49 protein-coding genes and 4 pseudogenes (1 of these 53 only partly in view) are annotated in these 56,298 nt (G+C 70.8%); 33 read left to right on the plus strand and 20 right to left on the minus strand.

The genetic code is table 11. The features are described from left to right. Positions 1–286: 286 nt before the first annotated feature. The 3 genes from ACIA77_RS43680 to ACIA77_RS43690 all read right to left on the minus strand — a co-directional run bounded on the left by ACIA77_RS43680 (position 287) and on the right by ACIA77_RS43690 (position 2,566). On the minus strand, positions 287–1,414 hold the full coding sequence (locus ACIA77_RS43680) for a lactonase family protein (RefSeq protein WP_395892061.1): 1,128 nt from the start codon (positions 1,412–1,414) through the stop codon (positions 287–289). A 27-nt stretch (positions 1,415–1,441) separates the two neighbouring features. After that, complete coding sequence (locus ACIA77_RS43685) at positions 1,442–1,885, minus strand: hypothetical protein (protein WP_395892062.1); 444 nt, start codon at positions 1,883–1,885, stop codon at positions 1,442–1,444. Between the two features lie 186 nt (positions 1,886–2,071). Further along, positions 2,072–2,566, minus strand: a complete 495-nt coding sequence (locus tag ACIA77_RS43690; protein WP_395892063.1) for a hypothetical protein — start codon at positions 2,564–2,566, stop codon at positions 2,072–2,074. A gap of 387 nt (positions 2,567–2,953) precedes the next feature. Here ACIA77_RS43690 and ACIA77_RS43695 point away from each other — a divergent pair, with 387 nt between their 5' ends. From ACIA77_RS43695 to ACIA77_RS43715, 5 genes are all read left to right on the plus strand, one after another. Further along, complete coding sequence (locus ACIA77_RS43695) at positions 2,954–4,633, plus strand: purine-cytosine permease family protein (protein WP_395892064.1); 1,680 nt, start codon at positions 2,954–2,956, stop codon at positions 4,631–4,633. Next, the gene (locus ACIA77_RS43700) at positions 4,630–5,433 is read left to right on the plus strand and encodes an allophanate hydrolase subunit 1 (protein ID WP_395892065.1); all 804 of its coding nucleotides are present in this window, start codon (positions 4,630–4,632) and stop codon (positions 5,431–5,433) included. The genes ACIA77_RS43695 and ACIA77_RS43700 overlap by 4 nt, the downstream gene beginning before the upstream one ends. Continuing rightward, positions 5,426–6,451 (plus strand): biotin-dependent carboxyltransferase family protein, encoded by a 1,026-nt coding sequence (locus ACIA77_RS43705; RefSeq protein ID WP_395892066.1) that lies wholly within the window; start codon positions 5,426–5,428, stop codon positions 6,449–6,451. The genes ACIA77_RS43700 and ACIA77_RS43705 overlap by 8 nt, the downstream gene beginning before the upstream one ends. Continuing rightward, positions 6,448–7,221, plus strand: coding sequence for a LamB/YcsF family protein (locus ACIA77_RS43710; protein ID WP_395892067.1), 774 nt, complete (start codon positions 6,448–6,450; stop codon positions 7,219–7,221). Before ACIA77_RS43705 ends, ACIA77_RS43710 begins: the two co-directional genes overlap by 4 nt. A gap of 74 nt (positions 7,222–7,295) precedes the next feature. Beyond that, positions 7,296–10,136 (plus strand): aminotransferase class III-fold pyridoxal phosphate-dependent enzyme, encoded by a 2,841-nt coding sequence (locus tag ACIA77_RS43715; protein ID WP_395892068.1) that lies wholly within the window; start codon positions 7,296–7,298, stop codon positions 10,134–10,136. On the opposite strand, the gene ACIA77_RS43720 is transcribed toward ACIA77_RS43715, so the two are convergent. Next, positions 10,096–11,331, minus strand: a complete 1,236-nt coding sequence (locus ACIA77_RS43720) for a PucR family transcriptional regulator (protein WP_395892069.1) — start codon at positions 11,329–11,331, stop codon at positions 10,096–10,098. The two genes, ACIA77_RS43715 and ACIA77_RS43720, sit on opposite strands and share 41 nt — an antisense overlap. A 156-nt stretch (positions 11,332–11,487) precedes the next feature. On the opposite strand from ACIA77_RS43720, the gene ACIA77_RS43725 reads away from it, so the two are divergent. From ACIA77_RS43725 to ACIA77_RS43745, 5 genes are all read left to right on the plus strand, one after another. Further along, positions 11,488–12,339, plus strand: a complete 852-nt coding sequence (locus tag ACIA77_RS43725) for an SAM-dependent methyltransferase (RefSeq protein ID WP_395892070.1) — start codon at positions 11,488–11,490, stop codon at positions 12,337–12,339. 198 nt (positions 12,340–12,537) lie between these two features. Then, positions 12,538–13,272, plus strand: coding sequence for a hypothetical protein (locus ACIA77_RS43730; protein ID WP_395892071.1), 735 nt, complete (start codon positions 12,538–12,540; stop codon positions 13,270–13,272). Positions 13,273–13,352: 80 nt separating this feature from the next. Next, positions 13,353–13,967 carry a TetR family transcriptional regulator C-terminal domain-containing protein gene (locus tag ACIA77_RS43735; RefSeq protein WP_395892072.1) on the plus strand — a complete coding sequence of 205 codons (615 nt, stop codon included), beginning with the start codon at positions 13,353–13,355 and terminating at the stop codon, positions 13,965–13,967. A gap of 93 nt (positions 13,968–14,060) precedes the next feature. Continuing rightward, positions 14,061–14,720 carry a peroxiredoxin-like family protein gene (locus ACIA77_RS43740; protein WP_395892073.1) on the plus strand — a complete coding sequence of 220 codons (660 nt, stop codon included), beginning with the start codon at positions 14,061–14,063 and terminating at the stop codon, positions 14,718–14,720. Positions 14,721–14,735: 15 nt separating this feature from the next. Continuing rightward, complete coding sequence (locus tag ACIA77_RS43745; protein WP_395892074.1) at positions 14,736–15,566, plus strand: SDR family NAD(P)-dependent oxidoreductase; 831 nt, start codon at positions 14,736–14,738, stop codon at positions 15,564–15,566. 97 nt (positions 15,567–15,663) lie between these two features. On the opposite strand, the gene ACIA77_RS43750 is transcribed toward ACIA77_RS43745, so the two are convergent. From ACIA77_RS43750 to ACIA77_RS43760, 3 genes are all read right to left on the minus strand, one after another. Continuing rightward, the gene (locus tag ACIA77_RS43750) at positions 15,664–16,344 is read right to left on the minus strand and encodes a gamma carbonic anhydrase family protein (RefSeq protein ID WP_395892075.1); all 681 of its coding nucleotides are present in this window, start codon (positions 16,342–16,344) and stop codon (positions 15,664–15,666) included. 149 nt (positions 16,345–16,493) lie between these two features. Next, positions 16,494–17,918 carry a type I glutamate--ammonia ligase gene (gene glnA, locus ACIA77_RS43755; protein ID WP_395892076.1) on the minus strand — a complete coding sequence of 475 codons (1,425 nt, stop codon included), beginning with the start codon at positions 17,916–17,918 and terminating at the stop codon, positions 16,494–16,496. Between the two features lie 515 nt (positions 17,919–18,433). Beyond that, the gene (locus tag ACIA77_RS43760) at positions 18,434–18,604 is read right to left on the minus strand and encodes a LysR family transcriptional regulator (RefSeq protein ID WP_395892077.1); all 171 of its coding nucleotides are present in this window, start codon (positions 18,602–18,604) and stop codon (positions 18,434–18,436) included. Between the two features lie 87 nt (positions 18,605–18,691). Here ACIA77_RS43760 and ACIA77_RS43765 point away from each other — a divergent pair, with 87 nt between their 5' ends. Further along, complete coding sequence (locus ACIA77_RS43765) at positions 18,692–19,225, plus strand: DinB family protein (RefSeq protein WP_395892078.1); 534 nt, start codon at positions 18,692–18,694, stop codon at positions 19,223–19,225. Between the two features lie 77 nt (positions 19,226–19,302). On the opposite strand, the gene ACIA77_RS43770 is transcribed toward ACIA77_RS43765, so the two are convergent. Next, complete coding sequence (locus ACIA77_RS43770) at positions 19,303–21,804, minus strand: alkaline phosphatase D family protein (RefSeq protein ID WP_395892079.1); 2,502 nt, start codon at positions 21,802–21,804, stop codon at positions 19,303–19,305. Positions 21,805–22,110: 306 nt separating this feature from the next. Between ACIA77_RS43770 and ACIA77_RS43775 the strand changes: the two genes are divergently transcribed. From ACIA77_RS43775 to ACIA77_RS43790, 4 genes are all read left to right on the plus strand, one after another. Then, complete coding sequence (locus tag ACIA77_RS43775; RefSeq protein WP_395892080.1) at positions 22,111–22,470, plus strand: FmdB family zinc ribbon protein; 360 nt, start codon at positions 22,111–22,113, stop codon at positions 22,468–22,470. Positions 22,471–22,645: 175 nt separating this feature from the next. Next, on the plus strand, positions 22,646–23,899 hold the full coding sequence (gene fmdA, locus ACIA77_RS43780) for a formamidase (protein WP_395892081.1): 1,254 nt from the start codon (positions 22,646–22,648) through the stop codon (positions 23,897–23,899). A gap of 81 nt (positions 23,900–23,980) precedes the next feature. Beyond that, complete coding sequence (locus tag ACIA77_RS43785) at positions 23,981–25,141, plus strand: urea transporter (protein WP_395892082.1); 1,161 nt, start codon at positions 23,981–23,983, stop codon at positions 25,139–25,141. A 45-nt stretch (positions 25,142–25,186) separates the two neighbouring features. Continuing rightward, complete coding sequence (locus ACIA77_RS43790; RefSeq protein ID WP_395892083.1) at positions 25,187–26,344, plus strand: NAD-dependent formate dehydrogenase; 1,158 nt, start codon at positions 25,187–25,189, stop codon at positions 26,342–26,344. 103 nt (positions 26,345–26,447) lie between these two features. Here the strand turns inward: ACIA77_RS43790 and ACIA77_RS43795 are convergent, their stop codons facing one another. Then, positions 26,448–27,278, minus strand: coding sequence for an SDR family NAD(P)-dependent oxidoreductase (locus ACIA77_RS43795; RefSeq protein WP_395892084.1), 831 nt, complete (start codon positions 27,276–27,278; stop codon positions 26,448–26,450). Between the two features lie 391 nt (positions 27,279–27,669). On the opposite strand from ACIA77_RS43795, the gene ACIA77_RS43800 reads away from it, so the two are divergent. Further along, positions 27,670–27,918 carry a hypothetical protein gene (locus ACIA77_RS43800; protein ID WP_395892085.1) on the plus strand — a complete coding sequence of 83 codons (249 nt, stop codon included), beginning with the start codon at positions 27,670–27,672 and terminating at the stop codon, positions 27,916–27,918. A 53-nt stretch (positions 27,919–27,971) separates the two neighbouring features. Here the strand turns inward: ACIA77_RS43800 and ACIA77_RS43805 are convergent, their stop codons facing one another. Next, the gene (locus ACIA77_RS43805; RefSeq protein ID WP_395892086.1) at positions 27,972–28,097 is read right to left on the minus strand and encodes a hypothetical protein; all 126 of its coding nucleotides are present in this window, start codon (positions 28,095–28,097) and stop codon (positions 27,972–27,974) included. 240 nt (positions 28,098–28,337) lie between these two features. On the opposite strand from ACIA77_RS43805, the gene ACIA77_RS43810 reads away from it, so the two are divergent. After that, entirely contained in the window at positions 28,338–29,906 is a 1,569-nt protein-coding gene (locus tag ACIA77_RS43810; RefSeq protein WP_395892087.1) for a Na+/H+ antiporter, read from the plus strand. A 32-nt stretch (positions 29,907–29,938) separates the two neighbouring features. Here ACIA77_RS43810 and ACIA77_RS43815 read toward each other — a convergent pair whose 3' ends face one another. Next, complete coding sequence (locus ACIA77_RS43815) at positions 29,939–30,748, minus strand: ABC transporter ATP-binding protein (RefSeq protein ID WP_395892088.1); 810 nt, start codon at positions 30,746–30,748, stop codon at positions 29,939–29,941. Between the two features lie 100 nt (positions 30,749–30,848). On the opposite strand from ACIA77_RS43815, the gene ACIA77_RS43820 reads away from it, so the two are divergent. Next, on the plus strand, positions 30,849–31,481 hold the full coding sequence (locus tag ACIA77_RS43820; protein WP_395892089.1) for a TetR/AcrR family transcriptional regulator: 633 nt from the start codon (positions 30,849–30,851) through the stop codon (positions 31,479–31,481). Between the two features lie 124 nt (positions 31,482–31,605). Here the strand turns inward: ACIA77_RS43820 and ACIA77_RS43825 are convergent. The 3 genes and pseudogenes from ACIA77_RS43825 to ACIA77_RS43835 form a co-directional block, all read right to left on the minus strand. Next, positions 31,606–32,880 (minus strand): annotated as a pseudogene (locus ACIA77_RS43825) (amidase); the annotation flags it as partial. Beyond that, positions 32,877–33,086: a hypothetical protein gene (locus ACIA77_RS43830; protein ID WP_395892090.1), complete on the minus strand. Its 210-nt coding sequence runs from the start codon at positions 33,084–33,086 to the stop codon at positions 32,877–32,879. The pseudogene ACIA77_RS43825 and the gene ACIA77_RS43830, both read right to left, overlap by 4 nt. A 17-nt stretch (positions 33,087–33,103) precedes the next feature. Then, positions 33,104–34,048: a polysaccharide deacetylase family protein gene (locus ACIA77_RS43835; RefSeq protein WP_395892091.1), complete on the minus strand. Its 945-nt coding sequence runs from the start codon at positions 34,046–34,048 to the stop codon at positions 33,104–33,106. A 1,326-nt stretch (positions 34,049–35,374) separates the two neighbouring features. On the opposite strand from ACIA77_RS43835, the gene ACIA77_RS43840 reads away from it, so the two are divergent. From ACIA77_RS43840 to ACIA77_RS43870, 7 genes and pseudogenes are all read left to right on the plus strand, one after another. Then, entirely contained in the window at positions 35,375–37,978 is a 2,604-nt protein-coding gene (locus ACIA77_RS43840) for a Pls/PosA family non-ribosomal peptide synthetase (protein ID WP_395892135.1), read from the plus strand. A 15-nt stretch (positions 37,979–37,993) separates the two neighbouring features. Continuing rightward, positions 37,994–41,245: an amino acid adenylation domain-containing protein gene (locus tag ACIA77_RS43845; RefSeq protein ID WP_395892092.1), complete on the plus strand. Its 3,252-nt coding sequence runs from the start codon at positions 37,994–37,996 to the stop codon at positions 41,243–41,245. 23 nt (positions 41,246–41,268) lie between these two features. Further along, complete coding sequence (locus ACIA77_RS43850; protein WP_395892093.1) at positions 41,269–42,273, plus strand: TauD/TfdA family dioxygenase; 1,005 nt, start codon at positions 41,269–41,271, stop codon at positions 42,271–42,273. After that, positions 42,270–43,343 (plus strand): 2,3-diaminopropionate biosynthesis protein SbnB, encoded by a 1,074-nt coding sequence (sbnB, locus tag ACIA77_RS43855; protein WP_395892094.1) that lies wholly within the window; start codon positions 42,270–42,272, stop codon positions 43,341–43,343. The genes ACIA77_RS43850 and sbnB overlap by 4 nt, the downstream gene beginning before the upstream one ends. Before the next feature lie 25 nt (positions 43,344–43,368). Continuing rightward, positions 43,369–44,355: a 2,3-diaminopropionate biosynthesis protein SbnA gene (gene sbnA, locus ACIA77_RS43860; RefSeq protein WP_395892095.1), complete on the plus strand. Its 987-nt coding sequence runs from the start codon at positions 43,369–43,371 to the stop codon at positions 44,353–44,355. A gap of 674 nt (positions 44,356–45,029) precedes the next feature. Further along, a pseudogene (locus tag ACIA77_RS43865) lies at positions 45,030–45,413 on the plus strand (MFS transporter); the annotation flags it as partial. Between the two features lie 97 nt (positions 45,414–45,510). After that, positions 45,511–46,320: pseudogene (locus ACIA77_RS43870) on the plus strand (MFS transporter); the annotation flags it as partial. Between the two features lie 32 nt (positions 46,321–46,352). Here ACIA77_RS43870 and ACIA77_RS43875 read toward each other — a convergent pair. Next, the gene (locus ACIA77_RS43875; RefSeq protein ID WP_395892096.1) at positions 46,353–46,979 is read right to left on the minus strand and encodes a TetR/AcrR family transcriptional regulator; all 627 of its coding nucleotides are present in this window, start codon (positions 46,977–46,979) and stop codon (positions 46,353–46,355) included. 60 nt (positions 46,980–47,039) lie between these two features. Here ACIA77_RS43875 and ACIA77_RS43880 point away from each other — a divergent pair, with 60 nt between their 5' ends. Both ACIA77_RS43880 and ACIA77_RS43885 read left to right on the plus strand, forming a co-directional pair. Next, on the plus strand, positions 47,040–47,468 hold the full coding sequence (locus tag ACIA77_RS43880) for a hypothetical protein (protein ID WP_395892097.1): 429 nt from the start codon (positions 47,040–47,042) through the stop codon (positions 47,466–47,468). A 61-nt stretch (positions 47,469–47,529) separates the two neighbouring features. Next, a pseudogene (locus tag ACIA77_RS43885) lies at positions 47,530–48,021 on the plus strand (flavin reductase family protein); the annotation flags it as partial. A 57-nt stretch (positions 48,022–48,078) separates the two neighbouring features. On the opposite strand, the gene ACIA77_RS43890 reads toward ACIA77_RS43885, so the two are convergent. Beyond that, positions 48,079–48,645, minus strand: a complete 567-nt coding sequence (locus ACIA77_RS43890; protein ID WP_395892136.1) for a hypothetical protein — start codon at positions 48,643–48,645, stop codon at positions 48,079–48,081. Positions 48,646–48,886: 241 nt separating this feature from the next. On the opposite strand from ACIA77_RS43890, the gene ACIA77_RS43895 reads away from it, so the two are divergent. Continuing rightward, positions 48,887–49,549: a hypothetical protein gene (locus ACIA77_RS43895; protein ID WP_395892098.1), complete on the plus strand. Its 663-nt coding sequence runs from the start codon at positions 48,887–48,889 to the stop codon at positions 49,547–49,549. A gap of 18 nt (positions 49,550–49,567) precedes the next feature. Beyond that, positions 49,568–51,346, plus strand: coding sequence for an excinuclease ABC subunit UvrA (locus tag ACIA77_RS43900; RefSeq protein ID WP_395892099.1), 1,779 nt, complete (start codon positions 49,568–49,570; stop codon positions 51,344–51,346). Here ACIA77_RS43900 and ACIA77_RS43905 read toward each other — a convergent pair. From ACIA77_RS43905 to ACIA77_RS43915, 3 genes are all read right to left on the minus strand, one after another. Beyond that, a complete protein-coding gene (locus tag ACIA77_RS43905; protein WP_395892100.1) occupies positions 51,321–52,097 on the minus strand; it encodes a hypothetical protein in 777 nt (258 codons plus the stop codon). The two genes, ACIA77_RS43900 and ACIA77_RS43905, sit on opposite strands and share 26 nt — an antisense overlap. Before the next feature lie 74 nt (positions 52,098–52,171). Then, positions 52,172–52,582 (minus strand): RidA family protein, encoded by a 411-nt coding sequence (locus tag ACIA77_RS43910; RefSeq protein ID WP_395892101.1) that lies wholly within the window; start codon positions 52,580–52,582, stop codon positions 52,172–52,174. Positions 52,583–52,685: 103 nt separating this feature from the next. Beyond that, a complete protein-coding gene (locus tag ACIA77_RS43915) occupies positions 52,686–53,900 on the minus strand; it encodes an MFS transporter (RefSeq protein ID WP_395892102.1) in 1,215 nt (404 codons plus the stop codon). Between the two features lie 189 nt (positions 53,901–54,089). Between ACIA77_RS43915 and ACIA77_RS43920 the strand changes: the two genes are divergently transcribed. The 4 genes from ACIA77_RS43920 to ACIA77_RS43935 are packed head-to-tail and all read left to right on the plus strand — an operon-like array spanning position 54,090 to position 55,831. Further along, positions 54,090–54,485, plus strand: coding sequence for a hypothetical protein (locus ACIA77_RS43920; RefSeq protein ID WP_395892103.1), 396 nt, complete (start codon positions 54,090–54,092; stop codon positions 54,483–54,485). Further along, the gene (locus ACIA77_RS43925; protein ID WP_395892104.1) at positions 54,485–54,763 is read left to right on the plus strand and encodes a hypothetical protein; all 279 of its coding nucleotides are present in this window, start codon (positions 54,485–54,487) and stop codon (positions 54,761–54,763) included. The genes ACIA77_RS43920 and ACIA77_RS43925 overlap by 1 nt, the downstream gene beginning before the upstream one ends. Beyond that, the gene (locus ACIA77_RS43930; RefSeq protein WP_395892105.1) at positions 54,676–54,906 is read left to right on the plus strand and encodes an isocitrate/isopropylmalate family dehydrogenase; all 231 of its coding nucleotides are present in this window, start codon (positions 54,676–54,678) and stop codon (positions 54,904–54,906) included. The genes ACIA77_RS43925 and ACIA77_RS43930 overlap by 88 nt, the downstream gene beginning before the upstream one ends. A gap of 34 nt (positions 54,907–54,940) precedes the next feature. Beyond that, positions 54,941–55,831, plus strand: a complete 891-nt coding sequence (locus ACIA77_RS43935; protein ID WP_395892106.1) for an alpha/beta fold hydrolase — start codon at positions 54,941–54,943, stop codon at positions 55,829–55,831. Between the two features lies 1 nt (position 55,832). Here the strand turns inward: ACIA77_RS43935 and ACIA77_RS43940 are convergent, their stop codons facing one another. Beyond that, positions 55,833–56,298 carry the 3' portion of a class II fructose-bisphosphate aldolase gene (locus tag ACIA77_RS43940; protein ID WP_395892107.1) on the minus strand. It continues 368 nt past the right edge of the window, so 466 of the gene's 834 nt are visible here — the last part of the coding sequence; its start codon lies off the right edge, out of view — the gene reads right to left on this strand; its stop codon occupies positions 55,833–55,835.

Consider the following 56,298-nt stretch of genomic DNA (forward strand, 5'->3'; position numbering starts at 1 on the left):
TTCGAGCTGCGCCCGCGCCGCGTACACCGCGGCCGTGTAACCCGCGGGACCCGACCCGACGATGATCAGGTTCCTGATTTCCTCGGCAGCCACCCTGCCGCCGGGGTTCAGCTGCCCGTTCGCTTCGGCCATACGCCACTCTCCTCCATTGCCGGCCTTCTGGTGGCGTCAGTCGGCGGCCGGTTCTTACCGGCGGCTGACGCCGGCACGCCGGCTCCGTTCGACTCGCGGTGAAGGGACAGGTGGGTGCGCGGCCCACTGGTGCCCGCACCCACCCGTCCGTCCGTCAGGAGGCGGCGATCCCCTCGCCGCCGACGGCGTCCGGCACGGTGGTCGTGCCGACTGCCGTGAGGCTGCCGTCGGGGCCGATGCGGAAGGCGTCGACTTCTCCGGCCTTGCCGCCCTGCGCGTAGAGGAACTTGCCGTCACCGGACGCGGTGAGGTCGATCGTCCCCGCCGAAGCAGGTGTCTGGCCGATCAGGTCGAGCCGGCCGTGGCCTGCGTAGTAGGTCGTGATGGTCCCGCTGCCGGCGTTGGCTGCGTAGGCGTAGTCGCCCGCGGTGGTGATCCAGCAGGTCGCTTGCTGGCCGGTGGGCACCGGCTCGGAGAGCGTCGCCCGCCCGGCCCGGTCGAGGTGTCCGGCGGCGACCGCGTTCGGGCCGGCTTCGGTGAGCAGGACACGACCGTCGCGGCCGAAGGCGAAGCCGAACGGAACAGAGCCGGCACCCGTCGACGTGACCACCGCCTTGGCGGACAGTCCGAGCAGAGGGTTGACGGAGTACACCATGAGGCTGTCCCCGACGGCCTTGGTCGCCACCACGAGGTGCGATCCGTCGGGCGTGAACTCGACTTGGGCGGGGGTGTGCGTGAACTGCGGTGTGGCGGTCGGGTCGAGGCCGAGGGCACGGTGCTGGCCCGGCAACGCGATCAGGTGGCCGCCGAGGTTCCAGTAGCCCTGGAGCGACCCGCCGTCCAGCGCGTTGAGGACGTAAACCCGGTCGCCGTGGACGGTGACGCTCACCGGGAAACGGCCGCCGGAGCCGATGGTCTGGATGCGGGTCAAGTGACTACCGCGGACGGCGAACACCGTCACGGTGTCACTGCCGGCGTTCGTCGCGAGCAGGACTCGATTGCGCTTGTCGTAGACGAGCGAACCCTGTGAGGCCTGGTGGTCGACGACGGACCCGTCCAGCACTCCGCCGAGACCACCGGTCCGGTAGACGGCCGATTGCTTCAGAGTCCCGTCGGAGGACCGGTCGTAGGCGACGACGGCGTTGCCGGTCGGGCTGTCGGTCTGCGCGAACACCGCGCCGCCGTGCTCGCCGGCCGCGGACGCTTGCGGTGCGGCGATGGTGATGGTCGCCAGAACGGCGGCAGCCCCGAGCGCGGCGCGGGTGAGGAGATGTCTTGCCATTTCTTTGTCGGTTCCCTTTCTGTGGTCTCACCGTTCGAGGTGGGACGGCGAGTCGGTGGGGATTTGCCGGCTGGTCCCGGTCGCGTCGGTGCGCGGGTTGCGAGCACCGAGGCGTTGGGCCGCCGCTGGGGTGAACCGGCCGCCGAGAACGCTGGGGGCCAGGTACGCGGCCAGCACCAATCCGAGGACGAGCGGGCCGTGGGTGTGCAGCTGATCGTCGACCAGCGCGGGTGCGGAAGCTGGGTAGCAGGCCCCGGTCGCCCAGGTGGCCAGGAACACCGCTGCCGCAACGGGGAGCAGCCGCCTGACCCGGGCCGGCACGCGGACGCTGGGTCGCAGTGACCGCCAAGCGCCCGGCGTCGGAGGCACCGTGTCCGGGCCGGTCACCAGGGACACCACGGCGGATGCGAACGCCGGCCGGAGCGTCCGGCCCTGCCGGGCGACCTTGGTCGCCGGCGCCACGTTTCGCATCGAGCAATGTCCTTCTCTTGTCCTGAACCAGCCTGAAGTTGCTGCGAGCCCCGGGTTGTGTCGCTGCAACCGGTTCCGCACGCGGTTAGTGGTCGATCCGTCGCGCCGTCTTACCGGCGAGGTGGCGGTCTCTTTCCTCGACACCGAGCCCGAAGCGTGCGACTCGCTGAACGTCGGGCCGGCTGATCACCCTGCCCGGTGGCGGCCCCGGCGGAGCCGCCACGCCCGCTCCTCGGCGTGCAGCTTCTTGATCGCCCCGACGGTCTCCGGCGTGTCCTCGGGGCCGTGGGGTCCACGGACCGGCTGCGGCAGGCCGGCCCGGGCACGCAGCGCGTTTTGCTGTCGCTCGTACGCCCGCCACACAGCGTCCGCTTCGGCGTCGTCGCGCGGCCGCCGCCCGAGTCCGCGGATGCGTTCGGCGTTGTCGAAATCGCTGCTGCTGGGCGGCTTTCCGTCCGGCAGCAGGTCGGCAGGCATGATCATGGCCGGGCCGGGCCAGACCAGGGTCCGCTCGGTTTCGTCGAGGGGAAGGTCGCCGTCAGCGGGGATGCCGGCGTAATACGGCTCGGCCCACGGCGAGGCCGGCTCGGCGAGCGCCGCTGCGCGGTCGCGAGCGAGCCGCGCGATGAAGTACTCCGGGTCGTCCGGGTAGAAATTCCGTTCGGTGGTCTCCACCGGCATGGCTGGCTCCTCCTTGGCGGGCGCAGGTAATTGCCGAAAGCCAAGTGGGTTGTGACAACGGCGTTCGTCGTCTTCCGGGGTCAGGCGGAGACTTGCCCCGAACTTCACGCCCGGGTGCCCAACCGGGCAACGCGACGGCTCGCGCGCGCTGGTCCGCACCTCGGCCGCCGGCCTGAGCCACGGCCCGCGTTACGCCTGGATTGCCAGCGAGTAACGCCCCTTCCACCGTTGTGCACGTGCACAGTTTGGCGTCCGGTTAGCTGGTAGGTCATCCCTTGTTCGCCTGTGGTCCCGGTGGTGGACTCTTCGACCAAGCGCGGCAGCCGGGTGTGCACCGGGATGTGGCACGGAGCCGCTGAAGCAGCAGGTGAGCCGACGGAGGTAGCCATGACCGCGAGTTCTGACGGAGGCGCCGGGCGCAGGCCGGTGAAGGCGGCGCTGATCCCCCGAGGGGCGCAGGCCCGGAAGGAGGCCGCGGAGGACTACGCGTTGCGGAAGGTGCCGGCGCACTGGAAGCGGCCCGCGTTCAGTTTCGCGATGTCGCTGAGCGGGCTGACGTCCTCGGTGTTCTTCCTGGCGCTCGGCGGGCAGCTGACGCTGACCTTCGGGTTTCCGGCGGCGATGACCGCGTTCGCGGTGGGCACGGTGCTGGGCTGGCTCGGCTCGGCGGTGATCGCGAGGGTGACGGCGATGACCGGGCTGGACCTGGACCTCATCACCCGCGGCAGCGGGTTCGGCTTCCTCGGTTCGGCGGTCACGTCCCTGATCTACGCCGTGAACTGGATGATGTACGCGGCGATCGAAGCCGCCTACCTCGGCACCTCGCTGCACACCGAGTGGCCGGTGGTCCCGGCGCCCGTGTGGTTCCTGATCACCGCGTTCGTGTCGGTGCCGATCTGCTGGTACGGGTTCACGCAGAACGACTTCGTCCAGCGCTGGCTCGGGCCGATCTTCCTGGCGGGGCTGGCGTGGCTGGTGATCGCCGCGGTGAACGGCTCGCACTTGTCGCCCTCGTTCAGCAGTCCGGCGTTCACGGCGGCCGGGTTCTTCGGTGCGCTGGGTGCGTTGCTGCCCAACGTCGTCATCCAGATCCTCGGCACCGGTGACTTCTCGCGCTTCATCCGCAAGACCGAGGTGAAGCGGGCGATGATCGTGGGGCCGTTCGTGGTGATCGCCGCGGTGTACCTGATCTCGTTCCCGCTCGGCGCCGTGCTGGCGCTCTACACCGGCAGCGACAACCCCGGCAGCTACATCACCGGTGTGCTCGGCCTGTTCGGCGTGATCTGGGTGGCCGCGACGCAGCTGCGCATCAACAACATGAACTTCTACAGCGGCTCGCTCGCGCTGGCCAACTTCGCCTCGCGGATCCTGCACTGGGTGCCCGGCCGGCGGTTCTGGGTGGTGTTCGTCGGCGTGGTCGCCTTCGTCGGTGCCATGCTCCACGTCGAGGAGCACCTGGTGTCGGTCGTGTCGTTCATGGGCATCTTCTGCCTGGCCTGGCTGGGCGTGCTGATCGCCGACATCTGCGTCATCAAGCCGAAACTGCGGGTGCCGCCCGTGCACGTCGAACACCGGCGCGGTTATCTGGCCAACTGGGGCGTCCCGGCGCTGGCCAGCCTGCTGACGGGCGCGGTGCTCGGCGCGGGCCTGTCACTCGGCGCCGTGCCGAACGCCGTCGCGGGTTCGATCATCGGCGACGTGGTCGCGTTCGGGATCGGGTTCGCCGGCCCGATCGTGGTCGAACTGGTCGCCCGCAATCGGTTCCGCCGCCTGGCGCGCACCCCGGACCCGCAGTGGGTCGACGACTTCAGCCACACCGATGACGAACTGGAAGCGGCGGAGAACATGTTGCCGTGCGGCAAATGCGGTGAACACGTGATGCGCCAGGACATGGTGAGCTGCCCGGTCACCGACAGCCACGTGCTCTGCTCGGTGTGCTGCGCGGCGCACCGCACCTGCGGCGAGCGCTGCAAGACCGACGGCTTCACACCGTCCGATTCGGACATCCGGCGGCAGCTGGCGCTGGTGGCCGTGCGGCACGGAAAGGCGCCGGTGGAACCCGCATGACGGCCGAGGTGGTGTTCCGCTCGCTCGGCGATCTGGCGCTGTGCGTGGAGTTCGGCGACCGCATCGAGCTGGCGCTGAACTTCCGGGTGCTCGCGCTGGACCGGGCGCTGAAGGAGGCGGGGATCGACGGAGTGCGCGAGACCGTGCCGACGCACCGCTCGCTCGGTGTCGTCCACGACCCCGCCGTGATCCGGCGGAGTGATCTCGAACGCCTGCTCACCGAGCTGGTCGACGAGCTCGCCGAGCTCACGGAGTTCCCGTCCCGCCTGGTGACGATCCCGATCTGGTACGACGATCCGTGGTCGCAGGAGTGCGCCCGCGCCCACGGCGTGGGCAACAACATCGACTACCTCGCCGAGACCAACGGCATCAGCCGCGAAGAGGTGGTCTCGCGGCACGCCGGGGTGCTGCACTGGGTGTCGGCGGTCGGTTTCCAGCCGAGCACCTACCAGGCGGTCCCGCTGGGAGAGATGGCGCTGACCGGCCCGAAGTACGAGCGCCCGCGCAAGTGGACCGATCCCGGCGTCGTGTGCCTGGCCGGCACCATCACGTCCTACTACCCGGTGCGCAGCCCCGGCGGCTACCAGCTGCTGGGCCGCACCCCGGTGGATCTGTTCGATCCGTTGCGCCGCAACGCCGTCTTCGCCGACGGCCCGGTGCTGCCGCGGGTCGGCGACCGGCACCGGTACGTGGCGATCGACGGCGAGGAGTACGAGGCGATCCGCGAACAGGTCGTGACGGGCTCCTACGAATACCGGATCGAGGCGGGCGTGCACCGGTTGGCGGCGGCGGATGCGTGAGCGCAACGTGCTCGAAGTCCTGACGCCCGGGCTGCAGACGACCGTGCAGGACCTGGGCCGGCCCGGCTACCTCGCCGACGGCATCCCGCCCTCGGGTGCGTTCGACTCCGCGGCGCTGAAGCTGGCCAACCTCCTGGTGGGCAACGACGTCGGCGACCACGTGCTCGTGGGTGCCGATCCCGGTGCCGCCGGGCTGGAGATCCTGCTGGCCGGGCCCACCCTCCGGGCGCTGGGCAGCACGGTCATCGCGGTCACCGGCGCCGACCTGCAGCCGACGCTCAACGGCGAGCCGTTGCCGATGTGGACCTCTGTCCGGGTGCGCGCCGCCGACGTGATCGCCTTCGGTGGCATCCGCGAAGGGGCGCGCGCCTACCTCGCCGTCGCCGGTGGTCTCGCGGTGCCGCTCGTGCTCGGCAGCCGCGCCACCAACGTGCGCGCGGGGATCGGCGGGCTGGGCGGACGCGGACTGCAGGCCCGCGACGTGCTGGCCGCGCAAGAACCGGCGCGGCGCCCCGAACAGCTTGCGGGGCGGCGGATCCGGCCGGAGCTCGTTCCCACCTACCGCACGCCGGCGCGGCTGCGGGTCGTGCTGGGACCGCAGGACCACCTGTTCACCCCGGAGAGCGTGGCGACCTTCCTCGGCACCGACTGGCGGCTGTCCTCGACGTCCGACCGGATGGGCTGTCGCTTCGTCGGGCCCGCGCTGCACTTCCTGCCCCGCCCGGAACACCTGGTGGCGCAGGCCGGAGCCGACCCGTCGAACATCGTGGACGACGCGATCTGCATCGGCTCCATCCAGGTGCCCAGCGGCCTGGAACCCATCGCGATGGGCGTCGACGGCCCGAGCCTCGGCGGCTACGCCAAGATCGCGACGGTGATCAGCCCCGATCTCGGCGTGCTCGCGCAGCTGAGACCCCACGACGTGACCAGGTTTCACGCCGTCGGCCCCGGCGAAGCCCATGAAGCCCATCTCGCGGCCCGCAAGGTGGGCTCGTCCGAGTTCCTGGAGGAGCGATGACCTGGCAGATCAACATCAACTCCGACATGGGTGAGGGATTCGGCCGCTGGCAGCTCGGTCCCGACGAGGAGCTGATCCCCCTGGTGCCCACCGTGAACATCGCGTGCGGGTTCCACGCCGGCGATCCGCGCATCATGCACCGGGTCACGAAGGCCGCCCTGGCCGCCGGAGCCGACGTCGGCGCGCACGTGGCGCTGCCCGATCTGCGGGGCTTCGGGCGCCGCCCGCTCGACATCGCGCCCGAAGACCTGCTCGACGACACGCTCTACCAGATCGGCGCGCTGGACGCGTTCGTCCGCGCCGAGGGCGGCACCCTGCGGCACGTGAAACCGCACGGCTCGCTGTACGCGATGTGCGGGCGGCGGGAGGACTACGCCCGTGCTCTCCTGGAGGCGGTCGCCCGGTACGACCGGAACCTGATCGTCATCGCCGGGCAGGGGTGGCCCGCGCGGCTCGCCGCCGAGCACGGGCTGACCGTCTGGCACGAGGGGTACATCGATCTGGACTACCAGCCGGACGGGTTTCCCCGCGTGGAACCGAGGAAGCAGCCGGGTGATCCCGCCGACGTCGCCCGGCGGGCGGTGGCGATCGTCAAGGAGCGCGCCGCGACCGCGCTCGACGGGTCGCGGATCGAGGTGGACACCCCCACCGTGTGCCTGCACGGCGACATGCCCAACGTGCTGGAGGTCGCGGCCACGCTGCGCAAGCGCCTCGCCGACGAGGACATCGAGGTCGTCGACCTCGCGACGGCCGTCGCGGCACGGTGCTGATGCACAATCCCGCCCGCGCGCTCCGCCGCCCCGGCACATTGTCCCGCCACCTCCCCCAGGATTGACTCGAAGACGTGAACCCTTCCCAGATCCAGGACTTGTTGAGAGAGCACTACGGGCTCGAAGCGATCCAGCAGGAGGTGCTCGGCGGCGAGATCGACCAGAACGTCCGCGTCTCGACCGCCGACGGTGGCCAGTACTTGCTCAAGGCCACGTTGGGGTCCACAGAGGACGTGGCGCTGCGCTGGCAGAACGACGTGCTCGGGCACCTCGCCGACCGGGTGCCCGACCTGCCCGTGTCGAGGCTGATCCCCGCCCGCTCGGGCGACCCGCTGGTCGGCGTCGGCCCCCACGTCGTCCGGTTGCTGGCCTGGCTGCCCGGCACGATGTTCGCGGAGATGCCGCACCACCCGCTCTCCCTGCTCACCGAACTCGGCGCGGCGGCCGGGCGGATCACGTGGGCTCTCGCGGACCTGCCGGTGCGCGACGGTGTGCCCTCACACCACTGGGACGTCCGCAAAGCGAGGACGGCCGCGGAGGCCGGGCTCGGCTTCGTCGAAGACGAGGGCGACCGGCGCACCGCGGAGCGGGTGCTGGCTTGGTTCGACCGGTGCGAACCCGCGTTCACCGAGCTGCCGCTGGGTGTCGTGCACCACGACCTGAACGACTTCAACGTTCTTGCTGAACACGACTCCGAGGGAACGCCCCACCTCAGCGGTGTGCTCGACGTGGGCGACGCTCTGTTCACCATCCGCGTCGCGGAAGTGGCCGTCGCGGCCGCTTACGCGATGCTGCGCAAGGAGGATCCGCTCGCCGCGGCGACCGCGGTCGTGGCGGGGTTCCACTCGGTGGTGCCGCTGACCGAACGCGAACTCGCGGTGATCTTCCCGCTCGCGGCGGCCCGGCTGTGCGTCAACGCCACCACGTGGACCCGTCGCACGGCGACAGCCGGCGGCACGTACGGCCGCGCACGGATGCGGCACACCTGGCCGGCGCTCACGCGGATCGCCGAAATCCACCCGGCGCTGGCCGAAGCCGCGTTCCGGGCCGCGTGCGGGTTCGAGCCGCCTGCGGCACCGGCGCCGGTGGCGAAGCAGACCGTCCTTTCCGGACCGTTCGCGGAGATCGATCTGTCACCCGGCAGCGATCTGGTCGACGACCTCGACTGGACGGACCCGGCGGCCCTGGCCGGCGCGATCGGCGAGAAGCGTGGTGCGAAGACCGGGTTCGCCCGGCACTTGGCCGCGTCGTTGCCCGCGGCCCGGCAGCGCTCCGGCATGACCGCCACGGTCCGCCTCGGCGTCACCCTGTTCACCGATCACGAGCAGCTGCACGCTCCGCTCGACGCGGACGTCGAACGGGCCGGTGAGCCGATGGTGTTGCGCCATCAGGATTTCCGGACCTGCTGGTGGGGTGTGCGCCCCCTTGCGGCCGAGGGCGAGCACCTCGACGCCGGCGCCGCTTTCGCCACGGCGGGCGCGGAGGTCCAGGTGCAGGTGGTCCAGTCCGCCGAGCCGGCCGCCGAACCGCCACCGCGGTACGTCCGGGCCCAGGACGTGCCGCTGTGGCGCGCCCTGTCCCCCGATCCCGCACCGCTGCTGGGCATCGCGACCGGGGCACCGTCCCCGATGGACGTCCAAGACGTGGTCTCGCTGCGGGAACGGCGGTTCGGCCGCTCCCAGCGCGCCTACTACCGGCGGCCGATGAACCTGGTCCGCGGCCGCGGCGTGTGGCTCTACGACGAAGACGGCTTCGGTTACCTCGACGCGATCAACAACGTCACGCACGTCGGCCACGCGGAGCCACGGGTCTCGGCGGCCGCGCTGCGGCAGATGCGCAAGCTCAACACGAACAGCCGGTTCGTCTACGAAGGAATCGCGTCCTACGCCGAACGGCTGTGCTCAACGCTGCCGGCGCCGCTGGAGGTCGCGTTCCTCGTCTGCACCGGCAGTGAAGCCAACGACCTCGCGCTGCGCATCGCCCGCCAGGTGACCGGCCGCACCGACGTGCTCGTCATCGACGGCGCCTACCACGGCAACACCACCGCGGTCACCGGCATCAGCCCGAACCGGTACAAGGGGCCGGGCGGTGCGGGAGCGCCGCCCACCACGCACGAGGTCATGCGCCCCGATCGCTACCGGGGGCCCTACGGGTACGCCGACCCGGACGCGGGCACCCGCTACGCCGCGGACGTCACCGCGACGGTCGAAAGGCTGGTGGCGCGAGGCCGGCCGCCCGCCGCGTTCATCGCGGAATCCCTGATGGGCACGGCGGGCAACATCATCCTGCCCGACGGGTACCTGCGGCAGTCCTTCGAAGCGGTGCGCGCGGCCGGCGGGCTGTGCATCTCCGACGAGGTGCAGGTCGGCGTCGGCCGGCTCGGGAACGCGTTCTGGGGTTTCCAGCCACAGGGGGTGGTGCCCGACATCGTCACGATGGGCAAGCCGCTGGGCAACGGCCACCCGATCGCGGCGGTCGTCACCACCCGCGATATCGCCGACGCGTTCGACACCGGAATGAAGTACTTCAACACCTTCGGCGGCAACCCGGTCTCCTGCGCGATCGGGGAAACCGTGCTCGACATCGTGCAGGGTGACGGGTTGCAGGAGCACGCGGCCGAAACCGGCGCGTACTTCCTCGCCGCGCTGCAGGAACTCCAGCAGCGGCACGAGCTGGTCGGCGACGTCCGCGGGCAGGGGCTCTACCTGGGTGTCGAACTCGTGCGGGACGGCGGGGAGCCGGCCGCGGCAGAAGCGTACGCGGTGGCCGAGGCCATGAAGGACCGCGGCGTGATCGTCTACCCGAACGGGGTCCTGGACAACGTGCTCAAGCTCAAGCCCCCCATGGTGTTCGGCCGCGAGCACGCCGATCTGTTCACGGAGACCCTGGACGCGGTGCTGGCCACTCTCCGGTGAGCTCGCCGCCGGACGGGCCACGCAGCCACTCCATCGCGAGCGTGAGGGTCGCCAGGTCGCGTGGCCGGGAGAGCCGGAGCCCGGTGACGCGCTCGACGGCCTGCAGGCGGTTGCGAACGGTGTTGCGGTGCCGGTAGATCTTCGACGCGACCTCCAGCACCGACCCGTCGCTGTCGAGGTAGGTCGCCAGGGTCTCGAGGGTCACGGCCCGCTCGTGCTCGGGCAGCGCCAGCAGCCCGGCGAGCAGCTTGCGGGCGAGCGCGGCGCCCAGTTCGTCGTCGGCGTTGGCCATCGTCGCCAGCCAGCACGAGTCCAGCAGCCGCAAACCGGGGCCGGTCGCGGCCCGGATGACGGCGCGGGCGAGCCGGATCCCTTGCGGGACACCGGCGAGCCCGTCGGCGACGAACCCGCCGCACCGCCAGTCGTCGAGGCTGCGTAGCGCGGCGAGCACGTCCGCCGTGCCGCGATCGCCGAGTGCGGCCAGCACGCACAGCTCGTCCGGCCGCCACGCCTGGTAGTGCGGCAGCGCGAGCGACCGCAGCCGCGTCGCCGCGATCCGGCTGGCCTCGTGCCGGTGCGGCACGTCTTCGGCGACCACGACCAGAACCTGGCCGTCGGCGGGAAGGTCCAGCCGGCGCGACGCCTCGCGCACCGCGGCGGGGTCACCCTCGCCGGGCCCGATGAGGTGCTCGAAGGCGGCGTGGCGCAGCTCGTCGAGGTGCAGCGCCATGTCGTGTTCAGTGCTGCGGTAGGCGTCCACCATTTCCGCGGTGTTGTTCTCCACGGCCTCCCACAGCAGAACCGAGCTCTCCACAAAGGACTCGTTCGCGGCGAGGCCCCGGCTGCGGCCCTCGTCGATGATCGCTTCCCAGAGGATCCGCAGATCGATGCGGAAGGCGTGCAGCAACGCGGGCAACGGCAGCCGCTGGCGCGCCCGGACCCGCCCCGCCTCGGCGGCCGCGTCCGCGATCGCCGGCGGAATGGGCCGGCCGGCGGCCCGGGTGAGCGCCAGCGCCAGCGTCCGGCGCATCATGTTGATCAGATCCGCGCGGCTGACTTCCGACGTCGCGTACTCCGGCTCGTCGGCGCGCAGCCGGTCCACCGCCCGGTGGACGAGCTCGTCCAGACGAGTGTCCAGCACCCGCCCCGCGACCAGCCGGATCGCCTCCTGAGGATCGAGCTCCGAGGCCGGCATGCACACGTCCTTTCCGCGATCACCCACCACGTCCCGCTTCGCAGTGTGCATCCCCTCCACGGACACCACCGAGCCAAGGCGGAGCGCACTGTTTACCCGTCGAACCGAGAGCACTACCCTACGTCGAGATCATGCCGCCGAGCTGCGAGGAAAACCATGTCGGACGCCATGTACACCGCTCCGAGTTCAGTCCCGGTCGGAGTGGATCCGAGCCGCGCGAGCATCGCGCGCGTCTACGACGCCGCCTTGGGTGGCAAGGACAACTACGAGATCGACCGGCAGGTCCTCGCGCAGGTCGCCCGCGTGGCCCCCGAGGTCAACGACCTCGCCTGGAGCAACCGCAACTTCCTGACCCGCGCCTGCCGCTTCCTCGCCGACCAGGGCGGCATCAGGCAGTTCCTCGACTGCGGCTCCGGCCTGCCGACCGCCGAGAACACCCACCAGATCGTCCAGCGCGTCGATCCCGAAACCGAAGTCGTCTACATCGACAACGACCCCGTCGTGATCAGCCACGGACGGGCTCTTCTCGAGGAGAACGACCACACCCACTTCGCCGGCGCCGACATCTTCAGCCCCGGCGACGTCCTCACCAACGACGTCGTGCGGACGTACCTCGACTTCACCAAGCCGATCGCTCTGCTCCAGATCGGCACCCTCCACCACTACACGGCCGACAACGGCGCCGACCTGATGGCCGAGTACATCGACGCCCTGCCCTCCGGCAGCTTCGTGGCGATCGCGCACTTCTTCAACCCCGAGACACCCGAACTCGGTGAACTGGCGCGCAGGATGGAAGAGCTCTTCATCCACAGCCCGATGGGCAGCGGGCGCTTCCGCACCGCCACCGAGATCAAGGCGTTCCTCCCCGGCCTCGACCTGATCCCGGCCCACCCGGGCACGACCGGCGACCTCGAACTCTGCGACCTGTGGTGGCCGGACGGCCCCAGGCTTCGCCCGCTGAACGACGTCGAGAAGTGCATCGTCGGAGTCGTCGGCCGGAAGCCCTGACGGCTGGGGTGGCCGGTGGCGCGGGTCGCGGACATCCTCGCGCTCGGCACGCGCCCGGCTCTTTCACGTCGTCCGGGCCCGGGCCTGAGGGAAGCAGGTCACCCTCGGCGTGTCCCACGAACTGTCCATTGTGGCCGTCCAGCACGTTTGGTCTGGACCGTTGGCAAGGCGTTACCGAGTCGCGGTAACGACGGGCCGATGGTGGTCGATCCAGTGATCGACATCGTCCGAGACGGCTCGAAGGACTGCACAGTGACCGAGGAACCGCCGGTGCTCGTTGAGGTACCTGTAGTTGCGACACCGCCGCGCCGTTCGCGCTCGTTTTCGCTGGTGGTTGCCGCCGCGATAGGCCTGGGCGTCGGTGCGGCGGGAGTCGGTGTGCCGTGGTTCCTGGCCGCCCACGACGCGGGAGTCGTCAGCGGTTTGCCGCTCAGCGCGCCCGACACGCTCGGGGGCGTCGACCGGGCCGATGTCTCCCCGATCAAGTTCAAGGACGACTTCGCCCACCGCCAGTACGCCCAGCGCAACGCCACCAACGACCGCGAGAACGGCACCCGCATCTCCGCCGCGTACGACGGGGCGCCGGCGGTGGTGCAGACGTACACCGCAGTGGACTTCGCGCACTCGTTCCAGCTCACGGCCGTGCGGGCGCACTCGCCCGGGCTCGCGATCCCCTACGAGGAGAAGGACAACGGCCCCGCCGCGCCCACCAACGAACTCCGGCGAGTCGGCGACGTGTCCTGCGTGCTCCACAACGACCTGACGCCGCTGGACCACGAACTCACGCCCGACAAGACGTCGGTCGTCGTGTGCCAGCGGACTGATGCCGGCCTGACCATCCAGCTCAAGCCGCTCGGCGACGACACCAAGGAGCACAGCGACCCGGGCGTCTGCGCGGTGATGATCGACGAAGCGTGGACGAAGCTCCGTTGACCCGGCTCGGTTCCCGGCATGCCGAACCGGGCGGAAACGAGGAGTGGAGAGTCCATACCAGACCTCCTACCATTGGCGGCATGCCCATCAAACCGGGAACGCTGACCGCCAAGGGGCGGGAGACCCGACAGCGGATCGTGGCCGCGGCGGCGCAGGTGATGTTCGAGAACGGGGTGTCCAGCACCACCGTCGAGGATGTCCGCGCGCGGGCCGGCGTGAGCAATTCGCAGGTGTACCACTACTTCGCCGACAAGACGGCGCTGGTGCGCGCCGTGATCGAGCACCAGACGGACGCGGTCATCGAGCCGCAGGAGGAGCTGTTCGCGCGGCTGGACACGATGGAGGGGTTGCGTGAGTGGCGCAACCTCGTGGTCGCCCGGCAGCGGGAGCTGAACTGCCGCGGCGGGTGCCCCATCGCCGCGTTGACCACGCAGTTCGCGGAGCACGACGAGGCGGCGCGGCTGCAGCTCGCCCACAGCTTCGCGCGCTGGTCGGCCGGCCTCCGGTCCGGGCTGACGCAGATGCACGCCAACGGCGCGTTGCGGGCCGAAGCCGACCCGGAGGCGTTGGCGTTGTCGCTGCTGGCGTCGTTGCAGGGTGGGTTGTTGATGACCCAGCTCAACCGCGACACCGGGCCGCTCGAGGTGGCGCTCGACACGACGCTCGCGTACATCGAGTCGCAGACCGTCGAGTAGCCGTTCCGGCGCCGCTGAGGACTGGCATTGCGATGCCAATTCTCGATCGCAACTCTGGACCGCAGACCCGTTCACGGACCAGGGAGAAGGCCGATGTCCACCACCCCGATCGCCGATCAGGCCGCCGTTCTGCAAGCGAACCTGGCCGAACGAGTACCGCCGGCGGTGCTCGCGCAGTTCACCGAGGAAGTGCAGCAACTCGCGACTGCCGGAGTACCCGCCGGCGTGGCGCAACCGGGCGCCCGGTTGCCGGAAGGCGACCTCCTCGACGCCCACGGCGAACCGACAACCCTGTACGCCGCTCTGGCCGGCAAGCCCGCCGTCGTCGTCTTCTACCGCGGCGCGTGGTGCCCGTACTGCAACCTGGCGCTGCGCACCTACCAGGCCGAGCTGGTCGAGCCACTCGCGCGGCGAAGCGCCACGCTCGTCGCGATCAGCCCGCAGAAGCCCGACGGCTCGCTGACGATGCAGCAGACCCACGAACTCACGTTCACGGTGCTCTCGGACCCGGGCAACAAGATCGCCGGGCGCCTCGGCATCCTCACCGAGCCGACCGACGGTGCCAAGGCGAGCCAAGCGGCGCTCGGACTCGATGTCGCCGCCGCGAACGCCGACGACACGGCCGTGATCCCGATGCCCACCACGGTCATCGTGGACACCGGGGGAACGATCCGCTGGATCGACGTCCACCCCGATTACGTCAAACGAAGCGAACCGGCCCAGATCCTGGCGGCCTTCGATGCCGCGCTCTGACGGAGGAACCACCCGATGAAGGATGTGCGCACCCGGTACGGCCGGTACGCCGTGGTGACCGGCGCCTCCGCCGGGATCGGAGCCGAGTTCGCGGCCCAGCTGGCCGCGAGCGGGTTCGATCTGGCGTTGGTCGCGCGACGCAAGGACAAGCTCGAAGCACTCGCCGAACAGGTGCGGGAAGAACACGGCACCACAACGGAAGTCATCGAACTCGACCTCGGCCGCGAAGGAGCCGTGACCGAGCTCCTGCGACGCACCGCCCACCTCGACGTGGGGCTCGTCGTGGCCAGCGCGGGGATCGCGACCGCGGGTCCGTTCCTCGACACCCCGCTCGCCGACGAGTCGGCGCTGCTCGACCTCAACCTCTCGGTGCCGATGCGGCTCTCGCACGAATACGGCCGGCAGTTCAGGACGAAGGGCCGCGGAGGGCTCGTGCTGGTGTCCTCCGCGGTCGCGTTCGCCGCGATTCCTTACCTGGCCAACTACTCGGCCGCCAAGGCCTACCTCGCGAACTTCGGCCAGGCCCTGCGGCACGAACTCAAGCCGGCGGGTGTCGACGTCCTGGTCCTCGCCCCGGGCCCGACCGCGACCGAGGGGTTCGCCGGCGCCGAAGGCATCGATTTCGCGAAGCTGCCGATGCCGGCGATGTCCGCGCGCCGCGTCGTCCGCGCCGCGCTGCGCGCGCTGGGTCGCAAACCACTCGTGATTCCCGGATTTCCCAACCGGGTCAACGACTTCCTCGGCAAGCACGTGACCCCACGCCGGATCCAGACCGCGATGTACGGAACGCTCGTGCGGCGCGCTCTAAGAACGAAGGGGCCGTCGGCCCGAACGGCAGGCGACTGACCCGTCGGTGCCCGAGTGGCAGACTCACGGCCACCCGGGCACCGCCGGTCGCACCGAGGACCCGGGCACGTCCCTCCTCCACCGGGAACCTGCCGAGTCACACCCGGTCGCTCGGTTCACCGAGCAGTTCCGGGATGACGTTCTCGTCGTAGCGGTGCAAGGCGAGCGCCCGCGCGTAGCGTTGCGCGATCCGCGTCATCGCCGGCTCGTTCGGTGCCTCGGTCACGCCGAACACGGTTCCGCGGTAGTTGAGCGGTTCCATCACCTCGGCGATGCGTTCCCACTGCTGCGGCGGGATCAGCTGGACCGGGTCACCGCCGGCGAACCAGCCGATCGGCACCACGGTTTCCGGCGGCACCACGGTGTTCACGTGCACCACCGCGCCGAACTCGACGTCGGCGCCGGAACCGATGTGGGCGCCGTTGTAGATCATCGCGCCGGTGGCGACCCGGGCGTTGCTGTCGATGACGCAGCCGCTGAGGTGGGCGTGCGGCCCCACCAGGACGTGATCGCCGAGACGGACCGGGTGGCGCCGGGAGCCCCGCAGCACCGTGTGCTCCATGAGCACGCAGTGCGCGCCGACCTCGACCGGGCCGCCCTCCGCGGTGAGCACGGCGCCGAAGAGGACGCGGCTGTGCGGGCCGACGGTCACCTCCCCACACAGCACGGCCGTCGGGGCGATATAAACGGACTTGTCGACCCGCGGGTGCCGGTGCTGGTGCTCGATGAAGACCGCGCCGCGGCCCACCGGGTGCAGGTAGTCCTCGGGAAAGGTCATCGCGGCCTCCGATCGGTGGGGAAGATCGGCACCGGCCGCCGCGGCGCTGCCGCGCCGGGTCCGCGCCACAGGACGACGCTACGCCCGGCCTTCAGCCGAGCCGGGTCCGCGCCGGTCGGCAGTTTTTCACCAGCCCGGACCGATTCCCCTCACACGTCGTAGTACAGCGCGAATTCGAACGGGTGCGGGCGCAGCCGCATCGGGTCGATCTCGTGCTCCCGCTTGAAGTCGATCCAGGTTTCGATCACGTCCGGGGTGAACACGCCACCCTTGAGGAGGAACTCGTGGTCGGTTTCCAACCGGTCGATCACCGCGTCCAGCGATCCCGGAACCTGGGCGACACCACGTGCTTCCTCGGGTGGGAGTTCGTAGAGGTCCTTGTCGATCGGCGCCGCCGGCTCGGTCTTGTTGCGGATCCCGTCGAGCCCGGCCATCACCATCGCGGCGAACGCGAGGTACGGGTTGCCGGAGGAGTCGGGGCAGCGGAACTCGATGCGCTTGGCCTTGGGGCTGCTGCCGGTGATGGGGATGCGCACGCAGGCGGAGCGGTTGCGCTGGGAGTACACGAGGTTGATCGGTGCCTCGTAGCCGGGGACCAGGCGGTGGTAGGAGTTCACCGTCGGGTTGGTGAAGGCCAGCAGGCTCGGCGCGTGGTGCAGGATGCCGCCGACGTAGTGGCGCCCGATGTCGGACAATCCGCCGTAACCGGTTTCGTCGTAGAACAGGGGCCCGTTCTCGTCCCACAGGGATTGGTGGCAGTGCATGCCGGAACCGTTGTCACCGAAGAGCGGTTTGGGCATGAAGGTGACGGATTTGCCGGCCGCCCAGCCGGTGTTCTTCACGATGTACTTGAACAGCTGCAGGTCGTCGGCGGCGTGCAGGAGGGTGTTGAACTTGTAGTTGATCTCGGCCTGGCCGCCGCTGCCGACCTCGTGGTGGGCCTTCTCGACCTCGATCCCGACCTCGGCCAGGTTGTGCACCATGCGGTCGCGCAGGTCGGCGAAGTGGTCGAGCGGCGGAACGGGGAAGTAACCGCCCTTGTACGGAGTTTTGTAGCCCTGGTTGCCGCCGGCTTCGTCGGCGCCGGTGTTCCACCAGCCCTCGATCGAATCGACCTCGTGAAAAGCGCCGTTCTCCGCAAAATCGAACCGGACGGAGTCGAAGATGTAGAACTCGGCCTCCGGCCCGAAGAACGCCCGGTCCGCGATGCTGGACTCGGCGATGTACTGCTCGGCTTTGCGGGCGATGTTGCGCGGGTCGCGGCTGTACGCCTCGTGCGTGAACGGGTCGTGCACGAAGAAGTTCATGGCGAGGGTCTTCTGGGCGCGGAACGGGTCGACGCGGGCGGTGACCGGATCGGGCAGCAGCAGCATGTCCGACTCGTGAATGGATTGGAACCCGCGGACCGAGGAGCCGTCGAAGGCGAGCCCTTCGGTGAAGGCATCCGCTTCGAAGGAGACGGCCGGAACGGTGAAGTGCTGCATGATGCCGGGCAGGTCGCAGAACTGGACGTCGATGAACCGGACGTCCTCATCGGCGACGAAGCGCAGGATCTCGTCGGCGTTGGTGAACATGTTCTCCTGTCTCCTTCGCTGGTTCGATGACGGCTCGCGGCGAGCTCAGGACAGCGGCGAGCGGGCTCGGGCCGCGGATGCCGAGCAAAATGGCACCGGCGAGGAGGCCGACGCAGGACAGTGAGTTTACCCTTTTTGCCGGGCAGCACTAGAAAATGCGCAGCGGCCGAACCACACGCTGAAACCGGCGCAGATAACCGACCTCGATCCGCGAACGAGCGGCAAATCTCCAACCGTCCGGCTCACCGGCGGCGCGGGCCCGCGGCTCGTGGCCCCGCGTGGCGACGTCACGCGGATAGGTGCGGTACCTGCGGTACGGGCTCGTCCAACCCGCGGAGCAGGACCGCGTCACGCTCACCCTCGCGGAACCGCTCGGCGACCTGGACGTGAGCGCAGTGCTGGAGTTCGCGACCGCCGGCAGCTACTCCGGCCGCTCGAACCGGCCACGGCCACCGCCCTGGCCACAGTGGACGGTTCGCCGGCCCTCGCCGCCCGCCGCGTCGGCACGGGCCGGATCACGCTCCTCGCCTACCCCGTCGAGTACTTCGCCGCGCGCACCCCCGTTCCGCCTCCAGCCGGGCCACGCCGTTCGACAGCGCCGGCTGCGTGACGCCGTAGGCGCACGCCGCGCCGCTGAACGACTTGGTCTGCGAGCCGGCCTGCGCGTAGGGCACCCCCTCCCCCACCGACGTGGTCAGTCACGACGACTACACACTGGTCGGGCACCGACGCAGTCCCGCGATCCCGGATCTCACACACCCGAGGTGGTCACGATGCACGAAGTCCCGGAACTCCTGCGCGAGTACGACCGGGCGCGCGCCTACACGGACCTGCTGTGGCAGGACCTCACCCCCGACGAGGTGACCTGGCGCCCGCACGAGAACTCCAGCGCCATCGGCTGGCACCTCGGCCACCAGGCTCACGTGGCCCACTTCATGGTCCGCAACCTGACCGCGGCCGAGCCGAGCCCGGACCCCGAGCTGGACGGGCTGATGGACTCCGCCAACCCCGAACGGTTCCGCGGCGCGCTGCCGACGATCGAGCGGCTCACCACGTTCCGGAACACCGTCGCGGACCGGGTCCACGCTCGCCTCGGCGCCATCGCCGGTGGCCACGTCGGCGCGCCCGGCCAGCTCACCGTCGTCGCGCAGCACTTGCTGGTCGCGCTGATCAACCACGAGTACCAGCACGACCAGTGGATCGGTGAAGTCCGCGCCCGGAACCTCGGCCACGTGCTGCCACCGGACCCCGACACCGACCGGATCAGCCGGCTCGACGGGTACCTCGTCCTCAACCCCCTCGGCTGACCTGCCGCGTCGCCGCGGCTCCGAGTGGATCGACTTCAGGCCGGTGGCGGGCGGCCGGGCCGCCCGCCACCCGGGTGTCAGAGGGTGCCGAGCACGGCGAACGGGTCGGCCGCACCGCCGTTGTCGACGGCGGCGATGCGGCGGCCCAGGGTGAAGGTGGCGCCCGGGGCGAGGGTGATCTGCCGCTGCGTCATGGCCCAGATGCCGCACGCGTAGACGGTGAAGCCGGGCTCGTCGTAGAGGAGGCCGTAGGTCTGGCGGTCCGAACCGGTCATGCCGAGCCACGGGGCGGTGGGGGTGAAGTCGGCCGGGGCCGAGGCCGTGATGGTGCCGTGGCCCGCGACGCCGCTGCGCTGGCCGGTGCCGTCGTGGTCGACGACGTCGCCGAGCCAGAACGTTCGAGCGGCGGTGCCGGTGTTCGTGAACACCGTCGTGGCGCGTACCCACGGCTCGCCGGTACGCACGCCGAAGGTGGTCACGACGCCGATGTCCGCCACCGCGGTGCTCGCGCCGCTCACCCGGACGTCGGTGGGCGAGACCAGTTCGACGGCGGTGGACCGCACGGTCAGCTGCTGCCACGCGTTGCCGCCGCGGGGCTGCGCCGCCGAGGCGTACGGCAGGTTCATCCAGTCCAGCTGGTCGAGGTGCCCGACGGCGGCGAGGTCGAGCGGCTTGCCGAGCGTGACGCCGGGGAGCTGCGAATCGGTGGTGCCGGCCGAGATCGCCAGTGCCAGCAGGTCGTTGGCGAGCACGACGTCCGACGCCGTCGCCTGTGAAATCGGGCCAGGCACGGTACGGCCCTTCGCCGCCGTGGCCACCGATCGCGTGAGCCGGAAGTCCACTGTGGACCCGTCCGACGCACCGATGCCCACGGGAGCGCTCGCGAGGTCGTAGCCGACCCCGTTCACGCGCAGGGTGTACGCGCCGGGCGGAGCGAAGGCGACGTACTCGCCGGCCGGGTTGGTCGTGACCGCGACGAGCCGCGAGCCGTCTTCGCGGTGCACCGCGACCTCGACGTTCGGCAACGGTTTGCCGCTGCCCTGGTCGGTGACGACGCCGGCCAGGCCGTCGCCGTCGTCGACGCGGTAGGCCCCAGGCACGCCGTCGCGCACTTCGTAGGCCGCGACGGTGTAGGCGGGCGAGGCGGCGTCGCTCGCGTTGAGCACGATCCGCAGGTCACTGCGCCACTTCTCCGGCGTGACCTCGCAGCGCACGTAACCGCGGTAGGTGCCGTTGTAGAACTTGACGTGCGAGTTCGCCGCCAGGCCGAGGCGGACGTCGGCGTCCCAGCCGGCGCCGGACGAGATCGACGTGCCCACGAACTCGGTGGCGATCACCGGCGAGCCCGGGTCGTCGAAGTCGGTCTTGAGGTCGTTGACCCAGTGCGTGTGCCAGTCGCCGCTCAGCACCACCGGGTTCGCGGGCCGCTCGCGGGCGATGAAGTCGAGGATGCGCGCACGGGCCGGCGGGTAGCCGTCCCACTGGTCCAGGTTGACGATCTTGCCCGGCCCGAGATCGTAGTCGAACTGGGCCATGATCGTCTGCTGCGCGATCACGTTCCAGGTGGCCTTGGACGCGGCGAGCCCGTCGAGCAGCCAGCGCTCCTGCGCCGGTCCGGTGAGCGTGCGCGCCGGGTCGAACACCTCTCCGGCCGGTTCCTTGCGACCGTCGCCCAGCGCCTGGTCGGAGCGGTACTGGCGGGTGTCGAGGATGCTGAACTCGGCGAGCCGGCCGAACTGCATCCGCCGGTACATCAGCGCATCCGGGCCGTGCGCCTGCTGCTCGGGACGCATCGGCAGGTGCTCGTAATACGCCTGGTAGCCGTTGGCGCGCCGCTCGAGGAACGGCCGGCCGTCCCCGGCGCCGCCCGCGACGTCGCCGGCGTAGTTGTTCTGCACCTCGTGGTCGTCCCAGGTGAGGAAGAAGGGGAAGCGCGCGTGCGCCGCGCGCAGGTCGGGCGAGGTCTTGTAGAGCGCGTGCAGCCGGCGGAACTCACCGAGGCTGCCGCCCGTGGTCTCGTAGATGTAGTCACCGAGGTGCACCACGAAGTCGAGGTCCTGCTCGGCCATGTCCCGGTAGGCCGGGTACGGCCCGCCGGCCCACGACTGGCACGACGCGAAGGCGAACCGCAGCACACCCGGCTTCGCGCCCGGCGCCGGCAGCGTGCGGGTGCGCCCGGTACGGCTGCGGACGCCGTCGGCGGTGAATCGGTACCAGTACCAGCGATCCGGGGCCAGGTCGGTCGCGAGCACGTGCACGGTGTGCGCCGATTCGGGTACCGCGGTGACCGAGCCGCGCGCGATCACGTGGCGGAACGCGGCGTCACGCGCGAGCTCCCACGCCACTTCCACCGGCTCGACCGGCATGCCGCCCGTCTGGGCGTTCAGGGGATCGGGCGCGAGCCGGGTCCAGAGCACCACGCTGGTGTGGTCGGGCTCGCCGGAAGCCACCCCCAGGGTGAAGGGCGCCGGGTCGAGCTCGGCCGCCTCCGCGAGCTGCCCCGCACCCAGTGCCACGGCACCGACCGTGCCTCCTGCCAGCGTGAGGAAGCGCCGCCGATCCAGGGAAAACGTCGCCATCTGTCCGTCCCGTCCGTTCTGTCGCCCAAACCCGAGCGAGCGTGCAGGACGCCGGTGCCGGACTCGTGCCGACCAGGTGAACAACTCCCGTACACCGGACGTCGCGCGTGAGCCGGTGGTGCGACAACTCACGATGAGGGAGCCATGGCCCCGGGCGCGGGTGGACCGATCGTCACCGCACGTGGATAAATGGCTTCGCTGCGCACATTTCGTTTCGCTCAAAATGTCGCGTTGTGTCGGAATAAATTGGCTGGTAGCGTCATTTATCGCTCTGATTTCCCGGCCTGCGGCGCGAGGTGATGACGGGTGCGCCGCGGGGCAGCCCGCCTTGGAGGGACCCGGGGGAACGAGCGGGCAGTAGGGAGGCTGCGACCCATGGCGACGTACCAATATCGATGCGACCAGGACGGCGTTTTCGAGGTGCGCCTGCCGATGGGGGCGGCCACGCCACGGTGGCAGTGCCCTGCTTGTGGTGGCGAGGCGGCGCGGAGCTACTCCGCGCCGATGCTCGCGCTGGGGCGGCGTGAGCTGGTCACAGCCATCGACCAAGCGGAGAAAACCCGCGACGAACCGGCTGTCGTGAAGGCGGTTCCGCCTGCGGCCGGCCGGGCGCGGAGGCCGGCGACGGCGTCGAACCCCGCCCTGGCGCGCCTGCCGAGACCGTAGGCGCACGCGGCCCAGCCGGCGTCCCTGCCGGGCAATGGCCCGCTTGCTGGGCTGGCGGAGAAGAACTTGCGGCTGATGCCCGGCGCGCTCTGCGGAGCCGCCACGCTCCGCGTTGCGGAGGTGTTCAGCACCACCAATGCCGGTCGGGTCACCAACCAAGCCGTCGGGAGATGCCATGCCGCAAGTTGTTTTCTCACTCGATTCTTCGAAGAAATTCACTGATCAGAAAATTGTCGGCCACAACCGGTGGCACGGGGATATTCCCGCGCAGGTCCAGGTCAAGCCCGGCGACTCCTTCCGCGTGCACTGCCGCGAATGGTTCGACGGCGCTATCCACAACGACGATTCCGCCGAGGACGTGCTGAACGCTCCGCTGCCCAGCGTGCACGTGCTGAGCGGGCCGATCGCGGTCGAGGGCGCCGAGCCGGGCGACCTCCTCATCGTCGACATCCTCGACGTCGGCCCGATCCCGCAAGAGGACTCGGGTCCGCTGGCCGGCCAAGGCTGGGGCTACACCGGGGTTTTCGCCACCAAGAACGGCGGCGGCTTCCTCACGGAGTGGTTCCCCGACGCGTACAAGGTGATCTGGGACTTCAGGGGCGGGATCGCCACGTCGCGGCACGTACCGGGCGTCGCCTACACCGGGATCGTGCACCCCGGCCTGATGGGCACGGCTCCTTCGGCGGACCTGCTCGCCAAGTGGAACGCGCGCGAGCAGGCGCTGATCGACACCGACCCGAACCGGGTGCCTCCGCTGGCGCTGCCCCCGCTGCCGGACTCGGCGATCCTCGGCAGCCTGACCGGAGCCGACTTCGACCGGGTCGCGGCCGAGGCCGCGCGCACCGCACCGCCGCGCGAGAACGGCGGGAACCAGGACATCAAGAACTTCACGAAGGGAACCCGGGTGTTCTACCCCGTCTTCGTCGACGGGGCGAAACTCTCCATGGGTGACCTGCACTTCTCGCAGGGCGACGGGGAGATCACGTTCTGCGGAGCCATCGAGATGGGCGGGTTCATGGACCTGCACGTCGACCTGATCAAGGGCGGCATGGAGACCTACGGCGTCGCCGAGAACGCGATCTTCATGCCCGGCAACGTGAGCCCGCAGTACAGCGAGTGGCTCGCGTTCTCCGGCACCTCGGTCACGCTCGACGGCACCCAGCACTACCTGGACTCGCACCTGTCGTACCAGCGGGCCTGCCTGCACGCCATCGACTACCTGCAGAAGTTCGGCTACAGCGCGATCCAGGCGTACATGATCATCGGCTCGGCGCCGATCGAGGGCAGGCTCTCGGGCGTGGTCGACATCCCCAACTCGTGCTCCACGGTGTACCTGCCCACCGCGATCTTCGACCTCGACGTGCGTCCTTCGGCCGGTGGCCCGGCGCAGGTCGAACAAGGAATGACTGTGCCGACGGCGAGCTTCTGACGCCGCGACCGGGCGGGAGGCCAGTCCTCCCGCCCGGACCGGCGCGTCGGACGACGTACTACCCCGCCGGAGGAGGCGGTCATGACAACGGCACCACCGGAACGCGGCCACCACGGGCCGTGGCGATGGATCAACGGCACCATGCCCGAAGTCGACGAACGGGCGCTGAAGGTCCCGGTGATCGGGTTCCTCGAATACTGCCTGCGCGGGATCGGGCAGGTCGTGTTCATGAACAGCCCGATCACGGGCGCGTTCATCCTGCTGGCCACCTGGCTCCAGGAGCCGTGGCTGGGGTTCGGCGCCACGGTCGGGGTGCTGGCCTCGACTCTCGCCGCACTGGCGCTCGGGTTCGACCGGGACGCGATCCACGCGGGGCTCTACGGGTTCAACGGCGTGCTCGTCGGGCTCGGGCTCGCCCTGTTCCTCTCGCCCCCGTGGGACGGGATCGTGATCCTCTGGATCATCCTGCTGAGCGCGGCGTCGTCGATCCTGATGGCCGCGCTCGCTGCGTCGTTCGGCGGTGCCTGGGGAGTGCCGCCGTTCACGCTCGCCTTCAACATCACCACGCTGACGTTCCTGATCGCGGCCCTGCACCTCACCCGCGGGCGGCTCGCGGACTCGATCGCCCCGGCGGCACCTCAGGTGAACGGGCCCGGCGTGCGAACGTCACTCCGCGCGAGCGCCGAAGCCACCGGCAACACCGACGTGGTGGCGGTGATCAACGCGATCTTCCGCGGGATCGGCCAGCTGTTCTTCTGCAACAGCATCCTGGCCGGAGTGCTGATCATCGTCGGGATCGCGTTCTGCTCCCGGATCGCCGCGCTCTTCGCGCTGATCGGCTCGGCGGTCGGCATGCTGACCGGCATGGCCCTCGGCGCCGACGGCGTGCTGATCTACAACGGCTTGTGGGGCTTCAACTCCTTCGACGCCGCACTGGCGATCGCCGGCGTGTTCTACGTGCTGACCTGGCGCTCGGCCATCCTCGGTGTGCTCTGCGCGATCTTCACGGCGTTGCTGTTCGGCGCCATCGCGTCGATGTTCGTGCCGTGGGGCCTGCCCGCGCTTACCCTGCCGTTCTGCTTCGGCACGCTGACGTTCGTGCTGATGAAGGACTCGTCGAAGTTCTTCGAGTGGGTGCCACCCGCGAAGGTCATCACCCCGGAGGAACACGTGCGGCGCTCGCACGAAGAGCACGCCATGGCGGGCTCCGGAGTCCCGGAAACGAGGCCCGGCCCCGCCTGACGTCTTCCCGTTCTCCCGTTTCGACCGAGCGAAGGGACCGCCCCCATGGCGAAAGTGCTCTGCGTGCTCTACGACGACCCCGTCGACGGCTACCCGAGTTCGTACGCGCGGGACGGCGTTCCCCGGATCGATCGGTACCCGGGTGGCCAGACCACGCCCAGCCCGAGCGCACTGGACTTCACGCCGGGCGAGCTGCTCGGCAGCGTGTCCGGTGCGCTCGGGCTGCGCCGCTTCCTCGAATCGGCCGGCCACGAACTCGTGGTCACGTCCGACAAGGAGGGACCCGACTCGGTGTTCGAGCGGGAACTCCCGGACGCCGAGGTGGTGATCTCGCAGCCCTTCTGGCCCGCGTACCTGACCGCCGAACGGATCGCCAAGGCACCTGAGCTGAAGCTCGCGATCACAGCCGGGATCGGTTCGGACCACGTCGACCTCTCGGCTGCGATCGACCACGGGATCACGGTCGCGGAGGTCACGTACTCCAACAGCGTCAGCGTGTCCGAACACGTCGTGATGATGATCCTGTCCCTGGTCCGCAACTACCTCCCGGCCCACCAGTGGGTGCTCGACGGCGGGTGGAACATCGCGGACTGCGTCTCCCGCTCCTACGACCTCGAGGCGATGGACGTCGGCACCGTCGCCGCGGGCCGGATCGGAACGGCGGTGCTGCGCCGGTTGAAGCCGTTCGACGTCCGGTTGCACTACACCGACCGGCACCGGCTCCCACCGGAGGTCGAAGAGGAACTGGGCGTCACCTACCACCCGGACGTCGGGTCGATGGTCCGGGTGTGCGACGTCGTCACGATCAACTGCCCGCTGCACCCCGAGACCGAGAACATGTTCGACGACGCCCTGATCGGCCGGATGAAGCGGGGCGCCTACTTGATCAACACGGCGCGGGGCAAGATCTGCGACCGGGACGCGGTCGTGCGCGCGCTGGAATCGGGCCGACTGGCCGGCTACGCCGGCGACGTCTGGTTCCCCCAGCCGGCCCCGCGGGACCACCCGTGGCGGACGATGCCACACCACGGGATGACTCCGCACACGTCCGGCACCTCGCTGTCGGCGCAGGCCAGGTACGCCGCCGGCACCCGCGAGATCCTCGAATGCTTCTTCGCGGGCAAACCGATCCGCGACGAGTACCTGATCGTCGAAGGCGGCAAGCTCGCCGGAACGGGCCGGCACTCCTACAGCGCGAGGTGAGAAGGCTCCCGCGCTCTGACGGGAAGTGCGCACCGCCGGCTGCAGCAGGCCGTGCTGCAGCCGGCGGTGCGCCCGCGAGTTCACGCGGGCGCACCACCGAAGCTCACGCCCGCGGCGTCCGGTGCTGCTCCAGCGAGGTCATGCGCTCGCTGACCCGCCACAGCTTCCCGACCGATTCCGGATCGACCGCCGCCGACGCGGCCCTGGCGGGGAGCCGGCCGTCGTAGAAGCAGCCGTTGAGGACTTTCGCCTCGGGGTCGGCGAGGCGGGCGACGACTTCGGCTCCTTCGCTCACGGGGCGGCCGCGATAGCTGTAGTGCGCGAGCATGCCGGTCGCGATGATGCCGGGGTGCACGCTGATCGCCTCGTGGATCTTGGGCTCCAGTTCGGTCAAGGCGGCGGTGAACATCGTCAGCGCGAGCTTCGACTGCGCGTAGGCGGCTCCGCGGTTGTAGCGGCGCTTCCAGCTCGGGTCGGTCCAGTTGATCCGGCCGCCTCGGTGCAGCGACGAGCTGACGTTCACGACGCGGCCGACGGGCGACGCGGCGAGCGTGTTTTCGAGCAGCCGGGTCAGCAGGTAGGGGGCGAGGTAGTTGACCTGGAAGGTCTGCTCGTGCCCGTCCTTGGTGACGGTGCGGTGGTTGGTGCCGCCGATGCCGGCGTTGTTGACCAGGACGTCGAGCCGCGGGTAGGTGTCGGCGACCGCGGCGGCGAGGTCGGCCACCTGGCGGAGATCGGCGAAGTCGGCGATCGCGGGCTGCAGCCGGCGGGCATCGACGCCGGAGTCGACGAGTCGCCGGTAGGCCGCTGAGCCCTCCTCCTCGTTCCGCGCGTGCACGACGACGGTGGTGCCGGGAGTGGCGAGCCGCCGCGCGGTTTCGTAGCCGATGCCGTCGGTGCTTCCGGTGAGCATGATGACGCGGTTTTCGGGCATGGTCCGTCCACAATGGATTTGGGGCGCGAGGGCGCCGCTGGAAGTGGTTCGCCGGCCGGCCGTCACCCGGGCGCGGGCACCGAAGCGACGGCCGGCGACGGATCAGGTGGCCGGTCGTCGTGGCGCACGGCAGCCGCGTGCGCGCGAACGCCACCTCTGCCCATACCGTGGAGCGAAGCCCACCGGTCGGGCCGGGGCAAGGAGCACTCCGCCGAACTTGCGTTTTCCTTGCAGCGCCGGAAAACCCGCAGTGCCGGGGTACCTGCGCCGCGTTCCGGCGTAAAGAACCCGCGAATAAGGCCGGCCGCGCCGTCAACGCGTTGTGCCCGCCCGCGGCACCTGCTGTCCACAAGGGCCATGGTCACAAGATCCGAGCACAGACGGGAGTGCCATGCCAGCCGACCCCGACCTCCAGACCACGAGCCGGATTCCCGGACCCCGAGCCGGAAGCGTGCTCATCAGCCACAGCAGTCACGACGGCGCCGTTTCGGTCTTGGTCGCGCTCGACGGCGCGGTCGTCGACCTGCGCATCACCGAATCCGCGGCGCTTCGCCCACCCGGACAGCTCGCCCACGACATCCTCGGCTGCATCCACGCGGCCCAAGAGGCGTTCCGCGGGATCTCCGTATCCGACAGCTGACGGCTGCACCCGGTCGCCTTTCGCCCGAGCCGGCCGGGAGATCCGGTGCACCGTCACCGGCGCCGGCGACGAGCCCGCTTCCGGCGGTCCGGGTCCCGCCACCGCTGGGCGCCGCGGAGCGCGAGCGCGATCAGCAGGAAAACGCCGATGAGCATCACCGAGTATTCGAGGCCGTTCACCGATCACTCTCTCCCGTGCCGCCGCCGGGCGCAGCGAGCAGTGTGTCCCACCGGGACCGGCCGACGACGGCTGATCACGCTTCCTTGACGCGGCGTGGGCGGAAGTTGACAGCCCGTTGAGTCCGCGGCACCGTGCGGGGCCGGAATCGCGCCTCGTCCGCCGCGCACCTGTCGTAAGGTTTTCGCCGGGTGCGCCGGGAAGTCTGGTCGGCAAGGAGAACGGGCGAGAAGAGGCCGATCATGCGCGGGGTCGAGACAGTACTGTTCCTGGTCGTGATCGCGACCGTGGTCGCAGCCTTCGCGATCCGCCTCCGGGTGCCCGCGCCTTCCCTGCTCGTGGTCGCGGGGGTGGTCGTGGGCCTGCTCCCCGGGGTCCCCGCGATCACCGTCACGCCCGACGTGATCAGCCTGATCGTGCTCCCGCCACTGCTCTTCGCCTCCGGTGCGGAACTGCCGTGGCGCGACCTGCGGACCGTCGGCCGGCCCGTCGCGACCCTCGCGGTCGGCTTGGTGCTGCTCTCGGCGGCGGCCGTCGTCGGTGTTGCGGTGGCCGTGACGCCGATGCCGGTCGGCATGGCGTTCGTACTCGGCGCGATCCTCGCCAGCACCGACCCGGTCGCCGTCACCGCGCTGGCGCGCCGGCTCGCGCTGCCGCCCCGGGTGCAGGCGCTCATCCAGGCCGAAAGCCTCTTCAACGACGCGACCAGCCTGCTGCTGTTCCGAGTCGGGCTGTTCATGGTCATCGCCGGCGGCGCCGTGTCCTGGGGCCGGACCGCGGGCGAGTTCGCCCTGCTCGCCGGCGGCGGCCTGATCGTCGGGCTGCTGATCGCGGCCGGTGCCTTCGTGATCCGGCGCCGCACCGAGGACCCGGTCCTGGAGGCGGTCGTTTCCCTGGTCACGCCATACGCGGCGTACGTGCTCGCCGAATCCGTCGGCGGGTCGGGCGTGACCGCGGTCGTCGTCGCGAGCGTGCTGCTGGGCACGCAGGCGGAACGACTGACCACCGCGCGGATCCGCATCCAGGTCGGCGCTGTTTACGAGACCGTCGTGTTCCTGCTCGAAAGCGTCGTCTTCGGTCTGATCGGGCTGCAGCTGCCGGCCCTGGTGAGACGCGTCGCCGGAAACAGTCCCTGGTGGCTGCTCCAAGCGCTCGCGCTCGCCGCGACACTCGTGCTCGTCCGCCTGGTTCTGGTCTTCGCGCTCTCCGCGCTGCGCCAACGCCGCGGTGGGCAACGCATCTCCTGGCAAGTACCCGCGGTCGTCTCGTGGGCCGGCGCCCGCGGCGTCGTCCCGCTCGCCGCCGCCCTGTCACTCCCGGTCGTCGCGCTCGACGGTGCCCCGCTGCCCTCCCGCGACCTGGTCCTCCTGCTGACCACCGCGGTCATCGTGCTCACCCTCGTCGTGCAGGGCTTCACGCTCGCGCCGCTCGTCCGCCGGTCCGGTATCGCCCTCGACCCCGGCGACATCCAGCAGGAACAGAGCCGCGCCCGGCTGCGCCTCGCCGAAGCCGGCCTGAGCCACCTCGAGCACCTCGCCGAAACCGAATCCGCCCCGGCCTTCGTGCTCGACGAGCTCCAGACCAGCTGGCGCGCCCGCATCGCCCGGATCCGCCTCGACGAAGACACCGAACCGACCGACACCACCCGCTACGACGCCTACCGCACGCTGCGGCGGGAAACCCTCGACGTCGAAGCAGCCGAACTCACGAGGCTCTTCGCCCTCGGCACCATCACCGACACCACCCGGCGCCGCATCCAGCGCTTGCTCGACCTCGAACACGCCGGCCTGGGAGACGACGAACCGCGGTGAACCGCCGGGCGCAGCCTGCCCAAGGCACGCGGTTATCCGACCTGCTCTTGCGCCATGGGCGAATCCGGCATTTCAGCGGTCACTCCCTGCGGTCCCGTGGCCGGTGGGACGCCCTTGTAGGTCGTGAGGACCTCGCGCAGGGAGCCGCCCATCCGGATGCGGCCTCCGTCCATCCACAGGGCGGAGGTGCACAGGTCCGACAGCAGTTCGTCGGAGTGGGAGGCGAACACCAGCACGCCGGAACGGCGGGCGAGGTCCACCAGCCGTTGGCGCGCCTTGGCCATGAACGCCGCGTCGACCGCGCCGAGGCCTTCGTCGAGGATGAGGATCTCGGGGTCGATGGTGGTCACCACGCCGAGCGCGAGCCGCACGCGCATACCGGCGGAGTAGGTGCGCAGGGGCAGGTGCAGGTAATCACCGAGTTCGGTGAACTCCGCGATGTCGTCGACCCGCTTCTCCATCTGCTTGCGGGTCATGCCCAGGAACAGGCCCCGGATCAGGATGTTCTCGCGGCCGGACACTTCCGGGTCCAGGCCCACGCCGAGGTCGAACACCGGCGCGATCCGCCCGACGACGCGGGTACTGCCCCGGGTCGGCTCGTAGATTCCGGACAGCAGCCGCAGCAGCGTGGACTTGCCGGCGCCGTTGTGCCCGACCAAGCCCACTCGGTCGCCGTCGCGCAGGGACAGGGTGATGTCCTGCAGCGCCTCGATGAGCGGGACCTTCGCCGCCGTGCCGATCTTGCCGCCGACCTTGCCCAGCACCCGCTTCTTGAGCGAGCGGGTCTTGGCTTCGAAGATCGGGAAATCGACGTAGGCGCCCGTCACCTCGATGCTCACCATGCTGCCGTCCCCTCACGCCGCCGACCGAATGCGAACGGAAATTATCATTCGCATCCAGGCGGCGTTCCGGCACCCCGCGGCGCGAGGTAACGTGCGGCCGGTGAGTCAGCAGACCGTCGAGCAGGGCTTTCGCCCTCCGCAGCAAGCTCGCAGCCGGGCGTCCCTGCAGAAGGTGCTGGCCGCGGCCGAGCGCGTGCTGGCCGACGGGGGCATCGCGGAATTCACCGTCGCGGCGGTGGCCGAGCGGGCGGGGCTGTCGGTGGGGGCGATCTACCGCCGGTTCTCGGGCAAGGACCAGCTACTGCACGCCGTCAAGGACCAGGTGCTCGGGCAGCTGGAGACCAGCGTGAGCGACGCACTTCGCTCGTCGGCGCCCGGGCTGCGCGAGGTCTTCGGTGCGTTCACCGGGGCGCTGGCACGCACCTTCGCGCACCACGACCGGATCTTCCCGGAACTGCTCGACGGCCAGCGCGCCGAAGGACGTGAACGCGGCCTGCAAGCTCTGGCCTCGATCCAGCAGGCCCTCGTCGAAGCTGCCGAGCCGTGCCTCGGGGAGGTCCGCCGGCCGGATCGCGCGCCGGCCGTGCGGATGGCCGCTCGAACCGTGATCGGCTCGTGCGTGCACCGGGCCGCCACGAGCCGGTTCTGGTCCGACGGCCTGTCCTGGACCACGTGGGCCACCGAAACGACCGAGCTGGCGCTGGCCTACCTGACGTCACCCGAGCGTGGCTGACCGAGTCACGGGACCGGCGGGAGGCGTCGTTCGGCCGATTGGCGTTCGAGGGCGAGCCCGCGGAGAGCAAGGTGTTCTCGGCGAACGGGCGGCCGATCAGCTGCACTCCGAGCGGCAGTCCGGCGGCCGTGAGCCCGGCGGGGAGCTGCAGCGCGGGGAGGCCCGTGACGTTCGCGGGGAGGCAGAAGCGGGTGTAGGCCTCCGACGCGCCCTCGACGACGCCGTCGGGCCAGCGGATGTACGGGTCGGCGCGCGGGGCGGCCGGCGCGGACACCGTGGGGGTCAGCAGGACGTCGACGTGCTCGAACAGCTGCTTGAACCGGCCGCGGACGACGGTGCGCAGCCGCTGGGCGTTGAGGTAATCGGTGGCGAGGATCGCTTCGCCCACCTCGGTGAGCAGGCGGACGTCGTCCCCGAACAGGTCGGGGGTGCGCCGCAGCGTGCGGGACTGGTACGCGCTCGCCTCGGCGGTCAGCAAGGTCCACTCGACGACGGGGATGGCGTCCGGTTCGGGGATCACCACGGGGATCAGGTCCGCTCCGGCGGCTGCCAGCGTCGCCGCCGCGCTGGCGGCCGCGCGCGAAGCGTCGGGGGCGCACCGTTCGGTGAAGTAGTTCTGCGGGATCCCGACGCGCAGGCCGGCGACGTCGTCGTCCAGGTGCGCGTGGAAGGCCGCCGCGGGCCCGGCGGTGCCGGCGTCGCGGGGATCCGGGCCGGCGAGCACCGCCAGGATCCACGCGGCGTCCCGGACGTTCCGCGTGATCGCGCCGACGTGGTCCAGCGCCCACGACAACGGGGTCACCCCGAACCGGGAAACCCGGCCGTACGTGGGTTTCAACCCGACCGCGCCGCACACCGCGGCCGGGATGCGGACGGAACCGGCGCTGTCCGTGCCCAGTGCCACATGCACGATGCCCGCGCCGACGGCGGCACCGGAGCCGCCGCTGGAACCGCCAGGGATCCGCGTCAGGTCCCACGGGTTGGCGGTGCCGGGTGTGGTGCCGCCGTGCGCGAACTCGTGCGTGGTGGTCTTCCCGACGATCGGCATACCGGCCGTGAGCACCCGCTCGACGGCCGCCGCGTCCCGGTCCGGCAGGTGGTCCGCGCGGACCGCCGACCCGGCCGCCGTCACCACTCCGCGCGTGTCGAACAGATCCTTCACCGCGACCGGGATTCCTTGCAGGGGCCCGGATCTTCGCCCCGCGGCGATGGCCGTCTCGGCTGCCCGGGCCTGCGCGAGGAAGGACTCCTCGGTGACCGTCGCGAAGGCGTGCAGTTCGGGCTCCCACGCGGCGAGCCGCTTCAGCGTGTGTTCCGCCAGTTCCACCGGGCTGACCTCACGGGCGGCCACCAGCGCCGAGAGCGCGGACAGCGGCTGATCGAGTAGTTCCGAGCTCACGCCAGTCCCTCCCCTTCGCCGGCCGACATCGCCGAGGGCATCGTGTCGCCGAGTTCGTACCGGCTCGCCGCGCGGCTCAGCTCGACGATTTCGACCGCGTCACGCGGAAATTCACGAACCTTGCGGCCGGTCGCCGGCACCCCGGCGTGGTCCAGCAGGACTTCGAGGCGCCTCAGCGCAGCCGAATCCGTAGGTGTCGTGGCCATTGGCTGCCCCTTCGGGGTCACCGGCGCCCCGACGGCGCGGAAACGTTGTCGTGAAGCCGGTCGATCTCCCGGCGGTCGGCCGCGTGCCCTTCCGCGAGGTACCACTCGGCGATCCGATCGGAGTTCGCGTACCAGACGTCCGGGTGGCCGCTGATCACGGCGAGCGCCTCGGCCAGTGCCCGGGCGCGGAACGGCTGCCCGACCAGGAACGGGTGCAGCGACAGCGTGAACACCGCGCCCGGCTGGTCCGCGGATTCCTCGTGCAGCGTGGTGAACTGGTCCGCGACCAGCTGCGTGAACGCGCTCGGTGGCAGCCCTTGGTCGACGAACACGGGGATGTCGTTGATTTCGATGGAGTACGGCACGGACGCGAACGGCACCCCGGACGAAACCTCGATCGGGAACGGGAAATCGTCCGCGATCCAGTCCAGCGAGTAGGTGAACCCGAGCTCGGCCAGCAGGTCGACGGTGTGCTCGGTCTCGGTGAGCGCCGGCCCCAGCCACCCGCGCGGAGCCGACCCGGTCGCCTCGGTGAGGACGTCGCGGATCGCGGTCAGCTCCGCCCGCTCCGTTTCCGGGTCCAGCCCCGTCCATAGCCGACTGTTCGTGCGCCCGTGGCCCAGGAAGGCCCAGCCCCGCTCACGGCCGGCGGCGACGATCTCCGGGTACCGCTCGGCCGCGTCGGAGTTCAGCAGCGCCGAGACGGGCAGTTCGTGCGCGTCGATCGCGCGAAGCAGCCGCCAGAAGCCGATCCGGGCCCCGTAGTCGCGCCAGCCGTGGTTCAACGGGTCGACCGGGAGTCCAGCAGTCACCGACGTCCGGCTCGTCGAGGGGCGGCCGGGTTCGAAGTGCTCGACGTTGACCGCCACGTAACACGCCATCCGCCGGCCGCCGGGGAACAGCCGGCCCGGGCGGCCGGGGCGCGGCCAGTGCCGGTACGGAGGATTCTTCTGCGCGGCCATCGTCGTTCCTTTCCCACACCGGATCGGTCGGCGTTCGCGGTCCTCGCCGGACAGTGCCGAGATGCTACCAACAAGTTCTGCAAATCGAAACCGTAATCCTGATATTCAGAACCTGCTCAAGGTGGTGGGCAGGGCTCGCACGCGACGATTCCAGGGTTGCGGCGGTCGGCGCGCGGCGCCGGGTGGAAAGTTTCAGCCTGCTCCGCTGGGCGCACCTTCGTCGACAACACCATCACCGACGACGGCCGCTGCCGGACCGGCCGCCCTCAACCGCGGCAGAGATCGACTCGTCCGACCGGCTCGGACGTCGAACCGAAGGGGCGGCCCGGATTCCCGCACGGCAACGAAATCGGACTCGACCACGTCGGCCGAGGCGTCCGGGGATCGGCAGCGCGCCTTCCCGCTCACCACCCTGACGGACACGGAAAGTGACGAAGAGCTGCCTCGACCACCGCGGCCGTTCGCGAGTCCGCCGCGCGAAGACCGGCCGGCCCCGGTGTCCGTTTTGCGCCGAAAGACGCGTGCGGATCGCTCCGCCGGAGGCGCACCGGCGGCCCTTCTCGCACAAGATTCACTGGAGGTCGAACAAGATCCTGAAAGGTGGTCTTCACCGCGGCACACCTGATCACCACACAACCCGCACGAGCACGGCGCAACGCGCAAGATCAGGAGCGGCAACCACATTGTTGCACCGGGTGGTCAGGTGTGCGCGGTCCGCGCGGCACTCATCGCGACCATCAAAATCAAGTCCACGTCAAGTCAATAAATAAGCTCCCCCCGACGGGCTTGGAGCATTTCATCCCCGGCCCGCTCCTCGCACAGTGCGGCCGCGTGCGAAATCGGGAGATCAAGTTCAGGAATGGTCACGACAACAGTGTCGCAGCGGCGAAACACGAAGTCCTCGAATAGGCGAGTGTGATCAGCCGGCGACGCTGCGCGGTTGCGCGCCCAGCGGTTCGACACCGGACGCGACCACCTCACCACACTCGGCTAAATCCTTGGCAGATCAGGAAAAATCAGGCTGCCCTGGCCCCCGCGAACGGGCCCGTCAACAAAAAAGGTCGACACCACGGAAAACGCTCTCGGGACGAGAAGATCCTGGCGTCGTAATGTGTCCGTAAGGGCGGGTTCGGTTTCGATGACACGTCCTTGAGTATTAGGGTGGGTGTCGCACCACCCCGAAACGACGCCGGCATGGCTGGCCGGTCCTGCAAGAGAGGTGGGTGACAACGTGGTGGGAAAAAGCAGAGCCGGAGCCCGAGCGAATCCGATGAGTTCCTGACAGACCGTCGGATTGAATCTCTACGGGGGTACGGCAAGCACGCCATCACCGCGGCTCGCACCGAGCGCGTTTACACCGAGGTGCTCGCGACCGTGGCGAAGGTCGATCGAGTGGCGGCCGAGAGCCACTTCTTCGAAGACCTGGGCGCCAACTCGCTGGTGATGGCCCACTTCTGCGCCAAGGTGCGCAAGCGCGCCGACGTGCCGTCGGTGTCGATGAAGGACGTCTACGCCAACCCCACAGCCCGCAGCCTCGCGACCGCGCTCACCGACGACGAGCCCGCGATGGCGGAGGCGGCGGCCTTGGTCACCGACCGTGAGCGGGCTCCGGCGCTCGCCGAAGAGCCACTCGACACCCGGCGCGCCGGGGCCGGGTGGTACGTCCTCTGCGGACTGCTGCAGTTCCTGACTTTCCTGGGCTACTCCTACCTCGCCGCGGTGCTGGTGGTGCGCGGGACCTCGTGGGTCTACGCCGCGCCCACCCTGCTGGACGTCTACGTCCGGCTGGTGCTGTTCGCCGGCGCGAGTTTCATCGGCTTGTGCCTCCTGCCGATCGTGGCGAAGTGGGTGCTCATCGGCCGGTGGAAGCCGCGGCGGATCCGCGTGTGGACCCTCGGTTACTTCCGGTTCTGGCTCGTGAAGACGCTGGTGCAGCGCAACCCGGTGGCATTGCTGTTCCTGGGCTCGCCGCTGTACACCCTGTACCTCAAAGCGCTGGGCGCGAAGATCGGCCGCGGCGTGGCCATCTTCTCCCGCAACGTGCCCGTGTGCACCGACCTGCTGACGATCGGTGAAGGGTCGGTGATCCGCAAGGACTCGTTCTTCACCGGCTACCGGGCCGAGGCCGGAGTGATCCGGACCGGGCCGGTGACCCTCGGCAAGGACGTGTTCGTGGGTGAGCTGTCGGTGCTCGACATCGGCTGCTCGATGGGCGACGGATCCCAGCTGGGGCACGTCTCGTCGCTGCACCCCGGGCAGGCCGTGCCCGCCGGTGAGCACTGGCACGGGTCGCCGGCGCTGCGCACCGAAGCGGACTACCGCGGCGTCGGCCCCGCGCACTGCGGCATGTTCCGCCGGTTCTGCTACGGCGTCTCGCAACTGCTGACCATGCTGCTGCTCTACCTGCCGCTGGCGATCGGCGGCGTGGACCTGCTGATCGCCAAGGTCCCGCGCCTCTCGACGACGCTCACCACGCCCGTGCTTTCCCTCGGGAACTGGCAGTTCTACCGCGACGCGGTGGCGGTCACGCTCGTGATCTTCTTCGGCGTCTCGCTGATCGGGCTGCTCTTCATCGCCGTCGTCCCGCGCGTGCTCAACCTCGCACTGAAGCAGGACAAGGTCTACCGCCTCTACAGCCTGCGCTACTCGATCGTGCGGGCGATCCGGTTGATCAGCAACTTCAAGTTCTTCCTGAGCGTGTTCGGCGACAGCTCCGCGATCGTGCACTACCTGCGTTACCTCGGCTACCGGATGCCCGACGTCGAGCAGACGGGTTCGAACTTCGGCACCGGGGTCAAGCACGAGACGCCGTTCCAGAGCACCATCGGCAGCGGCACGATGGTCGCCGACGGGCTGTCCGTGGTGAACGCCGACTACTCGAGCACGTCGTTCAAGGTGTCGCGGGCGGCCATCGGCGGGCACAACTTCCTGGGCAACATGGTCGTCTACCCCTCGCAGGGGCGGACCGGGGAGAACTGCCTGCTCGCCACGAAGGTCCTGGTGCCCGTGGACGGCCCGGTCCGCGAGAACGTCGGGCTGCTGGGGTCACCGAGCTTCGAGATCCCCCGCACGGTCGCGCGTGATCGCCAGTTCGACCACTTGAGATCCGGGGACGAACTGCGCCGCCGGCTGGCCGCGAAGAACCGGCACAACGCCGTCACCGCGTTGATGTTCCTGCTGGTGCGCTGGTTCTACTTCTTCGGCATCACGATGCTGGGCTGGTTCACGGTCGACCTCTTCCCGCGGTTCGGGGTCTCGGCGGTGGCGGTGGCCTCGGTCGCCACGCTGCTGTTCAGCGCCCTGTATTTCACGCTCGTGGAACGCGCGTCCATCGCGATCCACCCGCTGCGACCGCTGTACTGCTCGATCTACGACAAACGCTTCTGGCGGCACGAGCGGTTCTGGAAGGCCGCACTGTCCACGGTGCACGTCCAGGCGTTCAACGGGACACCGTTCAAGAACCTCGCGTGGCGGCTGCTGGGGGTCAAGGTCGGCAAGCGCGTCTTCGACGACGGCGCCGGACTGCCCGAGAAAACACTCGTGACGATCGGCGACGAGGCCACCCTCAACGTCGGCTGCCACGTGCAGTGCCACTCCCAGGAGGACGGTGCGTTCAAGGCCGACCGCATCGTCGTGGGCGCGCGCTCCACCGTCGGGGTCGGTGCCTGGGTCCACTACGGAGCGACGGTCGGCGAGGGCGCGGTCCTCGCCGCCGATTCCTTCCTGATGAAGGGAGAAGACGTACCGCCGCACACCCGGTGGGAGGGCAACCCGGCCAGGGAGGTCCGGGCCGGCCAGCCGACCGGGGAACGGGACCACAAGCCCCGGCCGGGCGGCAGGCATCGCCGGCCGCCGGAGGGCAACGGACGGGCGAACGGGAGTATCACCGTCGTCAACGGAAAGCGGCCGGCCGGCCTGTTCAGACGGTGAGTGGAGGGGAGACACATGGGAGAGCCAGCGAGAGCCGACGACCGGTTCTGGCGGGACGTGCTCGTGGCCGGGGGAGCCACGGCGATCCCGCGGTGGGGACCGGGTTCGGCCGCGGGCGCGGGGAAGCGGACGCAGAAGCTGCCCGGTGAAGTGGCCGCGGGCGTGCGCCGCCTGGCACGGGAACTGGGGATCCCGCGCAGCGCGGTGCTGCTCGCCGCCCACGCCAAGGTGCTCGCCGCGCTGAGCGGCGAACCCGAAGTGGTGACCGGCTACGTCACGCCGGAAGGCCGGACGTTGCCGTGCCGGCTGGCGACCGAGTCCGGCACTTGGCGGGATGTGGTGCGCGAGGCCGCGCGAGCCGAAGCGGAGTTGTTGTCCCACCGGGACTTCCCGGTCGCCAAGCTGCGGCGAGACCTCGGCGTGACCGGCCCGGTCGCCGAGGCTGTGTTCGATCCCGTCGGCGACGGGGCGCTCGGCGGTGCGGCGCTGCTGCGCGTCGGCTTCGTGGTCCGCGGGCTGCGGCTTTCCGTGCGGTTGCGCTACCGCACCGACGCGATCGACGCCGAAGAAGCGGCCCGGATCGCCGGTTACCACGTCACCGCGCTCGCGCTGCTGGTGGCGGATCCGGACGCCGAGCACGCCGGGCAGAGCCTGCTCTCCCCCGAAGAACTCCGGTTCCAGCTCGACGAGCTCGCCGGACCGCCTCGGCCGCTGCCCGATCTGCGGGCGCACCAGCTGTTCGAGCAGCGGGCGCGGCGCCACCCGGAAGCGCTCGCCGTGGTCCACGGCGAGCACGCCTGGACGTACGGCGAGCTCAACGAACGAGCCAACCGCCTGGCCCGCGCGCTGATCGCCCACGGGGTGCGCCGCGAAGACGTGGTGGGCGTGGTGACCGAGCGGAACCTCGACTGGCTCACCGCCGTGCTCGCCGTGTTCAAGGCCGGCGGCGCGTACCTGCCGCTCGAACCGCACTTCCCGCCCGAGCGGATCGCCACGACGTTGCGCCGCGCCGGCTGCGAGCTGGTCCTGACCGAACCGGGCAGCACGGCCACGCTCGAGCAGGCGCTGGAGCTGCTGCCCGCCGTGCAGCCGATGCACGTCGAAATGGCCTGTGCGGAGAACCGGGCCGGCACCGACCTCGGCGTCGAGGTCTCCGCCGACCAGCTCGCCTACATCTACTTCACCTCCGGCTCCACCGGTGAGCCCAAGGGCGCGATGTGCGAGCACGCGGGGATGCTGAACCACTTGCTCGCGAAGATCGACGACCTCGGGGTCACCGAGGGCTCGGTGGTCGCGCAGACCGCGCCGCAGTGCTTCGACATCTCCCTGTGGCAGCTGCTGGCGGCACTGCTCGTGGGCGGGCGGACCCTGATCGTCGAGCAGGAGGTGATCCTCGACGCCGAACGGTTCGTCGACCGGATCGCCCGCGGCCGAGTCGCGGTCGCGCAGGTCGTGCCGTCCTACCTCGAGGTCGTCCTGTCCTTCACCGAAGGCCACCCGAGTCCGCTGCCGGACCTGCGGTGCGTGTCGGTGACCGGCGAAGCCCTCAAGAAGGAGCTGGCGCAGCGCTGGTTCGCGGCGTACCCGGACGTCAAGCTGGTCAACGCCTACGGCCTCACCGAGACTTCCGACGACACCAACCACGAGGTCATGGACCGCGTGCCGGACTCCGAACGGGTCCCGCTCGGCCGGCCGATCACCAACGTGCGCGTGGGTGTCGTCGACGAGCACCTGCAGCCGGTGCCGCTGGGGGCGCCGGGCGAGATCGTGTTCTCCGGCGTGTGCGTGGGCCGCGGGTACGTGAACGACCTCAAGCGGACCCGCGCGGCGTTCCTGCCCGACCCGTACCGGGCGGGCGAGCGGCTCTACCGCAGTGGCGACCGGGGCCGCTGGATCCCCGGGGGCAAGCTGGAGTTCCTCGGCCGCCGCGACAGCCAGGTGAAGATCTCGGGCTTCCGGATCGAGATCGGCGAGGTCGAAAACGCGCTGCTGCGCGTGCCCGGTGTCCACGACGGCGCCGTGGTGGTCGCCGAGCGGGGTGGCGGCACCAAGCACCTGGTGGCGTTCTACTCCGCCGCCGAACCGCTGCCCGCGGGCGCGGTGCAAGCCCGGTTGAGCGAGTCGCTGCCCGAATACCTGGTCCCGTCGGCCTTCCACTGGCGGGAACGGCTTCCGCTCACCGCCAACAGCAAGATCGACAAGAAGTCCCTGACCGCGCTGGCGGCGGAACTCGAATCGGCCGACCAGGAGTACGACGCCCCGGCCACGCCGGCGGAGCGCCGGCTCGCGACCGCGTGGGCCGGGGTGCTCGGTCTCGCGCCGGAGAAGATCAGCCGGCAGGACCACTTCTTCGACCGGGGCGGCACGTCGCTCTCGGCGGTGAAGCTGGCCGTCGCGTTGGATCGCGCGGTGTCGCTCGCCGACCTGACGCGGCACCCGGTGCTCGCCGAGCAGGCGAAGCTGCTCGAGGACCAGTCCCGCCCCCGCACCGGGGACCTGCTCCAGCCGCTCACGGAGCAGACCGGTCCCGTGGCCGCCGTGCTGGTCTGCTTCCCGTACGCCGGAGGCAACGCGGTGAACTTCCGGCCGCTGGCCGAAGCGTTGGCAGGCAGCGGGCTGGCGGTGCGCGCCGTCGAACTGCCCGGCCACGATCCGGCCGCCGACGACGAGCCGTTCACCCCGATGGCGAACGTGATCGACCAGGTCGTCGCGGAGCTCGACCGCCTGGCCCCGGAGCGGGTCCTGTTGTGGGGCCACTCTTCGGGCGCCGCCTACGCGTTCGAGACCGCCCGGCGCCTGGCCGCCCGCGGGGTGGACGTGCGCCGGCTGTTCCTGGGCGCGCAGCTGCTGGGCACCGCCGACGAGCGGCGGTCCGCGATCAGCGAGCTGGGCCGGCGGAGCAACGCCGAGCTCGCCACGGCGCTGGCCACCGACAGCGGTTACCCGGAGGTCGCCGGGCTCGGCTCGCACCGCGCCGAGCGCGTCGGCGCCGCGTTCCGCTACGACTGCGTGTCCGCGCACAGCTACCTCGCGTCCGCGCTGGCGATGCCGCCGGCGGTGCGGCTGACCACCCCGGTCACCGTCGTCGCCGCGGACGACGACCCGATCACCGCCGGCTTCCGCGAACGCCACGACGAGTGGCAACTGCTGGCCGAAGACGTCGAACTACGGGTGATCGACGGCGGCGGCCACTACTTCCCGAGCACCAACCCGGCCGGGACCGCGCAGCTCGTCCTTGGCGCCGTCGAACCAGTGCCCACAACCTGAAGCGCCAGCCGAAAGGACAAGACATGACTTCCTCATCACCGGCGTCCGCGGTCGCGGTGCAAGTGCGGCCGGGCGGCGTCCCGCTGCTCCCGGCCGAGCCGGGCGGCAGTGCGGCGGCCTGGGCGAGTGAGCACCGGGACGCGGTGCGTGCCATCGTCGCCGACCACGGCTCGGTCCTGGTCCGGGGACTCGGCCTGGCCGACCCTGCCGACGTCGCCGCGGTGTTCGCGCACGTGGGCACCGAGCTGATCCCCGACCGGGAAGCGTTCGCTTCGCGCGAAACCTATTCCGCCGGGGTGTACTCGTCGTCGGCCTGGCCCCAGAACCAGCCGATGTGCATGCACCACGAGCTGAGCTACCGGCTCGAGTTCCCGGGCTTGCTGCTGTTCGCGTGCCTCGGCGCGCCCACCGAAGGCGGCGCCACCGCGGTGGCCGACGCGCCGACGGTGCTCGGCGCGCTGCCGGCGGAGCTGGTCCGGCGGTTCGAGCAGGAGGGGTGGCTGCTGACCCGCAGCTACAACGACGAGATCGGCGCGACCTTCGCCGAATCGTTCGGCACCGACGACCGCGCCGCGATCGAGGACTACTGCCGTGCCAACGCCATCGAGTTCGAGTGGCAGGCCGACGGCGGGTTGCGCACCCGGCAGCGGCGCAGCGCCGTGGTGCACCACCCGGTCACCGGGCGGCCCTGCTGGTTCAACCAGGTCGCGTTCCTCAACGAGTGGACGATGGACCCCGAGGTCCGCGAATACCTGGTCGACGTCTACGGGCCCGACGGGCTGCCGTTCAACACCCGCTTCGGCGGTGGCGACCCGATCGGCGAAGACGTGGTGCAGCTGCTGAACAGCGTGTACGAGGCCAACACCGCCCGGGAACCGTGGCAGGCGGGCGACCTCATGCTCGTGGACAACATCCGGACCGCGCACAGCCGGGAACCCTTCGAGGGACCCCGCGAGGTGCTCGTCGGGATGACCGATCCGGTGCGGGTGGCCGACCTCGCGCCCACGATCGAGGTGGGTGCGAGATGACGGCGACCCGCCCCACCACGGTCCGGACCCCGGCCGACGGTGCGAGTGCCGTCCGCCCGTTCGCCGTGATCGGCGGCGGCCAGGTGCAGCGCGCGCTCGACGGCCGGGAGCGGCAGATCGTCGAGCTGGTCGAGGCCACCTACCGGCTGCACAGCGCCGGTGATTCGGTGAACCCGCCGTCCTACTTCCTCCGGTTCCCCGACCGTCCGTCGTCGCGGATCATCGCGCTGCCGGCCTCGATCGGCGAACCGGTGCGAGTGGACGGTCTCAAGTGGATCGCGAGCTTCCCCGAGAACGTCGCGTCCGGCCTGCCCCGGGCCTCGGCGGTGCTCATCCTCAACGACCACGACACCGGTTACCCGTTCGCGTGCCTGGAAAGCTCGATCATCAGCGCCACGCGGACCGCGGCGCTGGCGACGTCCGCCGCGAACGCGCTGAGCCGGGGCCGGGCGCGCCCGGCCCGCATCGGGTTCTTCGGGACCGGGCTCATCGCCCGGTACGTGCACACCTTCCTCGCCGCCACCGGCTGGGAGTTCGACGAGATCGGCGTGCACGACCTGTCGCCCGAGAGCGCCGCCGGGTTCCGCGGCTACCTGGAGAGATCGGGGACGGGCAGCCGGATCACGGTGCACGAGGAGCCCGGGTCGCTGATCCGCTCGAGCGACCTGATCGTGTTCGCCACCGTCGCGGGCCGGCCGCACGTGTCCGACCGGTCGTGGTTCGACCACAACCCGTTGGTGCTGCACGTGTCCCTGCGCGATCTGGCGCCCGAACTCCTGTTGAGCACGGCCAACTTCGTCGACGACGTGGAGCACTGCCTGAAGGCGGGCACGTCGCCGCACCTGGCCGAGCAGCTCACGGGAAACCGGGACTTCCTGGACGGCACGCTGGACGACGTCCTGGCCGGGCGGGTGCCCGTGCCGGCCGACCGTCCGGTGGTGTTCTCCCCGTTCGGTCTCGGGGTCCTCGACCTGGCTGTGGGCAAGTACGTCCACGACGAGGTCGCCCGGGCCGGCGAGCTGAACGTCGTCCCGGACTTCTTCCACGACCTGAGCCGCTACGGCCACTGACGAGCTTGACTGTGAGGGGGTCATCGTGCCCGTGATATCCGTTCCCTTCGACTTCAACGAAGAGGAGCTCTACGTCGATCTCGAACCGATCTTCGGGCACTCGCTCTTCCTGAAGTGCGAGGGCTTCAACTTCGCCGGGTCGATCAAGCTGAAGGCCGCGACGCAGATGGTCGAGGCCGCCGAGTGGCACGGCCTCCTGAAGCCGGATTCGATTCTGGTCGAGTCGTCGTCGGGGAACCTCGGCGTCGCGCTCAGCATGGTCGCCGCCAGCAAGGGTTACCGGTTCCTGTGCGTCACCGACTCGCGCTGCAACCTGGCCAGCAGGCGCCTCATGGAGGCGCTGGGCAGCCGCGTGCACGTGATCTCGCAACCCGCCGGATCCGGTGGTTTCCTCGGCGCGCGGCTCGATCTGGTGCGCGGGCTGTGCGCCGCCGACGACCGGTACGTCTGGCTGAACCAGTACGCGAACCCGGCCAACTGGCGGGCGCACTACCAGACCACCGCGCCGGAGATCGCCCGTCAGTTCCCCGAACTCGACGTGCTGTTCGTGGGCGCGGGGACCACGGGGACGCTGATGGGCTGTGCCCGCTACTTCCGCGAGTGGCCCCGGCCCGTCCGGGTCATCGCGGTGGACAGCGCCGGTTCGGTGACCTTCGGTGGCGAACCCGGCCGCCGGATGATCCCCGGCCTCGGCACGAGCGTCCGGCCGCCGCTGCTCGACGAGCGGTACGTGGACGAGGTGATCGTGGTCGAGGAGGCGGACACCATCCGCAGCTGCCACCGCCTGGCCCGCAGCGGGTTCCTGTTCGGCGGCTCCACCGGCACCGTCGTCAGCGGCGCCATGCGCTGGCTGCCCGAACACGAGGGACGCGACCTCACCGCGGTCGCCATCGCCCCGGATCTCGGCGAGCGTTACCTCGACACGATCTACCAGTCGAACTGGCTCCACGACCTCTACGGCGACGAGGTGCTCGACGAGGACGAGCTGATCGCCGGTCTCCGCCTGGACTGATCTCCGGTCCGGGCGGACCGGCCGAGCACGACACGAGCGGCTGACGCCTGCCCGGGAAACCGGTGCGGAGCGGGCTCCGGGACGTCATGGGTTCCGGGGCCGCCGTCGTCGATGTCGACCCACACCGTGGTTGCCGGAAACGGGGCGACTGTCCACTTCGGTCTCTTAAGTCATCGCTCCGGTGTCGATCCACTGTGGACTGGGGGCTCGGTCCTGGCCCGCCCTGCTGTGCCGATGACCGGCACGACGGGCCACCTCTCTCAAGCAGACGCCGCTCCTCGCCCGAAACTCCCCCACTTCATCCGGCGGCCGGATGAGTTGTGCGCCGGGTTCTCGTGCGCCAATTGCTGCCGAGACAGCCCGTGGCAACCGGGCCACGAGCGCCTCGGCGAGGGCCGATTCCGGTGCAGTTGGTGATCTGGCAGCACTGCGTGGGTGGTGGCGGCCTGCCCGTTCGGGTCGTGACGGCCTGTCCGGCGGGCCGCGAATTTCTGCCCACACGGGCGCCGGGTGCGCTGTTCCACTTGTGCGACAGCCGGAAGCGCGGGACACGAACCCGGTGGCGCGGCCGGCAGGCGTCGTGGGCGGGGAACCCGGCCGACGGCGCCCCGGGCGGCGCCGGGCAGGCGAAGCCCGCGGATCGCCAGTGGACCCCACCAACGCAAGGAGCCCCCATGACCACGCACCCCGAACCGCTCGAACGCGATCCCGTCGCGGCCCAACCGCAGCGAACCGCCGAGAAGGTGCCGCTGCGGGAAATCCGCCGGTCGACCGTCATCGGCTGGGTGGCCGGCATCGTCGCCGTCTACGACTTCATCCTGTTCGGCACTTTGCTGCCGCGCATCTCGGCGACGTTCGGCTGGTCGGAATCGTTCGCGCTGTTCGTGTCGACGCTGGTGAGCGTGGGCACGGCGGTCGCGTTGTTCGCGATCGGGCCGATCGTGGACCGGATCGGGCGCCGACGCGGGATGATCGCCACCGTGAGCGGCACGGCGCTCGCGTCCGCGGTGACCGCGGCGACCGGCGGAGCGGCCAGCCTCGTCGCCGTCCGGTCCATCAGCGGGCTGAGCCTGTCCGAGCAGTCGGTGAACGCGACCTACCTCAGGCGGGCTCTACAACGCCGCCGAGGACGAACGCGTTTCGCGCCACCGCGGCTTCGTGTTCTCGATGGTGCAGACGGCCTGGCCGCTGGGTGCGCTCGCCGCCGCGGGCTTCGTCGCGCTCGTGTCGGTGTTCCTCGATCCGGGCCAGTGGCGCTGGGTCTTCCTCCTCGCCACCGTGCCCGCGGTCATCGTGGCCCTGCTGTGCCGCAAACTGCGGGAGAGCCCGCAGTTCCTCGCGCAGCGCGCTTCGGCCACGAAACAGCGCTCCGCGCCGCTGTCGCTGATCTTCCGGCGCGCGCAGCTGCGCAACACCCTCGTGCTCGCGCTCGGGTGGCTCACCAACTGGATGGCGATCCAGACCTTCAGCGTGCTCGGCACCACCGTGCTCGAGTCGGGCAAGGGCTTCAGCTCGTCGAACAGCCTGCTGCTGGTCATCGCGTCGAACCTGGTCGCCGCGCTCGGTTACCTCGCCCACGGCTGGCTCGGCGACCGCTTCCCGCGCCACCGCGTGATCGCCTTCGGCTGGACCGTGGCCGCGGTGATGTTCACGCTGATGCTGCTCGGCCCGGACAACGTGGGCTTCGTGCTCGTCACCTACATGATCGGGCTGTTCTTCCTGCTCGGCCCGTACGCGACCCTGCTCGTGTTCCAGTCCGAGTGCTACACGACCGCGTGCCGCGCGACCGGCGGCGCGTTCGCGTTCGCCATGAGCCAGCCCGGCGCCATCCTCGGCGGGCTGCTGCTGTCGGCGCTCACCGGCCTCGGCTGGGGGTACGGCCCGGCCGCGCTCGTCGTCGGGGCCGGTGCCTGCCTCGTCTCGGGGTTGGTGATGCTCGCGGGGCGCACCGTCGCGGGAGCCTGACCCCCGGAGTGAACCCCGGGGCGGCCCGGGGTTCACCGGGGCAGGAGCTGGTCCTTGAGCGTGTCGGCGAGCCAGGTCTCGTACCGCTGCGGCGACCAGCGGCGGTCGCCGACGAGGAGCGTGAAGACCTCGGGCGACATCAGTGCGTGGATGACGTCGGCCGCGTCCTTCTCGCGCAGCCCGGGCCGCAGGGCGCCGGCGCGGGCGAGGGAGCGGGCGATCTGCTTCTGGCCGTCGCTGCGGGTGCGGGCCCGCTCGGCCAGCAGCGCCGCGGCGTCGCGGTCGGACGCCGCGGCGCCCGTGAGGATGCGGTACAGCGGCGAGGTCCGCACGTTCACTTCCCGGCAGAGGGCGGCGAAACCCGCGAGCTGGCGGGCCGGGTCGGGGTCGTGGAGCAGGGCCTGCGCGGTGGGCTGATCGGTGAGGCCGACGGCGTCCTCGCTGCCGGAGACGGCGGCGTCGAGCAAGGCCGTGAGGATGCCGAGCTTCGACGAGAACAGCCGGTACACCGTGGCTGCGGGGACTGCGGACCGTTCGCTGATCGCGTCCACGGTCGTCGCCGCGTAGCCGCGCTCGGCGAACAGCTCGGCGGCCGCGTCGACGACAGCCGCGCGAGCCAGGCGGGTCCGCGCCTGGCCGCCTCGTCCCGGGGTCGTCACAGATTGAGAGTAGCACTCTTGAATTGAGAGGATTACTCTCAAACCCGAGAGGAGGCCGGAATGAACCGTACGAAGGGTGCCGTGGCCGCGCCGCGAGTCACGGCGATGACGGGGCTCGTCCTGGCGGCAGGAGTGGTGGTCCAGGGGCTGTTCGCGGGCGGGTTCCTGGGCGGGGATCACGGGTGGTTCGCCTGGCACGAGGTGCTGGGCACCGCGCTGGTGCTGCCCCCGCTGGTGAGTCTCGTGGCCGCACTGGTGCTGCTGCGCCGGCAGCCCGACCCGCCTTCGGTACTGGCGACGCGGGTGTTCCTGCTCGTGCTCGTCGTCGTGGTGATCGTGACGGGGCATGCCGGGCGCGGCCTGCTCGCCGTGCACATCCCGGCCGCCGTCGCGGTGGCGGGGATCGCCGTCCGGCAGGCGGCGGGGTTCGTCCGCATCCCCGCCCTCAAGCGCAACGGTTCGGGCCGCGCCGAAGGGTGGCACGCCTAGCGTCGGCTGGGTGATCGAACACGTGAGCATCAAGCCGAACGTGCTGTACTTCGGGACGCCGGTGGCGTTGCTGACGACCGAAAACGCGGACGGTTCGGCGAACATCACGCCGATGTCGTCGTTCTGGGCGCTGGGCGAGACGGTGGTGCTGGGACTGAGCCGGAGTTCGCACGGGGCGCGGAACCTGGTGCAGCGCCCGGAACTGGTGATCAACCTGCCGGGGCCCGAGCTGTGGGAGCGGGTGGAGCGGCTGGCGCCGCTGACGGGCGCCGATCCGGTGCCGGCGCACAAGCGGGCGAAGTTCCGCTACGAGGCCGACAAGTTCGCGGCCGCCGGCCTGCACCCCGCGCCCGCCGAGGCGGTGCGGCCGCCCCGCGTCGCCGAGTGCCCGGTGCAGCTCGAGGCACGCGTGAACGCGACCCACGACGGCGACGGCTTCGTGATCGCCGAAACGTCGGTGCTGCGGGTGCACTGCGAACCCGGGCTGGTGGTGCCGGGCACGGACCACGTCGACCCCGGGCGGTGGAGCCCGCTGATCTACAACTTCCGCCACTACTTCAGCCTGGGACGACAGCTGGGGCACAGCTTCCGCTCGGAGACAGCAGCACGCCTAGAGCCGCTGGGCCATCAGCTGTGCCAGGGATTCGAAGGAGTGCGGGTCCGGGTCGGCCGGGTGTTCGACGATGCCCAGGAACGCGACCCGGGTCTGCCCGTGGCTGATCTTCACCACGACGACCACGGTGTTGCCGTACGAGTCCCGGCACGTCATCGCACCGTCGCCGACACCCGGGATCGAGACCGCACCGGCCGCCGTGCACGACCGTTCGGCGAACGCGATTTCGTCCGCGGGGACCGCGATTTTCGCGATGCCCACGGTGAGCTCGGCGACCGCGGTCGTGGTGCCCGCGCGCCGGTACTCGCACCGGTAGTACTTGCTGTAGGTGCCGTTCTGCGCCGGCGCCTCGACCGCGTCGTAGGCGGACGGGTCGGAGAGTTCGCCGCGCAGTTCCGCCGCGCCCAGGACCGGGCACGCGGCGTTCAGCACCGCCGGCGACTTCGCCGGAGCCGCAGCGGCCGAAGGGCTCGGATCAGCGAGCCGGCCGATCCCCGAGGGGGCGGAACACCCCGCCGCCGCCAGCACCGAGCCGGCCACGACAAGCCGGGAAATCACGCGCACGGCAGAACGTTAGCAACACCCGAAAACCGAAGCGGCGCAACACCGAACTGCCGGGCGAGACCGCCTCGGCGATTTCCCATCCGTGACTAAAGTGGACATAACCCCACCTGTTCGGCCAAGCAATTTCACGCCGTTCCGGAAGTCGGTGACGAGTTCCCGCGGATCGACGTTCACGGACCGTGCGCGGACAGCACCAGCTCGGATACGGACAGCGAGAGCACCCGGCCCGTACCTTGGCTGCATGGGTCGACCCAGCAGGGCGCGCGAGCTGAAGCCGCCGGCGGCGTTGCCGCCGGTTGTCGAGGTGCGCGGGGTGCGGCACAACACGCTGCGGGACCTCGACGTGGACGTGCCGTTGTGGCGGACGGTCGTGGTGGCGGGGGTGTCCGGGTCGGGGAAGACGTCGCTGGCGATGGGGACGCTGTACGCCGAAGGGCTGCACCGGTTCCTCGAAGGGCTGAGCACCTACAGCCGCCGGCGGTTGACGCAGGCGCAGCGGCCGGACGTGGACCGGATCGAGCACCTGCCGCCCGCGTTGGCGCTGCGGCAGCGGCCGCCCGTGCCGGGGCCGCGCAGCACGGTGGGGACCATGAGCGAGGTCCTCAACGTGCTGAGGCTGATCATGTCGCGGCTCGGGACGCACCGCTGCCCCCTCGGGCACGACGTGCCGCCGACCGTCGCCACGCAGGCGATGGAGGTCGAGTGCCCTGCGTGCGGGACGCGCTTCGAGCACCCCGAGGCCGAGTGGTTCGCGTTCAACTCGCTCGGCGCGTGCCCGGGCTGCGCCGGCACCGGGGTGCGCACCGAGGTCGACCCGGACGCGCTCGTGCCGGATCCGGGCAAGACGATCGCCGGCGGGGCCGTGCTGTCGTGGAACGTCGGCGGACGCCGGCTGAGCAGGTAAGCCGCCGGGGAGCTCGGCGTGCGGCTGGACGTGCCCTACCGCGAGCTCTCGGCCGAGGAGAAGGACTTCGTGCTGAACGGGGAGCCGGTGCAGCAGCACGTGGTCGTCTCCGGAGGCGGCGGCCGCCAGGTCACCCTCAACGTCACCTACGACAACGCGATCACCGCCGCCCGGAAGTCGGAGAAGAGCAAGTACCTCATCACGCACCGGTGCCCGGTCTGCCACGGCACCCGCCTGCGTCCCGAGGCGCTGGCGAGCCGTCTCGACGGCCGCGACCTGGCGGAACTCAGCGAGCTGGACCTCGACGAGCTGGCCGCCTTCGCGCACCAACTGCCGACGCTCATGCCCGCCGAGCTGAGCCGGCTGACGACGGGACTCGTCGGGGAGCTCATCGCGGCCATCGCGCCGCTGCGGGAGCTCGGCCTCGGTTACCTGGGTCTGGACCGCGCCGGCTCGACGCTGTCGACGGGCGAGCGGCAGCGCATCGAGCTGACCTCCACCGTCCGCGCGAACACCACCGGCATGCTCTACGTGCTGGACGAGCCGTCGGTCGGGCTGCACCCGAGCAACGTCGACGGGCTGCGCAAGACCATCGACGCCTTGGCCCACAACGGGAACTCGGTGGTCGTCGTCGAACACGACCTCGACGTGATCCGCACGGCCGACTGGGTCATCGAGATGGGCCCCGGCGCCGGACGGCTGGGCGGCACGATCCTCGCCGAGGGCAGGCCCGCCGAGCTCGAGAAGAACAAGAAGTCGATCATCGGCCCGTACCTCGCGGGCCACGCCACGGTCGGCCGCCCGCAGCGGCCGCCGACGAACGGGCACGCCGCCGTCACCGTCAGCAGCCTGTACAACCTGCGTGACGTGACCGCGGCGTTCCCGGTCGGGCGCCTCACCGCGTTCGCCGGTCCTTCCGGGGCGGGCAAAACCGCGCTCGTGCTCGAAAGCCTCGTCCCCGCCGCCCGCGCGCAGCTCGCGGGCGAACCGCTGCCGGGCCACGTCGCGAAGCTGGTGCTCGGCTCGGTGCGCCAGGTCGTGGAGATCGACGCGACGCCGATCGGCCTCAACGCGCGGTCCACCCCCGGCACCTACACGGGCGCGTTCGACGCCGTCCGCGCGCGGTTCGCGGCCGCGTCGGGCCTGGCCGCCGGCCACTTCTCGTTCAACACCAAGCAGGGCCAGTGCCCGACGTGCAAGGGCCTCGGCTCCCTCGACCTCGACGTGCAGTACCTGCCCGACATCACCGTCGACTGCCCCACGTGCCACGGCGCGCGGTTCACCGACGGCACGCTCGCGGTGCGCGTCGACGGCCTCACGATCGCCGACGTCCTCCAGCTCACGGTCGCCGAAGCCCTCGAGCGCTACGCCGACGTGCCCGCGATCGCCCGGCCGCTGCGGCCCGTCGCCGACGTCGGGCTCGGTTACCTGCGGCTCGGCGAGCCGACGCCCGCGCTCTCCGGCGGCGAGTCGCAGCGCCTGCGCATCGCCGCGCGCCTGCGCAGCAGCCAGCGCGACGTGCTGTACGTGCTCGACGAACCGTCGACGGGCCTGCACCCGGTCGACATCGGCACGCTCGTCGGCGTGTTCGACCGCCTGCTCGACGACGGCGCCACCATCGTCGTCATCGACCACGACCTGGATCTGCTGGCCGCGGCCGACCACGTCATCGACCTCGGTCCGGCCGGCGGGCCGGGCGGTGGCCGGATCGTCGCTCAGGGGACACCGGACGAGGTCGCGGCCGATCCCGCCAGCGTCACCGGCCCGTACCTCAGAGGTAGTCGCGCATCGTCGTGATCTCGAGCTGCAGCAGCTCGGCGTCCTGCACCGGGTCGGCCCAGTCCGGCGCTCGCCGGCGCGGGTTCGCCCGGGGAGCCGGGTCGACCTTGAACTCGACGGCGTCGGCCGCCTCCTTGATCACGCGCAGGCGCCCTTCGAGCTCCCCGAGCACCTGCTCGGCCTCGGCGATGGCGCGGCGCGCGACGGCGCGGGATTCGGCGTCGAGGCCGAGGCGCTTGTCCTCGCTGTAGTCCTCCTTCGACTCCTCCAGGCGGCGAGCGCGCAGGACGGCGCCCCAGACGAGGCGCTCCAGCCGCCGCTCACCGTCGAACGCGCCGGTGCGCCACGCGGCCGACTTCGCGATGCGCTCCCCCAGCGCGCAGAGCCGGGAGGCCTGCTTGTGCTCGCGGGTGACGGCCAGCTCGGCTTCCTCCGTCGTCCGCTTGCGGTGGCGCACCAGTGCGTCGCCCGGGCACAGCGCCGCCTCGACGCCCGCCAGCGCGAGCCCGCCGAGCACACCGAGGACGAGCCACAGCGCGATCGACCAGACCCCGCCGTCCGCGAGGAACACCGGGAGCGCGACCGTCGGCGCGACGAAGACCCCGATCGCGAGCCCGGCGAACCAGCCGTCGTGACGGTGGACGAGGGTGCCGGCGGGCGTCAGCGCGTAGCCGTCGGCGAGCAGGCGCGGGTTGAAAATCCGGTAACCGGAATCGGTGCGGATCAGCGACGGCAGCGCGGTCACCTCGGCACCGGGAGCTGCGGTCATCGTTTCCCCCTGTCGTCCGCGGAACCAGTGCGGCCGGAAGCTTCCCGAACACGACCGGTTGGTCCACAGTGGACTCAGCTGGCGACGGCCAGCGCGTCGACTTCGATCAGCCACTCGGGCAGGCCCAGCGACGCCACGCCGAGCCACGTGGCGGGCACGAGCGGGAACTCGTCGCCGAACACGCGCTGCGCGGCCTCGAACACGGGCTCGATGACGTCCGGAGACGAATCGACGACGTGGATCGTGTACTTCACGAGGTCGGCGGGAGTGCACCCGGCGGCTTTGAGGGCTTCCTGGAGGTTGCGGAAGGCCTGTTCTGCTTGCGCAGCGTAATCACCCGCACCGACGAGCTCGCCGTCGCGGTCGAGCGCGAGCTGCCCGGCGATCGTCACCAGTCGTGCACCGGGTGAGCCGACCGCTACCTGCGAATACAAGTCCATCACCGGTCTGGGCAGCGTCTCCGGGTTGATGCGATCGACGGTCATGGCGCCCCTCCTCTGCGTCGACGCCGCTGGGCCGAGGGTGAGCCGCCCCTCACCACAAGTCAACGGAGAGTGAAAAAGCGTGCTGCGATGGAGCCGGAACGCGTCATTCCGTAGCCGGGACCCGGCGCACCCGCCGGACCGTGCGGGGCACCCACGTCCACAACGCCGCTGCCGCACCGAAACCGACGAACCCGCTCACGACGATGCCGGACCCCAGGCCGGCCAGCGCCGTCACGGCGGCGAGCAGCAGCGGGCCGAGGCCGCAGCCGACGTCGGCGAGTTCGTTCCAGATGCCGATGTGCGTGGGGCGGCCGATGGACGGCGAGACGTCCGCGCCGAGGGTCATGATGATGCCCGACCCGATGCCGTTGCCGAAGCCCATGACCATGGCGACGATCGCCAGCAGCAGCGCCCCGTGCGTGAGCGGCATGAGCACGAACGACACACCGAGCATGAAGGCGCACGGCACGGCGACCCAGCGGCGGCCGAAGCGGTCCATCACCTTGCCCGCGGGGTAGAAGACGAGCGCGTCGATGGCACCGGCGAAGCCGTAGATCACCGAGCTGGCCGTGGGGCTCAGGCCGAGGTGCGCGGCCCACAGCGGGACGACGGTCTGGCGCGTCTGCCGGATCCCCGACAGCAGCAGGATGCCGACACCCAGGGTCGCGTACACGCGCCACTGCTGCTTGACCATGCCCCACGTCGTGATCGACGCGGCGGCGGCGCGGACCTCCGCGGTAGTCTCCAGGTCGGGCACGCGGTACACGACGGCACCGGCCGCGAGCACGGCGACCAGGCTCAGGTAGTACGCGCCCGGCGGCCCCCACACCTGCATCGCCGCGGCACCGAGGAAGGGACCCACGAAGACGCCGACGCGCATGGTGCCCCCGAGCGTCGACAACGCGCGGGCGCGCATGTGCAGCGGCACGGATTCCGTCAGGTACGACTGCCGCGCGAGGCTGTAGACCGCGCTCGCCGCGCCGATGAGCAGCACGCCGGCGCCGCAGACGACCAGCGGCAACGACCCTTTGCCGAGGTCGAGCAGGCACAGCACCAGGCCCGCCACCGACACCGCGGCGGCCAGCAGCATCGACTTGCGTTCGCCGACGCGCGTGGCCAGCACTCCGGCGGGGATGTTCGTGACGAGCGACCCGATGCCGATCAGCGCGCTGATCAGCGCCGCGACCGACGTCGTGGCCCCGCGGTCGATCGCGCTCAACGCGACGACCGGCAGCATCGAGCCCTCGGCGAGCCCGAACAGCGTCGCGGGTGCGTACACCGCGACGGCGACCGAACGAAGACGGAATTCTTCAGCCATGTCCGACCACCGCCGTGATCAGCATGCCCCAGGTGCTCCGGCGACGGGAGTTTCGGTGTCCACGGGCCGATCTTCGCAAGAACACGCGGGCTCGGGGCCCGAATGCGCTGTGGCTTGTGCCACGATCAGCGGGACATTTACGACGTACTGCTCAGGCCGGACACCGGCGCCGGTGCCACACTGACCATTGTGGACACTCGTCGGCTCCGCTACTTCGTCGTGGTCGTCGACCACGGGACCGTCAGTAAGCCGCGGCGGCGTTGTGCGTGGGACAACCGTCGCTGTCCCAGGCGATCCGCGCGCTGGAACGAGGCGCTGTTCCACCGCATCCGGCGGCGGCTGGTGCTCACCGAGGCCGGCGAGGCGCTGATCGAGCCCGCGCGCCAGGTGGTGCGCGGTCTGGACCATGCGCGCGAGCGTCGATTCGGTCGCCGGGCTGCGAGCGGGGCGGATCGAGATCGCGGTGAGGCCGGCGCAGACCGTCGACCGCTGCCCCGGCTGATCAAGGCGGTGACCGACGCGCATCCGGGGCTGTCGGTGCCGGTGCGGGCGGCGTTCACCGCGGACGGGCGGAACTGGGGCTAGTGGGTTCCCCCGAACGGCCGAAGGCGACCGGCGTCGCGCTGCGCGAGATCGGCCGCCGGCGGTTCGTGCTCGTCGCGCCCGCGCACGGGCCGTTCGAGGCGGGCACGACCGTCCGGCCGCGCGACCTCGCGGGCCGGCGCATCGGGCTCGCGCCCGCGGCGAACGTGAACCCGGAGCGCGAGTCCCGTCGATGGTCGAACCGGTCCGCGGCTCGGCGCCGGACCTCGCCGGCCGCGGCGTGGCCGACCCGATCGGTGCGATCTGGACGGCCGCGCTGATGCTCGGACACCTCGGTCACGCCAAAGCCGCCGCCGGGATCGAGCAGGCGATCGCCGACGTGCTCGCCGAGACCCCGCTGCCCCGCCCGACCTGGGCGGGACGGCGACGTTCACCCACGCCGTCCTCGACTTCGCCGGCGTAAGCTGATCATGAACCGAGCCACTGGAGCCGCGCGCATGAGCCTCCCCTTGCCGTTCACCCACCGCGAGATCACCGTCGACGGCGTGCGGATCCACTGCGCGCTCGGCGGTGACGGCCCGCCCGTCCTGCTGCTCCACGGCTACCCCCAGACGCACGTGATCTGGCACCACGTGGCGCCCGCGCTGGCCGCCGACCACACCGTGGTGCTCACCGACCTGCGCGGGTACGGGGACAGCGCGAAACCCGCCCCCGGTCCGGACGACGCCGAGTACTCGAAGCGCGCGATGGCTCGCGACCAGTTGCTCGTGATGCGCGAGCTCGGGTTCGACCGGTTCGCCGTCGCCGGCCACGACCGCGGCGGCCGCGTGGGCCACCGGCTCGCGCTCGACGCGCCCGAAACCGTGTCCGCCTTGGCGGTACTGGACATCGTGCCCACGCGGCACACGTTCGCCCACGCGGACAAGGACTTCGGCCTCGGCTACTTCCACTGGTTCTTCCTGGCCGCGGGCAACGGCATCCCGGAACGGCTGATCGGCAACGACCCCGAGTTCTGGATCACCGCCCGCATGAACTCCCGCCACGGCGGCGGCACCGCGTTCGACCCCGCGGCGATCGCCGAGTACGTCCGCTGCTTCTCGGACCCCGCCGCGATCGCCGCGTCCTGCTCGGACTACCGCGCCGCCGCGGCCATCGACCTCACCCACGACGACGCCGACGCCACCGCGGGCCGGAAGATCGCCGCTCCCCTCCTGGCCCTGTGGGGCGAACACAGCTTCGTCGGCCGCACCTACGACGTGCTCGACGTGTGGCGCTCCTACGCCGACGACGTCCGGGGGCAGGCACTGCCGGCGGACCACTACCTGCCGGAAGAACAGCCGGCACTGGTGACCGCCGCGCTGCGCGAGTTCTTCAGCGGCCGCGGCTGAATCAGCCCAGGAGCTTCAGCAGCCGCGCGGTTTCCTCCTCGACGGCCGCCCGGCCGAGCGTCACGTACTTGCGCGGGTCGACCACGTCCGGCCGCTCGTCGAGGAACCGCTTGAGCGAGCGGGTGAACAGGCCGTTCAGGTGCGTGGAGATGTTGATCTTCGTCAGGCCGCTGCGGACCGCGCCGCACAGCTCGTCGTCGGACAGGCCGGACGAACCGTGGAGGACGAGCGGCACGGCGACGGCGTCGCGGAGCCGTTCGACCAGCGCGCGGTCGACGCTGGCGGTGCGCGACTGCATGGCGTGCGACGTGCCGACGGCGACCGCGAGCGCGTCGACCCCGGTGGCGGCGACGAACTCCGCCGCCTCCGCGGGATCGGTCCGGGCGCCGGGCGCGTGCACGCCGTCCTTGCCGCCGACCTCGCCGAGCTCGGCCTCGACGGCGATGCCCGCGGCGTGGCACAGGTCC

This window comes from Amycolatopsis sp. NPDC051903 (assembly GCF_044452505.1).
In the GTDB taxonomy this organism is placed as follows: Bacteria; Actinomycetota; Actinomycetes; order Mycobacteriales; family Pseudonocardiaceae; genus Amycolatopsis.

What these genes read in the sequence shown, in the direction of transcription:
- ACIA77_RS43700 (WP_395892065.1), top strand. Translation starts at nt 4,630, where the DNA reads ATGACGGCCGAGGTGGTGTTCCGCTCGCTCGGCGATCTGGCGCTGTGC.
- ACIA77_RS43810 (WP_395892087.1), top strand. Translation starts at nt 28,338, where the DNA reads ATGCGCGGGGTCGAGACAGTACTGTTCCTGGTCGTGATCGCGACCGTG.
- fmdA (WP_395892081.1), top strand. Translation starts at nt 22,646, where the DNA reads ATGCCGCAAGTTGTTTTCTCACTCGATTCTTCGAAGAAATTCACTGAT.
- ACIA77_RS43785 (WP_395892082.1), top strand. Translation starts at nt 23,981, where the DNA reads ATGACAACGGCACCACCGGAACGCGGCCACCACGGGCCGTGGCGATGG.
- ACIA77_RS43740 (WP_395892073.1), top strand. Translation starts at nt 14,061, where the DNA reads ATGTCCACCACCCCGATCGCCGATCAGGCCGCCGTTCTGCAAGCGAAC.
- ACIA77_RS43725 (WP_395892070.1), top strand. Translation starts at nt 11,488, where the DNA reads ATGTCGGACGCCATGTACACCGCTCCGAGTTCAGTCCCGGTCGGAGTG.
- glnA (WP_395892076.1), bottom strand. Translation starts at nt 17,918, where the DNA reads ATGTTCACCAACGCCGACGAGATCCTGCGCTTCGTCGCCGATGAGGAC.
- ACIA77_RS43930 (WP_395892105.1), top strand. Translation starts at nt 54,676, where the DNA reads ATGGTCGAACCGGTCCGCGGCTCGGCGCCGGACCTCGCCGGCCGCGGC.
- ACIA77_RS43770 (WP_395892079.1), bottom strand. Translation starts at nt 21,804, where the DNA reads ATGGCGACGTTTTCCCTGGATCGGCGGCGCTTCCTCACGCTGGCAGGA.
- sbnB (WP_395892094.1), top strand. Translation starts at nt 42,270, where the DNA reads ATGACGGCGACCCGCCCCACCACGGTCCGGACCCCGGCCGACGGTGCG.
- ACIA77_RS43880 (WP_395892097.1), top strand. Translation starts at nt 47,040, where the DNA reads ATGAACCGTACGAAGGGTGCCGTGGCCGCGCCGCGAGTCACGGCGATG.
- ACIA77_RS43710 (WP_395892067.1), top strand. Translation starts at nt 6,448, where the DNA reads ATGACCTGGCAGATCAACATCAACTCCGACATGGGTGAGGGATTCGGC.
- ACIA77_RS43800 (WP_395892085.1), top strand. Translation starts at nt 27,670, where the DNA reads ATGCCAGCCGACCCCGACCTCCAGACCACGAGCCGGATTCCCGGACCC.
- ACIA77_RS43745 (WP_395892074.1), top strand. Translation starts at nt 14,736, where the DNA reads ATGAAGGATGTGCGCACCCGGTACGGCCGGTACGCCGTGGTGACCGGC.
- ACIA77_RS43735 (WP_395892072.1), top strand. Translation starts at nt 13,353, where the DNA reads ATGCCCATCAAACCGGGAACGCTGACCGCCAAGGGGCGGGAGACCCGA.
- ACIA77_RS43695 (WP_395892064.1), top strand. Translation starts at nt 2,954, where the DNA reads ATGACCGCGAGTTCTGACGGAGGCGCCGGGCGCAGGCCGGTGAAGGCG.
- ACIA77_RS43690 (WP_395892063.1), bottom strand. Translation starts at nt 2,566, where the DNA reads ATGCCGGTGGAGACCACCGAACGGAATTTCTACCCGGACGACCCGGAG.
- ACIA77_RS43705 (WP_395892066.1), top strand. Translation starts at nt 5,426, where the DNA reads ATGCGTGAGCGCAACGTGCTCGAAGTCCTGACGCCCGGGCTGCAGACG.
- ACIA77_RS43795 (WP_395892084.1), bottom strand. Translation starts at nt 27,278, where the DNA reads ATGCCCGAAAACCGCGTCATCATGCTCACCGGAAGCACCGACGGCATC.
- ACIA77_RS43835 (WP_395892091.1), bottom strand. Translation starts at nt 34,048, where the DNA reads ATGGCCGCGCAGAAGAATCCTCCGTACCGGCACTGGCCGCGCCCCGGC.
- ACIA77_RS43685 (WP_395892062.1), bottom strand. Translation starts at nt 1,885, where the DNA reads ATGCGAAACGTGGCGCCGGCGACCAAGGTCGCCCGGCAGGGCCGGACG.
- ACIA77_RS43895 (WP_395892098.1), top strand. Translation starts at nt 48,887, where the DNA reads ATGGGTCGACCCAGCAGGGCGCGCGAGCTGAAGCCGCCGGCGGCGTTG.
- ACIA77_RS43910 (WP_395892101.1), bottom strand. Translation starts at nt 52,582, where the DNA reads ATGACCGTCGATCGCATCAACCCGGAGACGCTGCCCAGACCGGTGATG.
- ACIA77_RS43790 (WP_395892083.1), top strand. Translation starts at nt 25,187, where the DNA reads ATGGCGAAAGTGCTCTGCGTGCTCTACGACGACCCCGTCGACGGCTAC.
- ACIA77_RS43935 (WP_395892106.1), top strand. Translation starts at nt 54,941, where the DNA reads ATGAGCCTCCCCTTGCCGTTCACCCACCGCGAGATCACCGTCGACGGC.
- ACIA77_RS43720 (WP_395892069.1), bottom strand. Translation starts at nt 11,331, where the DNA reads ATGCCGGCCTCGGAGCTCGATCCTCAGGAGGCGATCCGGCTGGTCGCG.
- ACIA77_RS43850 (WP_395892093.1), top strand. Translation starts at nt 41,269, where the DNA reads ATGACTTCCTCATCACCGGCGTCCGCGGTCGCGGTGCAAGTGCGGCCG.
- ACIA77_RS43680 (WP_395892061.1), bottom strand. Translation starts at nt 1,414, where the DNA reads ATGGCAAGACATCTCCTCACCCGCGCCGCGCTCGGGGCTGCCGCCGTT.
- ACIA77_RS43765 (WP_395892078.1), top strand. Translation starts at nt 18,692, where the DNA reads ATGCACGAAGTCCCGGAACTCCTGCGCGAGTACGACCGGGCGCGCGCC.
- ACIA77_RS43815 (WP_395892088.1), bottom strand. Translation starts at nt 30,748, where the DNA reads ATGGTGAGCATCGAGGTGACGGGCGCCTACGTCGATTTCCCGATCTTC.
- ACIA77_RS43905 (WP_395892100.1), bottom strand. Translation starts at nt 52,097, where the DNA reads ATGACCGCAGCTCCCGGTGCCGAGGTGACCGCGCTGCCGTCGCTGATC.
- ACIA77_RS43750 (WP_395892075.1), bottom strand. Translation starts at nt 16,344, where the DNA reads ATGACCTTTCCCGAGGACTACCTGCACCCGGTGGGCCGCGGCGCGGTC.
- ACIA77_RS43730 (WP_395892071.1), top strand. Translation starts at nt 12,538, where the DNA reads ATGGTGGTCGATCCAGTGATCGACATCGTCCGAGACGGCTCGAAGGAC.
- ACIA77_RS43845 (WP_395892092.1), top strand. Translation starts at nt 37,994, where the DNA reads ATGGGAGAGCCAGCGAGAGCCGACGACCGGTTCTGGCGGGACGTGCTC.
- ACIA77_RS43830 (WP_395892090.1), bottom strand. Translation starts at nt 33,086, where the DNA reads ATGGCCACGACACCTACGGATTCGGCTGCGCTGAGGCGCCTCGAAGTC.
- ACIA77_RS43915 (WP_395892102.1), bottom strand. Translation starts at nt 53,900, where the DNA reads ATGGCTGAAGAATTCCGTCTTCGTTCGGTCGCCGTCGCGGTGTACGCA.